This window comes from Mesorhizobium sp. CCNWLY176 (assembly GCF_037153935.1).
Classification (GTDB): Bacteria; Pseudomonadota; Alphaproteobacteria; order Rhizobiales; family Rhizobiaceae; genus Mesorhizobium_M; species Mesorhizobium_M zhangyense.
This window is the reverse complement of sequence record NZ_JBBBDZ010000018.1, coordinates 1-56,262: the sequence shown is the minus strand read 5'-3', so window position 1 is coordinate 56,262 and position 56,262 is coordinate 1. Positions and strand designations below refer to the sequence as shown.

Sequence of the window (56,262 nt, the reverse complement as noted above, 5' to 3'; positions counted from 1 at the left end):
TTGAAGCAGTACCAGTTCCGGGCGGGCGGCCATGTCGAACAGTTCCGTCACCTCGAACAGCAGCGTCAGCAGCTTGGCCATGGAAATGGTTTCGGCCGGCTGGCCATGGATCGGCTCGCCGATGGCGCGGATGGCCTGGGCGAAGGCGGCGACATTGTGCTTGCGCGGCACGTAGCCTGCCTCGAAATGCACTTCGGCCACGCGCAGATAGTCACGCGTGATGAAGCCGTAGAGGATTTCGGCAAGGAAATGCCGCTCCTTCTTGCCGAGCCGGCCGGCGATGCCGAGATCGACGGCGACGATGGTGCCATTGGCCTCGACGAACAGGTTTCCCGGATGCATGTCGGCGTGGAAAAAGCCGTCGCGCAGCGTGTGGCGCAGGAAGGACTGGATCAGGTTCGCAGCAATCAGCGGCAGGTCGTGGCCGGCGGCGCGCAGGCCCTCGACATCGCTCATCTTGATGCCGTCGACCCATTCCATGGTCAGCACGTCGCGGCCGGTGCGCTCCCAGTCGACATGCGGCACGCGAAAGCCGGGATCACCTTGCGTGTTCTCGCCGATTTCCGACAGGGCGGCCGCCTCAAGCCGCAGATCCATCTCGATCTTGGTGGTCTGGGCCAGCGTTTCCGTGACATCGACCGGGCGCAGACGCCGGCTCGACGGGATGTAACGCTCCTGCAGGCGGGCAGCGAGGAAGAAGCTTTCGAGATCGTGGGCAAAGGCCTTGCGCACACCGGGCCGGATGACCTTGACGGCGACCTTGGAAACTACGCCATCGCGCTCGACCTCGGCCGCATGGACCTGCGCGATGGAGGCCGCCGCCACCGGCTCGCCAAGTTCGCGGAACAGTTCACCCACCGGTCGGCCGAGCGAGCCTTCGATGGCGTGGACCGCCTGCTCGCGCGGGAAGGTATGCATCCGGTCCTGAAGCAGTGCCAGATCGAGCGCGATATCGTTGCCGACGACATCGGGACGCGTTGCCAGGAACTGGCCGAGTTTCACATAGGATGGGCCAAGACGGGCTACAGCGCCCGCCAGCCGCTCCGAGCGCTGGCGCTTCTTGGCGCGGCGGCGCGTCAGCAGCTTGGCCATGCGCCAGCCGAATTTCGGCGGCCCCGAAAGCTCCTCGCCGGGAAGTGCGGCGACGACGCCTTCGCGTGTCAGAATCCAGCCGGCCCTGGCGAGCCGGAATGCGGCACTGAGCGAACTCATGCGGAGGCGCCCGTCAAAGCTTCCAGCCCGAATGAAGGGCTGCGATGCCGCCGGAATAGTTGCGGAACGAGACCCGGCCAAAACCGGCGCGCGTGATCATCGCTGCGAAATTCGCCTGATTGGGGAATTTGCGGATCGATTCGACGAGATAGGCATAGGGTTCGCCATCGCCGGTCACGACCTGGCCGATGCGCGGAATGGCGTTGAACGACCATGCCTCGTAGACCTTGTCGAGCAGCGGCATGTCGACTTCGGAAAATTCCAGGCACAGGAAGCGCCCGCCCGGCTTCAGCACGCGGAACGCCTCGGACAACGCCACATCGATGCGCGGCACGTTGCGAATGCCGAAGGCGATCGTGTAGGCGTCGAAGGTCTCGTCGGCGAAGGGCAGTTCCTCGGCATTGGCCTCGACGAAATCGGTGTTGGCGGACGAACCACGCTTTTCCGCGCGCTCCTTGCCGACACCGAGCATCGAGCCGTTGATGTCGAGCACGGTGGCATGCGCCTGCCCCTGCGAGGCGTCGATGATGCGGAACGCGACATCACCGGTGCCGCCGGCAACGTCCAGCACCTTCCAGCCCGGCCGCTTCGGCGGGTTGAGCCACGACACCAGGCCGTCTTTCCACAGGCGATGCAGGCCGCCGGACATCAGGTCGTTCATCAGGTCATAGCGGCTGGCGACGCGGTGGAACACATCGTTGACGAGGCTTTGCTTGTCGCCATGCCCGACCTCCTTGAAACCATAGGAGGTTTCCATGCCGCCGGCCGCCGTTGTGCGATGTTCTGACATTATTTTTGATCCGCCATAAAACCGGCGGGACCATAGCCGATCAGGATGGGGGACGCTATTGTTTAAGGCGCGGTGAACAGCCGCGCTTCGGAGCAGGCACGATTCGAAACGCGCATCACACGAGGAAAACCGGAATGCCATTGAAAGCGGAACTTCACTGCCACATCGAAGGTGCGGCAGCGCCGGAACTCGTGCTGAAGCAGGCGGCGAGATACGGCAAGGATGTTTCCGCCATCATCAAGGACGGCTCCTTCGTCTGGCACGATTTCACCAGCTTTCTGGCCGCCTACGACGTCGCCTCCGACCTGTTCCGCACCGAGGAAGACTATGCGCGGCTGGCCGACCATTATCTGACCAGCCTGGCTCGCGACGGCGCGATCTATTCGGAAATCTTCACCTCGCCCGATCACGCGGCCAAGGCCGGGCTCTCCCCGCAGGCCTACACCAACGCGCTTGGCGAAGGCATGATACGCGCCCGCGACAAGACCGGCATCGAAGGCCGCATGATCGTGACCGGCGTGCGCCATGTCGGCGTCGAATCGATCGAGGCCGCCGCGCGCTTTGCGGCCAAATGCGGCCATCCGCTGGTCACCGGCTTCGGTGTCGCGGGCGACGAGCGGCAGGGCGACTTCGAGGACTATGTGCGCGCCTTCGAGATCGCGCGTGAGGCCGGCCTCGGCATCACCATCCATGCCGGCGAATTCGGCGGCTGGGAAAGCGTCAAGGCAGCGCTCGACCACATCCGCCCTTCCCGCATCGGCCATGGCGTGCGCGCCATCGAGAACCCCGATCTGGTCAGGCGTATAGCCGACGAGGGCGTGGTGCTTGAATGCTGCCCCGGCTCAAACATTGCGCTGAAGGTTTTCGACAGTTTCGAGACCCATCCGTTCCTGGCGCTGCAGGCCGCCGGCTGCAAGGTCACGCTCAATTCCGACGACCCGCCCTATTTCTGGACGACGCTGAAGCGCGAATACGACATCGCCGCCACGCATTTCGGCATGGACGACAAGGCGCTGACGGCAGTGACGAAGACGGCGATCGAGGCAGCTTTCGTCGATCGCAAGACCAAGGCAGCGCTTTTGGCCAAGCTGAACGGCGCAAAGCGCTGATCGGTTGCGACAAAGCTGTGGCTGGCGCGTGGGCAGCGGTTTCACGCGCGCGGTTCAGCCGATAGTATCACGTCCAAGCAGAAAGATTTCAGGAGCGAATTCTCATGGGCGTGACCGTCGTCGACCATCCGCTTGTCCAGCACAAGCTTACCATCATGCGCGACAAGGAAACGTCGACTGCGAGTTTCCGGCGGCTGCTGCGCGAAATCTCGCTGCTGCTCGGCTATGAGGTGACGCGCGACCTCGAACTGACCACCAAGACGATCGAAACGCCGATCGAGACGATGGAAGCTCCGACGCTTGAGGGCAAGAAGCTGGTGTTCGCCTCGGTGCTGCGCGCCGGCAATGGCCTGCTCGAAGGCCTGCTCGACCTCGTGCCAGCCGCCCGCGTCGCCCATATCGGACTCTACCGCGATCACGAGACGCTGGAAGCGGTGGAATATTTCTTCAAGGCGCCGAGCGATCTCGGCGACCGGCTGGTCATCGTCGTCGACCCGATGCTGGCGACCGCTAATTCCGCGACGGCTGCAATCGACAAGCTGAAGGAGCGCGGCGCGACCAATATCCGCTTCCTATGCCTGCTGGCCGCCCCGGAAGGCATCGAGCGCTTCACAAAGGCGCATCCGGATGTGCCGGTGTTCACCGCGGCGATCGACCGCCAGCTCAACGAGAAGGGCTACATCATCCCCGGATTGGGCGACGCCGGCGACCGGCTCTACGGCACGAAGTGAGGCGCTTTACCAACGGTTAACGACAGCCGCCGAAGCCGCCACCTCGTTAAAGCCAAAGTCACCATAACGGCCCATCATCCACCAAAAGACAGGGCGGATGAATGCTGCGTCAGGTGATCATATTTTCGGTTTGTGCCGTGGCGGCTGCCTCGCTTCCCGGCCTCTACCAGGCCCATCGCGAAACGATCCTCGGTGTCCTGAAACCCGAAAACGCAACAGTGGCGCAGCCGGTTGCCGTCGTGAATTCCGCAAAGCCGCAACGCCCAGTATTCGCCGACGATCTTTCCGGCCGCAAGGTGCGGCTCGCCGCCGACCAGCGCGGCCATTTCAGCGCCGATTTCCGGCTTAACGGCAGAATGGTCACCGGGATGATCGACACTGGCGCCACCGCCGTTGCCATCAACCGCTCAACGGCGCGGCGCATCGGCATATCGCTCCAGCAATCGGATTTCTCGCAGCAGGTCGATACGGCCAACGGCAGGACGGGGGCGGCGGTCGTCATCATCGACAGGCTGGAGATCGGCCGGATTTCCGTCGACAAGGTTCCGGCGCTGGTGCTCGAGGACAAGGCGCTCAACGGCACGCTGATCGGGATGAGCTTTCTCAGCCGGCTCGGCAAATATCAGGTCGAGAACGGTTCGCTGCTTTTGGTACAGTGAGCTGGCGGATCAGGCAGCGCCGGGGTGTTCGTCGCTCCGGAAATGGCTGGGCGGCGAGCCGACGACGCGTTTGAAGGCGCGGCTGAAAGCGGCTTCGGATTCATAGCCAAGCCGCGAGGCGACCACGGAAATCTTCAACCGGTCGCGGACCAGCCATTGCCTTGCCTGATGCATCCTGACCTGCGTGACATATTTCAGCGGCGTTTCGCCGACGATGGTCGCGAAGCGTTCGGCAAAGCCCGAGCGCGAAGCGCCCATCATCTTCGCCAGCGCTTCCACCGTCCATTCGCGGTTCGGCTCCAGATGGATCGCTGCCAGCACGCGGCCTATGTCGCGATCCCGCACGGCCGCGATCCAGCCGCTGGTTGCGCCGCAGCCGCGCTCGACCCATGAGCGGATGATGGTGGCGGCAAGCACGTCCGCCAGCCGCGCCAGAATGCCGCCCGAGCCGACGCGCTCCATCGTCACCTCGCGCGCCATCGCCTCCAGCAGATGCGGGATCGCCGGATCGTACGCCTCCAGCCCATGGGTGAGCATCACATCCGGCATCATGCCGAGCAGCGGATGCAGCCTGTCCAAATTGAAATACATGCTGCCACTGAACAGCAGCGTGCCCGGCTGGCAACCCTCCCGGACATCGCCGTCGTCCGACATGCAATAGACGTCCTTGCAAAGCTCGGCGACCGTATAGCCGGTGATCGGCGAGGTCTTGACGCCGGGTTCGCTCGCCAGCACATGCACGTCGCCGCGCGGCAGCAGCACGGCGTCACCCGCATTGAGTTGCACCCATTCGCCGCAAGGACGCAGAAGCCAGCAGCCTTTCCGGCCGATGAAATGAAACCGTGCCGCCTCCTGCGCCGGGAATTCGACGCCCCAGGGCTCCTTCATTTCGGAGCGGCCATATTCGACGCCGTCGAGGCGAAGGCCACGCAGAATATCCGTCAGGGGATCACCGGTAATCGGAAGTTTGGACGAACGGTCAAGCATGATGGCGTTTCTAGCATGGAAACTCCAGGGAGTCACCACCATGTTGCACTGCATCCAAACTGGAGATTTCATTATGACCGAACCGGCGACAGGCGTCATGGACGCCATTCCGCTCGACCTCGCAAAATCCGACGAACGATCCGATGCGGCATGGGGGGCGGTCTTTTCGCTTGCGCTCGGCACTTTCGGGCTGGTGACGGCGGAGTTCCTGCCCGCCAGCCTGCTGACGCCTATCGCCCATGATCTCGGCATCACCGAGGGTGCAGCCGGACAGGCCGTCACCGCCACCGCCATCATCGGCGCGATCTCGGCACCCACCATGGCCATCATCACGAAACGCATCGATCGCCGGATCGTCATGTGGGGGCTGACGTTACTCTTGATCCTGTCGAACGTACTGGCGGCCCTGGCCTGGTCGTTACCGGTCCTGCTCGTGGCGCGCGTTGTGCTCGGCATAGCGCTTGGTGGCTTCTGGTCGATGTCGGCGGCGCTGACGATGCGGCTTGTTCCGAGCCATCTCCTGCCGCGCGCCATGTCGATCATCCTGACCGGCGTTTCCGCCGCCACCGTTTCCGCCGCTCCCATCGGCGCCTATGTCGGCGACATCTGGGGATGGCGCACTGCCTTCATGATCGCTGCCGTCGTCGCCGCGCTGACGCTGCTGGTGCAACTGGTGACCATTCCGAAGCTGCCTCCGGTCGGTGTTGCCAGTTTCCGCAGCCTGCTGGATGTCGCCCGCAGACCGATGATCAGGATTGCCCTGCTGGTCGTCGTGCTGGTCGCCTCCGGCCATTTCGCCGGCTTCACCTATGTCCGCGCCTTCCTCGAAAAGGTGCCGGCGCTCGACATCGAGACGATCTCGCTGGTTCTGCTGGCCTTCGGCATCGGCGGCTTCTTCGGCAATATTGCAGGCGGCTTTCTCGCCGAGCGCAGCCTCAAGGCGGCAGTGGCTCTTGCGCCGCTGCTGATTGCCATAGCTTCCGTCTCGCTGCTGGTGCTCGGAACTTCGACCGTCGCATCGGCAATTGCAGTCACGCTCTGGGGCTTTGCCTTCGGCGCGGTTCCGGTCGGGTTGCAGACCTGGCTGGTGCGGGCCGCTCCCGATCAGGCCGAAAGCGCCGGCGGGTTGATGGTCGCGACCTTCCAGGTGGCGATCGCGGCGGGCGCTATTTTCGGCGGCCTGCTGGTGGACAATGCCGGCGTGGCCAGTGCCTTCGCCTATAGCGGGGCAGCTACGCTGCTCGCGGCTGTCACGGTGTTTTTGCTCGGCCCGAAGCGGGAAGTGAAGGCTGACTGACGATGATGGAAACAGCCCCTCACCCTTACCCTCTCCCCGTGAAAAACGGGGAGAGGGGGTCGTCAACGTTGCGGACAGCCTCCTTCTCCTCGTTTACGGCAGCGGATGAGGGGCGTTTCCACTTGAGCCGGAAAGGCTTTAGCCGCGCGGCGCGATCCGGCGCACGATGACCTTTGCAGTGGCGGGTTTCGTCTCGCCAAGAGTGTAGCCGGACAGCAATACCAGCGCAGCCCTCTCGGCATCGGTCTTGTTGCGGGCATGGACGAGCGCCAGCGGCTCGCCGGCCTTGACCTCCGCCCCCACCGGCAAGAGCCGCGTTATGCCCACGGCATGATCGACGCTGTCTTCCGGCCTGGTGCGGCCACCGCCAAGCGCCACGACCGCAAGGCCGATATCGCGCGTCTCGATGCCGGCTACAAAACCGCTCTCCGGTGCCTTTACCGCGAATTCCACCTTGGCCTTCGGCAGATAGATTTCGCTTTTCTCGACAAAATCCTTCGGCCCACCGAGTGCGGCCACCATGCGCGCAAAGACTTCCGTCGCCTTGCCGCTCTCCAACGCCTTATGTGCCTGCCGTGCGGCATCCTGATGCGAGGCGGCAAGTCCTGCCTGCTGCAGCATTTCGGCGGCCAGCGCCAGCGTCACCTGCTCCAGCCGGCGGTCGCGGAAACGGCCAGTCAGGAAATCGACGGCGTTCTGCACCTCGACGGCATTGCCGGCGGCGGATGCCAGAGGCTCGTTCATGCCGGTGATGAGCGCGGAAGTCTTGAGCCCCGCGCCATTGGCAACTTCGACGAGGCTGGTTGCAAGGGCGGTCGCATCGCGGGTTTTGGCCATGAAGGCGCCGTTGCCGAGCTTGACGTCGAGCACCAGAGACTGCAGCCCGGCGGCGAGCTTTTTCGACAGGATCGAAGCGGTGATGAGGGCGACCGACTCCACCGTCGCGGTCACATCGCGGATTGCGTAAAACCGCTTGTCGGCGGGTGCCAGATCGGCGGTCTGGCCGATGATGGCGCAGCCGGCGGCAAGCACCGTCTTGCGAAACAGCTTCTTGTCCGGCTGCGTGGTGTAGCCGGGGATCGAATCCATCTTGTCGAGCGTGCCGCCGGTGTGGCCGAGGCCGCGGCCTGAAATCATCGGCACGTAGGCGCCGCAGGCAGCCACGATCGGCGCCAGCATCAGCGAGACATTGTCGCCGACGCCGCCGGTCGAGTGCTTGTCGGTGACCGGACCGGGCAGGTCCGACCAGTCGAGCACGTCGCCGGAATCGCGCATGGCGAGCGTCAAGGCGACTGCCTCGTCGCGGCTCATGCCGTTGAAGAACACGGCCATGGCGAGCGCCGCAACCTGCCCTTCCGACACCGCGCCCGTGGTCAGCCCGCGCACAAAGCCGGCGATTTCGTCAGCGGAGAGCGGCTTGCCGTCGCGCTTGCGGCGGATGATTTCCTGAGGGAGCATTTCAGTATGCCTTCGCCGAGCTGCTACCCATCGATCAACCCCTCGCGGAACATGGTCTTCAGCACCGTGGCCAGACGTCCACCGCCGATAGGCGCCATGTCCTTGGTCTCCTCATGCGACAACTCGGCCCCCGTCATGCCCGCCGCGAGATTGGTGATGACCGAACAGGCGGCGACCTTGAGGCCACAGAAACGCGCCAGGATGACCTCGGGCACCGTCGACATGCCGACGGCATTCGCGCCCATCAGCCGTGCCATGCGGATTTCGGCCGGCGTTTCGAAGCTTGGGCCAGAAAACCACATATAGACGCCCTTGTGGAGCGCAGTGTCGGAGACCTCCGCCGCTTTCTCGAAAGCAGCGCGCAGGCCGGCGTCATAGGCTTCCGTCAGGCCGACGAAACGGCGGTCGCTCGGCTCGCCGAACAGTGGGTTCGAACCAGAAAAGTTGATGTGATCCTCGATCAGCATGATCGACCCCGGCAGCATGTCGGGATCGACGGAGCCGGCGGCATTGGTGAGGATCAGCTTCTCGATACCGATGCCCGCCAGCACCTCGATGACCGGGCGCATGGCGGCGGCATTGCCATGCTCGTAATAATGCGCGCGGCCAGCCAGCATCAGCACCGGCTCGCCGGCGAAATTTCCGGCCACCACTTCGCCGGCATGGCCGGTGACGCCGCTGGCCGGGAAGCCCGGCAGCGCGGCATAGGAAATGCGCACCGCGTTTTCGACCTCGTTGACCAGCCCGCCAAGGCCGGAACCGAGCACCATCGCAACCTTGGGCGCCAGTCCGCCGAGCCGCTCCACCAGAAGATCGATCGTCTGCATCATTTGAGAATTCCGCCCTCAAAACCGTAGGGCAGCATCTGGCCCATCGTTACCGTCTCGACCACGCCGGCCTGGTCGCAGAGGAAAAGCTTGGTGTCGGCGCTGGCGAATTCGGCCAGCCGCTGGCGGCAGCCGCCGCAGGGCGTGATCCGGTCCATGCGCGCGGCTACGACCGCGATCTCCGTGATCTTGCCGCCGCCGCCCATGATGTAGTGGCCGAGCGCGGTCGTCTCCGCGCACCAGCCCTCGGGATAGGACGCAACCTCGATGTTGCAGCCGGAAAAAACCCGTCCGTCTTCGGTGCGAAGGGCCGCACCCACCGGAAATTTCGAATAGGGCGCATGGCATTTCGCCATGGCCTCGCGCGCCGCGAGGAAAAGGTCATGCGACATGAGAGGCTATCTTTCCTTCACATAAGGCACGCCGCCGGCGCGGGGCGGGATCGCCTTGCCGATGAAACCGGCGAGCAGGATGACGGTGAGGATGTACGGCAGCGCCTGCATGAGCTGCACCGGCACCTTGCCGATCATCGGCCAGGCCATGCCCTGGAAGCGGATCGAGGCTGCCTCGAGGAAGCCGAAAAGCAGGCAGGCAAACATTGCCGGCACAGGCTTCCATTTGGCGAAGATCAGTGCGGCGAGCGCAATGAACCCCTTGCCGGCGGTCATATCCTTCACGAAGCCGGCATTCTGCGCCACGGCCAGATATGCGCCGGCGATCCCTGTCAGGATGCCGGTGCAGATGACGGCGCGATAGCGCAGCCAGGCGACCGAAATGCCGGCGGTGTCGACCGCCGCCGGGTTTTCGCCGACGGCGCGCAGCCGCAGGCCGAAGCGGGTGCGAAACAGCACCCACCAGGTGAACGGCACCATCAGAAAGGCGACGTAGACCAGCAGCGAATGGCCCGAGAGAATGTCGGAATAGATCGTGCCGAGGATCGGCACATCCTTCACCGCTTCCGCGCCCGGCAGCGTGATCGCCTCGAAGCGGCCACCGCCGCTCAGCGACGGCGTGCGCCCGCCCTGCTTGAACCATGCCTGCCCGAGAATGATGGTAGAGCCGGCGGCGATGAAATTGATCGCCACGCCCGAAACGATCTGGTTGCCGCGATGGGTGATCGAGGCAAAGCCGTGCACCAGCGCGAAGCAGACGGCAGTGAGGATCGCAGCACCCAGCCCGACCCAGGCCGAGCCGGTGACGGCTGCGGCAGACGCGCCGGCGAAGGCGCCGGCCAGCATCTTGCCCTCGAGGCCGATGTCGAAAATGCCCGCCCGTTCCGAATAAAGACCGGCAAGGCAGGCGAGCAGGAGGGGGACGGAGACGCGGATGGTCGCATCGATGAGCTGAACGAGCACATCCATCTCAGGCACCCTCCCCTTTCGCCGCCGTCACGCCGACTGAGCGCGGGCTGATGCTGGCAAACAACGTCTGGATCGCGGGGCGGAACATGTGCTCCAGCGCGCCGGCAAACAGGATGACGAGACCCTGGATGATGACGATCATGTCGCGCGAGATGGCGGGCATCTCGAAGGCCAATTCCGCGCCGCCCTGATAGAGCACGCCGAACAAAATGGCCGCCGGCACGATGCCGGCCGGGTGCGAGCGCCCCATCAGCGCCACCGCGATGCCGACGAAGCCAGCGCCGGTGACGAAATCGAGCTGGACGCGATGCTGGTCGCCCATGATCGGGTTCAGCGCCATCATGCCGGCCAGCGCGCCGGAGATCATCATGGTGATGATGATGATGCGCGTCTCCGAAATGCCGGCATAGCGCGCAGCCTTCGGGCTGAAGCCCATGGTGCGGATTTCATAGCCGAGCTTTGTGCGCCAGATCAGCACCCAGACGAGGAAGGCCATGACCAGCGCCAAAAGGAAGGAGATGTTGAGCGGCGCGGAGCGCACCGAAAGGCCGAACATTTCGAGCAGCCAGCCCATCTTCGGCAGTTGCGCGCCGGGCAGGAAATCGCGCGTCTGCGGCGCCATGGAACCGGCCGGCTTCAGCACATCGACCAGCAGATAGACCATGACGCTGGCGGCGATGAAGTTGAACATTATGGTGGTGATGACGATGTGCGAGCCGCGTTTGGCCTGCAGATAGGCCGGGATCAGCGCCCACAGCGCGCCAAGGGCGGCCGAACCCAGGATCGCCAGCGGAAAGGTCAGCCACCACGGCATGAACCCGTCGAAGGCAAGGCAGACCAGCGCCACGCCAAGCCCGCCAATATAAGCCTGCCCCTCGCCGCCGATGTTGAACAGGCCGCAATGGAAGGCGACCGCGACGGCAAGGCCGGTGAAGATGAAGTTGGTGGCATAGAAAAGTGTGTAGGCGATGTTTTGCCCGCTGCCGAACGCGCCATCGACCAGAACCGCTGCCGCATGCAGCGGATTTTCCCCGACCAGCAGCACGACGAGCCCGGCGACAATGAAGGCAACTATCAGGTTGACGACCGGTATCAGCCCGTAATCAGCCCAGCCGGGAAGCTTTGTATAGGGCGTGCTCACTCGGCGGCCTCCTTGTGCTCGACGCCGGCCATCAGCAGGCCAAGCTCACCCTCGGTCGCATCCGATCCACGCTCGCCGACGACGCGGCCGTCGAACATCACCAATATGCGGTCGGACAGCGAGCGGATTTCATCGAGCTCGACCGACACCAGCAGCACTGCCTTGCCCTGATCGCGCATGTCGATGAGGCGCTTGTGGATGAATTCGATGGCGCCGACATCGACGCCGCGCGTCGGCTGGCCGACGATCAGCACGCCGGGGTCCTGCTCCATTTCGCGGGCCAGCACAATCTTCTGCTGGTTACCGCCGGAGAAATTCGCGGTCTTCAGACGGCAGTCGCCGGGCCTGATATCGTATTTCTCGATCTTTTCCCTGGCATCATTGCGGACCGCGTCGATGTTGAGCAGCGGACCGTTCAGATATTTCGGATCGTCGTGATAGCCGAGGATCGAATTCTCGTTCTCCTCGAAGGCCAGCACCAGTCCGACATGATGGCGGTCCTCTGGCACATGCGCCAAACCCCGGTCGCGCAGTTCGCCCGGATCGGCGATGCCGATGACGTCGATCGGCTTGCCGTCGAGCATGACGCTGCCGGAAACGGCGCGGCGTATGCCCGAAATCGCCTCGATCAGTTCCGACTGGCCGTTGCCGGCGACGCCGGCGATTCCGACGATCTCGCCGCCGCGAATGTCGAAGGAGACATCGTCGACCATGGTGACGCCGCGTGAATCCCTGACCGTCAGGTTCCTGACGGAAAGCTTTACTTCGCCGGGCTTGGCCTCGCCCTTTTCGACGCGCAGCAGCACGCGGCGGCCGACCATCAGCTCGGCCAGTTCGCCGACCGTGGTCTTGGCCGTCTCCCGTGTGGCAACCATCGTGCCCTGGCGCATGACGGAGACGGTGTCGGTAATGGCCATGATCTCGCGCAGCTTGTGCGTGATCAGCACGATCGTCTTGCCCTGCTCCTTCAGCTGCTTGAGGATGCGGAACAGGTGGTCGGCCTCCGGCGGCGTCAGCACGCCGGTCGGCTCGTCGAGGATCAGGATTTCAGCGCCGCGATAGAGCGCCTTGAGGATTTCGACACGCTGCTGCAGTCCGACCGGCAGTTCCTCGATCACCGCATCGGGGTCGACCTCCAGCCCGTATTCCCGCTCCAGCCGCTGCAGCTCCGAGCGCGCCTTGGCGATGCTTTTCTTGAGCAGCGCCTCGCTCTCTGCGCCGAGGATGACATTTTCCAGCACGGTGAAATTCTCGACCAGCATGAAATGCTGGTGGACCATGCCGATGCCGACCGCGATGGCGTCATTGGGCGTCTTGATGGTGATCGGCTTGCCGCCGACGCGGATTTCGCCGCTGTCGGCCTGGTAGAATCCGTAGAGGATCGACATCAGCGTCGACTTGCCGGCACCGTTCTCGCCGATGATGCCGTGGATCGTGCCCGGCGCGATTTCGAGATTGATGTCGCGATTGGCGCGAACCGCGCCAAAGCTCTTGTTGATGCCGATAAGCTCGATTGCAGCTTCCGCCATGCGACCTGTCCACCTCTCGTTCTTCTTTTTATCGTTTGGTCAAAGAGCTAGCATGCCGCCTTTCCCCTGCCAATCGGCAAGCGGCCTTGCCCACACTCTCGACAAATCGCCATGCGCTTGTCAATTTCGAAGGTGGCGGCACGTATGATATCGACAGCATGTCGAGCAACCTGTGGCACGTTCCCTAGAGTAAATTGAGGATTTTCGACATGACATTGCCCGACGACCGGCTGACAACGCTCGAAATCCGAACGGTCGAGCAGGAAAAGATCATCGAGGAACTGTCCGGCCAGATCGCCGAACAGTGGAGGGTCATCGAGCGGCTTCAGAAGAAGCTCGACGCGCTGACCGAGCGCTTCCTGTCGCTGGAAGAGGTGGCGACGCCCGGCCACGAGATTACCAAGCCGCCTCATTGGTGAGTACGGCCGCATGGCGGGCTTTACGCCCGGCAAAATAGCTGGTGATCTCCGTTGCTGACCGGCCTGGAGGATTCGAGGGCGCGGCAGGCGTGATCATGAGGGGAAGAGCATGGTCGACGGCGTTGATCGCATGACGCGGGCCGGCAATTATGTGCTTGGCCTGATGGATGACGACGAGCGCGAGCGGGCCGAGCGCGATCTTGAGCGCGACGGCGATTTTCGCGACGCGGTCGTGGAGGTCGCCGAGCGGATGCATCTGTTCGATATCAGGAAGCCGCCTCAAACCCTGTCGCAAACGATGTGGGAGGCAATTTCGGAGCGCATTGCCGAATTGCCGCAAATGCATGCCACATCCTCAGGCGACGGCAAAGCCGATACGCCTACGCGCCCTATCATCCAGCCGGAAGGCACCAAGGCGATCTGGCGCGGACCGCATTCCGTGGGCGGCTCACGCGGTTTGCTGATGGCGGCGGCACTGATCGCCGCATTCGCGCTCGGCTACCTGACCGCCAGCCTTTGAAAGGCAGACCATCAAATGCAAAAAAGCCGCCGGATTTTCACCCGGCGGCTTTTTTCATCGGCAGAGCCTATCAGTAAGGGCAGGCGTTGTCCGACATATAGTCGTGAACCTTGACCGTGCCGGCGATGATGTCGGCCTTGGCCTTTTCGGCGGCGGCCTTGATCTCGTCGGTCACGAGGCTCTTGTTGTTGTCATCCATGGCGTAGTCGACGCCGCCTTCCTTGAGGCCGAGGTCGTTGATGCCGGCGGTGAATTTGCCGTCCTTGGCATCGGTGAAGGCGTTGTAGACGGCCACATCGACGCGCTTGACCATGGAGGTCAGGATCTTGCCCGGCTGGAGGCCGTTCTGGTTGGAATCGACGCCGATGCCGAGCTTGCCGGAATCGGCAGCCGCCTGAAGCACGCCGACGCCGGTGCCGCCTGCCGCTGCGTAAACCACGTCAGCGCCCTGCGAGATCTGCGCCTTGGCGATTTCGCCGCCCTTGGTCGGGTCGTTCCATGCAGCCGGCGTGTCACCGGTCATGTTCTCGATGACTTCGGTCGCACCCGCTGCCTTGGCGCCGCCGACATAGCCGCAGCCGAACTTGCGGATCAGCGGGATGTCCATGCCGCCGACGAAGCCGACCTTCTTGGACTTGGAGGCGATCGCCGCCATGACGCCGACGACATAGGAGCCTTCCTGCTCCTTGTAGACGACCGAGCGGACGTTCGGCTTGTCGACCACCATGTCGATGATGGCAAAGCTGGTGTCGGGGAAGTCGGCCGAAACCTTTTCCAGCACAGCCGCCCAGGAGAAGCCGGCCATGACGATCGGGTTGTTGCCGTCTTCGGCGAATTTGCGCAGCGCCTGCTCGCGCTGGGCGTCGTTCTGGATTTCGAAATCGCGATAGGCGATGCCCGACTCGGTCTTGAACTTCTCCGCGCCGTTGAAGGCGGCTTCGTTGAAGGACTTGTCGAACTTGCCGCCGAGATCGTAGATGATCGCTGGCTTGATGTCCGCAGCGAAAGCCGGGAAGGCCAGTGCGGTTGCGGCCAGGAGGCCGAGAACAATACGCTTCATGTGATCCACACCCTGTCGGTTATTTTTTCCAATAACGTACCGCGTGGATGCCTCGGTCCCCGGGCGCCTCGCGGCACATGGCGGGAAGTTTTCCCTCCCACTCAACCGGCAGTCTTGCACGGCGAAAAACAAAATTCACGCGGAATCTTGACCACTTGGAAAAACGCTGCGGCAGGTGCGCCGCAACGAGTATTTTCGACCGGCAGGCGGGGAATGCGGCTAAGAGATCGTTTGATAATTCGCCCTGCCGGGTCAGATGACCGGCCGGGTAGAATTAGCGAGCGGTCTCAGGCTTCGGCCGAGGCCGCCTGTGGCATGGCGCAGGCCACGCCGGTGCCCTTTAGGTTGCAATAGCCGTAGGGATTCTTCGCCAGATACTGCTGGTGGTCTTCCTCGGCGAAATAGAACTCCGGCGCCGGTGCGATCTCGGTGGTAATCTTCTCGCGTCCAGCACTGCTCAGCGAAGCGCCATAGGCGTCGCGTGATGCGATGGCTGCCTGATACTGCGCATCGCCGAAGGTATAGATCGTCGAGCGATACGTCGTGCCGACATCGTTGCCCTGGCGCATGCCCTGCGTCGGGTCGTGGTTCTCCCAAAACGCCTTCAGGAGATCGGCATAGGAGATTATCTTCGGGTCGAACACGACCAGCACCACCTCGGCATGGCCGGTCAGGCCGGTGCAGGTTTCCTGATAGGTCGGGTTGGGCGTGACGCCGCCGGCATAGCCGACCGCAGTGACCCAGACGCCGTCCATCTGCCAGAACATGCGCTCGGCACCCCAGAAGCAACCCATGCCGAACATCGCTGTCTCCAGCCCTTCGGGATAAGGCCCTTTCAGCGGGCGCTTCGAGACGTAATGCTTCGAGGCGGTCGGCATCGGCTTGTCACGGCCGGGCAGAGCCTCGCCAACCTTGGGCAGTTGCAGCTTCTTGTTCAGCATGTCGCTCAGGAAAAACATGGCATTCTCCCTTTCCGGGTTGCGGGCGCTCAGTACCCTGTTTGTTCGTCTAGACGCCGCGTCTCGCAGCGTCCGATCAGCTCTCGGCGATGAAGCGGCCGATGCGGCGCGGCGGTTTGCGCCCGACGGCGTATAAAAGAAATGCAAGCACGCCGAACACGATGAAACCCGGCTGGTTAAGGATGCCGGTGATGACCGGATCCCAGACCAGCGGATGGATTTTGGCGCGCACGAATTCCTGCACTGTGCTCAGCGTCTCAGGCGACACCGCGAGCCAACTGGTGGCAACCGGCGTCATCACCAGCTGCGACGCCGCCACGGTGCGCGTGGCGTCGAGCACGGCCATGATGACGGCGATCGCAAGCGCGACCATTGCCAGGAGCCTGAACAGAAAGCGCAAACGCAAAATCCTCCGAAGCTTTCGACCAGATAGATATGGCGCGCGGCGCGCCTTCGCAATCACCCACCATAAATTTGCCTCCCTGAGGCGTATAAAGCGCGCCTGGAATAAAGTTCTGCGCCAACCAACAAACTATGCCTGTGCAGGCTTGGCATTCGGCGCAGGATCGACTAGATGAGCCCGGCGCACTGATGCCCGCAAGGCATTTGTCGCGCCGTGGAGAGGTGGCCGAGTGGTTGAAGGCGCACGCCTGGAAAGTGTGTTTACGGGAGACCGTAACGCGGGTTCGAATCCCGCTCTCTCCGCCAGATTTCTTATAAACTATTGATTTATATGAAACTTGTAGCGCCTTCATCGTAGGTGCTACATCGCACAGCGCGTCGGTGCTGGCGCCTGTTTTCTACACAAGCCTCATCTGGTCCATCCAGTTCGGCAATATGCCGGATGCCTGGACCCATCCCGCCGACGCCACGATCATCGTCAGCGGCCTCTATGCGCTCGGCCGCCGGCGCCTGTAGATCACACCGCCACCGGCAAGCCAGCAAGCGCCTCTTCGGCGAAGTGGCAGCGCACCTGCCGCCCGGGGGCGAGTTCCCTCAGCGCCGGCATGGACGTCCTGCATTGCGCCCGCTCGATCGGGCAGCGCCCGCAGAACCTGCATTGCGTGGAGGACGGCGAAATCGGGCTCAGCGGATCGCCTTCAAGCTTGATCCGCTCCAGCTTGCCGGGCCGCAGGGTCGGGATCGCGGAGAGCAGCGCCCGGGTGTAAGGGTGAGCGGGGTTTGCGTAGATTTCAGTGGATGGCCCGCGCTCCACGACCTGGCCCAGATACATGACCACGATCTGGCTGCAGAGGAGCCGCACGACATTGAGATCGTGGCTTACGAAAAGCAGCGCGATCCCCCGCTCTCGCCGCAGCTGGTCGAGAAGCTGCAGGACTGTCGCCTGAACTGATACGTCGAGGGCCGAAGTCGGTTCGTCAAGAACGAGCAATCGTGGCTCGACGACGATCGCGCGCGCAATGCCAACCCGCGCTTTCTGACCGCCGGAGAGCTGATGCGGCAGTCGCTCCAGCAGGGCCAGCGGCAAGTTGACCGCCTGGGCTGCCGCTTCTACGCGCCGGCGCAATTCGGCTTTGCCCGCGCGGGGCAGCAACATTTTTGCCGGATCGGCGATGAGGTCGAATGCCGAAAACAGCGGATTGAGGCTTTCCGTTGGATCCTGGAAGACCATCTGTATCAGCCGCCGCTGTTCAGATCGGGCAAAGCGCGCGGTGGACAGCCGGCCGATGTCTTCTCCTTCCAGCAGAAGCTGCCCCTCGGTAGGGTCAAGAAGACGTGAAACCAACCGTGACAGCGTCGATTTCCCACAGCCCGATTCACCGACGAGCCCCACCGCCTCGCCAGCGTTGATGACGAGATCGACCCCGTCCACGGCATGCAGCTTAGGAGGCGTGGAAAATGGCCACTTCGCTGCAAGTTTGAAATGCTTCTTGAGGTTTCGCGCTTCCAGCAAGGCAGTCATAGCGGATTCCTGCAGGCAACGGCGTGGCGCTCCAGCGCAGGTCCGAGATGCAGCCTCTCCGCGTCGCAGATCGGCAGGCGGCGATCGCAGCGCTCGGCAAAACGGCAGAATGGCAGGTCGGCGCGGCGCAGGTCAGGCAGCGAGCCCCGGATCGCCTGCAATTCTCCGATGCTGTCGACGAGCGAGGGAACGGAACGCAGAAGCTGGGCCGTGTAGGGGTGACGCGGGTGATCGATGATCTCCGCTGTCGGCGCGACTTCCACCACATGGCCCGCATGCATGATGATCAGCCTGTCGCAATATTCGGACGCCAGGGCGACGTCATGGGTGATGAGGGCGACGGACGTTTTCTGCTCGCGGGCCAGATTGCGAATGAGGTCCATGATGACGGCCTGCGTCGTCACGTCGAGGCCGGTCGTCGGCTCGTCCGCGATCAGCAGACGCGGCGCGCAGGCCAAGGCGATGGCGATACCGATCCGCTGGCAAAGCCCGCCGGACAATTCAAACGGATAGGCCTTGCTGCGCCGTTCGGGGTCAGGAATCCGCACCTGCTTCAGGGCATCGATGGTTTTGGCGCGAATTTCAGAGGCGCGCGCCGGCGTGTGGCGGGCCAGCACATCGGCGATCTGATCGCCCACCGAGCGAATGGGATTGAGCGCCGTGCGGGGGTTCTGGAAGATGATAGACGCGGCCTTGCCGCGCCAGCGATCGAGCTCCGACCGGTTCATGCCGAGCACGTCGCGGCCCTGGAACAGAATCTCCCCGGAACGGATGCGCGCTGCGTGATCGAGAATACCCATGATCGAATAGGCGGTCACCGATTTGCCGGATCCCGATTCGCCAATGATGCCGACGATCTCGCCATCGCCAATGTCGAACGAGACATCGTCGAGCACATGCACCGTGCCGTGGCGCGTGATGAAGTCGACCGTGAGGCCCTTTACGGCCAGAAGCGGATTGGTCATGTCCGCATCCTCGGATCGAGGATATCCCGAAGCGCATCGCCCATCAGGTTGAACACGAAAACCGCGATCAACAGCGCAAGGCCGGGAAAGACAGCGACCCACCACTGTCCTGACGAGATGAAGCGAGCGCCTTCCGCAACCATGATTCCCCATTCCGGCGTCGGCGCGCGGACGCCAAGGCCCAGGAACGAGAGTCCCGCTGCATTGAGGACCGCCCAGCCGAGATTGACCGACGCCTGAATGACAAGCGGGGCCGCCATATTCGGGATCAGGAAGCGCGTCAGGATCCGCCAGTCTCCGGATCCACCAACACGGGCCGCCTCCACGTAGCCCAGCCCGCGACGCACCCGCATCTCGTTGCGCGCCAGGCGAATATAGAACGGCAAGTTCACCACCGCCGTCGCATAGACGACATTGGCGACGGTGTTGCCCAAGGCAGCGACCATCGCCAGGGCCAGCACGAACAGCGGGAAAGCCATCAGCACGTCCACCATCCGAGAAACAGCGCCATCCCAGAAGCCACCCCAATATCCGATCATGGCGCCTATGATCGAGCCGACGAGGCAGGAGAGGGTCACCGCTCCGAAGGCAATCATCAGGTCGAGCCTCGTGGCAATCATGACGCGCGCGAAGATATCGCGTCCAAGCTGATCGGTGCCGAACCAGAACTCGGCCGACGGGCCCTGCAGCGTATGGGCTGAGTTGGTCTTCAGCGGGTCGTGCGGCACCAGCGACGGCGCCAGGATCGCGACCAGCAAAATGAGCAGGAAGAGGCCGAACGCCACGATGTTGAGCGGATTTCCCAGCACAACGTGGCGCACGACCTGAATCCGTTCACGCATAGCGCTGGCGCTCATCGCGAGGCCCTCGGATCGATCAGCGCGACCACGACGTCTGTAGTCAGGTTCACCACAATGAAGATGCCCGCCATGACCAGCATGAAGCCCTGCAGCGGTGCATAGTCCAGGTTGATGATGCTATCCACCGCGAAGGCTCCGACGCCCGGCCAGGAGAACACGCGTTCGACCAGAACGTTGGCGCCAAGCATGTAGGAAAAGGTCATTCCCATCGTCGTGACGATCGGTAGCAATGCGTTGCGGAAGGCATAGGTCATGATGATCTTGCGCCGTGACAGGCCGGAAGCCCTGGCGGTGCGGATGAACTCCGATCCAAGCACCTCCAGCATCGAGGCCCGGGCCATGCGGGTTAGCGGCGCCAGGGCAAAAAGCGCCATCGTAACGGCCGGCAGGATCATCTGCTTGAGCGCAGCGGCAAAGAGTTCAAGATCACCTGCGATAAGCGCATCGATCGTATAGAGGCCGGTCACCCTGTCCGGCTCGAACATGAAGGGATCGAGCCGTCCGATCGGCTCAGGAGCGACACCAAGCACGAAATAGAAGAAAAAGATCAGCAGAAGTCCCGTCACGAACGTCGGCATCGATACGCCCAAAGTGGCGATGACGCGCGAAAGGTGGTCGATCAGCGATCCCGGGCGCAGTGCCGCCGCGATACCGAGCGGCAGCGACACGCCGATGGCAATGAAGAATGCCAGGAAGGTCAGCTCCGCCGAGGCTGGCAGCCTGTTGGCGAATTCGGTCACCACTTTCTGGCCCGTGCTGAGCGAGTTGCCGAGATCGCCATGAAGCAGGTCGCCGAGATAGATCAGGAACTGCTCGGGAAGCGGCTTGTCGAGCCCGAGGCTCTGGCGCACCGCCTCTATGTCCTGCGCGGTCATGGAGGGGTTCGAGGCAAAGAACACCGCCGGATCGCCTGGCAGCACCCGGGTGATCAGGAAGGTTACGAGGACCACGCCGAACAACGTCGGGATGGCCGACAGGAGGCGCAGGACGATGCCGGTCATTCGTCCTCCGGCCGGTTCAACAGCAGAATGACATGATCGCCGCTGACGACCACCGTGCCATCAGCCTTGACCAGAAAACCGCGCTCGGTGGCGAGCCCGCGACCGGGCGTCCTGGTGGGGCGCCGATCGACAAATTCAAGGCGCAGATGAACCTCTTCGCCGGGCAGCAAGGGAGCAGGAAACTTGACGTCGTTCCAGCCAAGCGATGCGATCACCGAGCGTTCGAAGCACCCGAGCGTCGCCTTGAGCCCCTCTATCAGGGCCAGGTTGAACAAGCCGTGCGTGATGCGTCCGGGAAAGCCCGCCGCGCGTGCGAACTCTTCGTCCATATGGACGGGATGGGCTTCGCCCGTCAGCCGCGCATAGGCATCGATGTCAGCCAGTTCGATCCGACGCGGTGCGCTAGTCAGGACCACGCCGGGAACGAAATCGTCATACCAGACCTGGGGTGTCATGCATGCCGCTCCCATGCCTCGGCCTGAAGCGCCCGCCAATCGACTTTGCGGCTGCCCGAACGCGGCAGAGCGTCGCGGAACTCGACCTCGCGCGGGACCTTGTAGGCAGCCATCTGCGTCCGCGCGAAGTCGATGATATCGCTTTCGCTGACCTTTCCGCGCTGGTCAGGATGCAGCACCACCACCGCCCGCACCCTCTCGCCACGCCGCGGGTCCGGTGCCGAGATCACAGCGCATTCGGCGACCGCGGGATGGCTGTAGAGCAGCATCTCGCATTCGGCTGGCCATATCTTGTAACCCGACGAGTTGATCATCCGCTTCAGCCGATCCACGATGAAGAAGTACCCATCTTCATCGACATAGCCCAGATCGCCGGTGCGTAGCCACCGCCGTCCGTTCAAATCGATCAGCGCTTCGGTGGTGTCCTGCGGACGGTTCCAATAGCCCTGCATGACCTGCGGCCCGCTGATCAGGATTTCACCCAAACTGCCCTGCACGCAAGGCGCGAGCGTCTCCGGGTCCGCGACCAGCGCATGGGTGTTATAGATCGGCAGCCCAAGGCACTGCGGCTTCGGCGCGTCGATCGGATTGAGGTGCGTGGCCGATATGGTTTCGGTCAAGCCGTATCCTTCCGCGAAGCGGAGCCCCCACTGATCGCGCAGGCGTCGTACCACCGTGGCCGGCATCGACGCCCCGCCGCCCGTCATGACCTTCAGACTGGAAAAACAGTCGTCGGTAAACCCTTTGGCCGCCAGGACATCGACGACCATGGTTGGAGCGGCCGACCACCAGGTCGGGCGGTGACGCCGGAAAAGCGCGGGTATGACTTCGGCGTCCCACCGGGTCATCAGGATCAGCGCCGCGCCGCAATGGATCGCCGAGGCCATCGACGCCATCATGCCGGCGACATGGAACAACGGCATGAAGCTTGTCATGACGGACTGGCTGTCGAGCCTGTACCAGCGCACCTGTGCCTTCGCGACGAACCGCGCTCCGTTGTGGCTGTGCATGCACGCCTTGGGTCGACCAGTCGTGCCCGAACTGTAGGGAAGCACCGCCAGATCATCGTTGCCCGACAGAAGAGCCGGTGCCGGCCGGTTCTCCGCCAACGCCGTTTTCAAATCGATAAAGCCTTCGCTCGGCGCTGGTGCGGCCATGCGCATCACGTCCGGCAGGTCGGAGACATCGTCCGGCGCCATGTCGGCATAGCGTATGCGCACGATCCGATCGAACGAGACACCGACGAGCGGTGCGAAACGATCGAGCAATTCCTCGCCGATGATGGCGAAACGCGCCCCGCTGTCAGCCGCGAAATAGGCGAGTTCGTCCGTCGTATTCATCGGATTGACCGGCACCACGACGCCGTTCGCGCGCAGCACCGCGTAGAAGGCGATCACATATTGCGGACAGTTCTGCAGGTCGATCACGACCCGTTCGCCGCGTTTCAACCCCTGCTGGGCAAGCCATCCCGCGAGACGCTCGACGTCCCTCAAGAGCTCCGCATAGCTGTAGGTCGCGCCGTAGTAGAACATCGCCGCCTGCGCCGGAAATGCGGTGGCGGAGCCAATGAGATCGGAAGCCAGATTGCCGCCTGGCATCTCGATCTCGCTTGGATCCTTTATCGGCCAGAGCGGCGATTGCGAGCCGACTTCGAACGGAAATACACCATCACTGTCGAGGGAGGCCCGCATCAGCCTGCGATCCCGGATTGATTGACGACGGTGCGTCTGTCCGGAGCCTTTTCACGGTTTTTGCGCCGCAGTTCGGCTACCGTCCGGTGCAGGACGTCGATTGCCGCCTCGATCTGGCCGAGGTCAGTCTCTTCTTCCGGGCAGTGACTACGCCCACCGACTGATGGCACAAATAGCATCCCAGCCGGCACGATCCTCCCGATGATTCCGGAATCGTGGTTGGCTCCGGACGGAAGTTTCATTGTCGAATGACCGAGACTTGCAGCAGATGAAGCCAACGCGTCCTGCAACCACGCTGCCATCGGCGCCGGCGCGTCGGAATAGGTATTGCGGACCCGCAGTTCAAGCTTCTCCTGGACGGCGATACTGTTCGCCAGTTCCGTAACGCTGTCGCGAAGCCTTGCCAATGTAGCTGAATTGGTGCCGCGCATTTCCAGACCGAGCAGGACCTCGCCGGGCACGACGTTGCCCTGGTTGGGCGAAACCCGGACCATGCCGATCGTACCCCGTACATCGTCATCGCCGGCTGCCAGAACCTCATCGCGGAACGCTGCCGCAAAACGCGCTGCGCCGGCGAAGGCATCGCGCCGCAAGGCCATCGGCGCAGTGCCGGCGTGATCGGGCTGGCCCGTGAATTTCAGTGACAGGCGCTCCTGTCCGGCAATCGAGGTGACGATGCCGAGCGGCACGCCGGCATCCGCAAGAACCGGCCCCTGCTCGATATGGAGCTCCAGCCAGGCCGCGACTGCATCCCAGTCTCTGGGAGCATTGCCAGGCTTGAAGCCAGCCTGCGCCATGGCGTCGGACAGGTTCACGCCGTCAAGCGACCGCGCGCGCGCCAGCGCTTCCTCGTCGTGCAGACCGACCATGGCACGACTGCCCGTGAACGGACCAAAGCGTCCTTCCTCGTCACGAAAGGCTATGACCTCGACAGGAGCACCGGGCGTACCTTCGGCCTTGATGCGCCGTGCGACCTCAAGCCCGGCCAGCACGCCGATCGCGCCATCAAAAGCGCCGCCATTTGCGACCGTGTCGAGATGCGAACCGATGAGGACCGCCGCACCATCGCCTTCCAGGCGCAGAATGGCGTTGCCGAAACTGTCATAAGACGCTGCAAGCCCGCAGGCGCGACCTTGCGCCAGAAACCACTCATGCGCGGCAAGATCGGCCGTACTGAACGCCGGGCGCGACCAGCCACCTGCGGGATCGACTCCGATCGCGGCCAGTGCGGCGAAGTCCTGGCGGAAGCTCATGGAGCAGGCCTTTTCGCCGATGCCCGGGCGACAAAGCGACCCTGCCCCTCCTGCCCCAGGAAAACCCCATCCCGGACGACGACTTTGCCCCGATAGATCGTTTCCGTAGCGAAGCCCGTCAGGTCCATGCCGCTATAGGGATTGTAGCCGATGTCGCCATAATCGCTGGCGGGAGACATTGTGCGCCGCGTCACCGGATCGATGATGGCCAGGTCCGCGTCATATCCCGGAACGATCCGGCCCTTCCCGGCAAAGCCGAAGATCTCGGCAGGCCAGGTCGAGAACAGTTCGACGAAACGTTGCAATCCGATTCGTCCCTGGTCGACGCCCAGAGTATACAGCACCGGAAGGCGCGCCTCGATGCCGGTAATGCCGTTCGCGACATCGGCGAAGGAAGGCAGGCCGAGCGCCTTTGCCTTGGCCGAATAGGAGACCTCGTCGGACGCCACCAGTTGCAGACCCTTTTCGACGATACCCTGCCAGAGGCGATCCTGGTTCGCACGGTCCCGCAGCGGCGGCGACAGGATATATTCGTGGCCGTTCTCCCGCTCAAGTGCCTCGTCGGTCAGCGCCAGATAGTGCGTGCATGTCTCGGCGGTAACCGGCAGCCCCTCCGCCCGCGCCGCCTCGACGAGCGCGATCGCATCGGCTGCGACGAGGTGGAAGATATGGACGCCGCAGCCCGTGGCGCGCGAGAAAGCTATAGCGCGCCCGACAGCCTCGATTTCCACGATTGGCGGGCGTGTCAGGGCATGCCAGCGCGGCTCTGTGTGACCCGCGGCCACCGCCTCGGAGCGCAGGCGCTCGACGATGCCGGCATTCTCGGCATGCAGCACAATTGACATGTCGTGCCGGGCTGCTTCGGCCATCAGGGCATGGAGTTGCCCGTCCTCAAGCTTCAGGCCGTCCTCCTCATAGACGGTATAGACTTTGAGCGTGGTCACCCCCTGCGCACGCAATTGCGGAAGCTCGGCGAGCGTCGCTTCGTTCACGTCGGTTGCGATCAGGTGAAGTCCGTAATCCAGCGTGACATTGGCGTCAGCCTGCTTTCGGCGGTGCGCAAGGCCCTTCAGCATCGAGCCGCCCCGGCGCTGCAGGGCGAAATCGACGATCGCTGTGGTGCCGCCACGCAACGCCGCGATGCCGCCAGAGCCGAAATCATAGACCGAGCGCTGGCCCATGAAGCCGACAAGCAAATGCACGTGCGGATCGACGCCGGCAGGAATGACCAGCTTGCCCCTCGCGTCCACGATCTCGGCGGCCGCGTGGTTGCGGACCGCTTCGCCCGGTGGCAGCAGAGCGGCAATCTTTTCGCCTTCGACGACCACGTCGAGATGGCGCGCTCCCTCGGGCGTGACAACCTTTCCGCCTATTACGATCAAAGTCACCGCGCGGCCTCCATCGCCTGCTCCAGATCTGCGATCAGGTCGTCGGTGTCCTCTATGCCGACAGAGATGCGCACCAGCCTGTCCGAAATGCCCATGGCGCGTCGCTGTTCAGCAGGAACCGAGAAATGCGAGGTGTTGCCGGGCTGGGAGATCAGGCTTTCGACGCCGCCGACGGATGGTCCGATGCCGAACAACCGCGTTCGATCGACTACCGTCTGCGCAGCCGCGGCGCTGTGCATTTCGAAGGACACCAGTCCGCCAAAACCAGACATCTGCCTGCGGGCCAGCGCGTGGTCGGGATGGTCCGGCAGGCCCGGATAGAGCACGCGGGTGACGTCCGACCGCCCTGCCAGAAATTCGGCGATCGCCTGGCCGGACGTGTTGTGCTGCCGCATCCTGAGCGCATAGGTGGCCATGCCGCGCATCAGGAGCCAAGCCGAATGCGCGTCGACGATGGCGCCCGAAACCTGCTGCAGGCTGCGTATGTCGCGGGTCAGCGCACGGTCGCCGCATACCGCGCCGACGATAAGATCGCCATGGCCGTTGAGATATTTCGTGGCCGAATGCACGACGAGGTCAGCGCCCAGCGTCAGCGGACGCTGGTTCATCGGACTGCCCAGCGTGCCGTCGACGATCAGTTTCGCGCCGATCCCGCGCGCCACCTCCGAAAGGGCGGCGAGGTCGACCACCCGCACCAGCGGGTTGGTCGGGGTCTCGGCGTAGATGACCCGGGTGTTGGGTGTGATTGCAGCCGCCACATCGGCGGCGTCAATTCCCTTCGCCCAGATAACATTCACCCCTTGGGCCGGGAGGATGGTGCGCAGGTATTTCAGGGTTCCGCCATAGATGTCGGGCAAAGCGACGAGATCGTCGCCGGCCTTGAGAAAAGGGGCAATCGCGCCCGCAATCGCCGCCATGCCGGACGCGAAGAGGACGCAGGATTGCGCCTCTTCAAGGGCCGCCACCCGCTGCTCGGCGGCGAGCACAGTGGGATTTCGGATGCGTGAATAGACATATCCACGCCGTTCTCCGGCGTTGATCGCCATCAGTTCGGCGGTGTCGGCGGCCACGAAGGTGGCCGATTGGAAGATCGGCGTGGTGATCGCGCCCGAATTCTCGGCTGGATTGAGCCCAGCGTGAACTGCGCGGGTGCTGATCCGCAGCTTGGGCCGGGAATCGGGCGCTCCGCTCATTTTGTCAGTTCGCGCGAGATGATGATGCGCAGGATTTCCGATGTGCCGCCTCCGATCTCCGCCAGCTTCGAGTCGCGGAAATGGCGCTGCATGTCATATTCCATCAGGTAGCCCCAGCCACCCATCATCCGCATTCCGTTGAGTGCCGCGCGTACATAGGTTTCGGACGAATAAAGGTTAGCCGTGGCACTTTCCTTGTTGTTCGGGATTCCGCGATCGACCAGGTTGGCCGAGCGGTAGAGCAGCAGCCGGGCGGCTTCGATCTCCATGTCGATGTCGGCAAGCTTGGCGCGCGTCAGCTGGAAGCTGTTGATCTTCTGTCCGAACTGCTCGCGCTCGCCGGTGTAGTTGAGGACGTAGTCCAGTACCTTCTGCGCCGCGCCGACATTCACCGCCGACAGGCAGCAGCGTTCGTAGTCGAGCGTTTTGAGGACGTTGGTCCATCCCTTGTTCACCTCGCCGATGATCGCGTCCTTCGGCAACCTCACATCGGTAAGGAATATCTCGTTCAGGTCCATGGGTTTGAGACCGAGCTTCTTGAGCCGCCTGATCTCCACGCCCTTCGTCTTCGCCGGCAACAGGAACATGGTGATGCCCTTATGCTTGGGTGCTTCCACGTCCGAGCGCGCCATCAGCAGGATGTAGTCGGCGACCTGTGCGGCCGAGCAGAACATCTTCTGGCCATTGATGACCCATTCGTCGCCCTCGAGCACTGCACGGGTGCGTAGCGAAGCGGCGTCCGAGCCGGAATTCGGTTCCGACAGCGACAGCGCGAAGCGGATCTCTCCGCGTGCGAGCTTCGGCAGCAATTCGCGCTTCTGTTCTTCACTGGCGAAATGAACCAGCGCATCGGTCGCGATCACGATCGTCGTATAATAGAGGTTCGCCGCCGCCTCGAAATGATAGGCCAGTTCCTGGAGGAACACAGCCAGATCGGTGCAGCTTCCGCCCATGCCGCCATATTCTTCCGGGATCGGCAGTCCCAGCCATCCCTCGGCGGCGAGTTTCTCGTAGAGTTCGATCGGGAACCGCTCCTGCTCATCGCACTCGCGAACATACTCGATTGGGCACTCCCGGATCAGAAACGCCCGGAGGCTGTCCCGCATCAGGCGCTGATCGTCCGAAATCTCAAAATCCATCCTACTTCCCTGTCCAGCGTGGAGTGCGTTTTTCCGCAAAAGCCCGTGGTCCCTCCTTGTAGTCCTCGGAGGTGCGCAGCCGATCGCGCCACGGAAGGCCGGCATAAAGCCGCTCGAAGGCCGCGCGATCGGACAGGCTCTCGACTTCGCGCGTTACCTCCAGGAGTGCCGCCACCGCCAGCGGCGCACCGGCAATGATCTGGGCGGCCATGTCGTGTGCGGTCTGCATCAGCTTTTCACGCGTAACGATCCGGTTGATGAAACCGTGGCGAAGCCCCTCCTCGGCAGTCATCCGACGGCCCGTCAGCAGGAGGTCGGAAGCGACGTTGACCGGCAGGCGACGGTGGGCCCGCCAGAGGCCGCCCGCTTCCGGGATGAAGCCGCGCTGCAGCTCCGGCAGCCCGAATTCGGCTTCAGGCACCGCGATGACCAGGGTGGCGAAAAGGGCGAACTCAAAGCCCCCGCCGACAGCCAACCCGTTGACCGCGCAGATTATCGGCTTGATGAGGTCGTGGCGGTTCAGCGACATGAAACCGTGCGGCCCGAATTCCTCGCCATCTTCCCCGGCGGCGACTGCTTTCAGGTCCCACCCGGCAGAAAACATCCTTTCGCCGGCGCCGGTGACGATGCCAACCCGCAGCGATGGATCCTCGTTCACTCGCGTTAGCGCGGCATCGAGATCGCGGCTCGCCTTCTGGTCTATGGCGTTGGCAGGAGCGTGGTCGAGCGTAATCTCCAGGACCTCGCCTTTTACCTCGGTCCTGACGCGGCTCATACGCGAAACTCCCGCAGGACGTCTCGCGAAATCAGATCGCGATGGATTTCCGAGGTTCCCTCCCAGATGCGCTCGACGCGGACATCGCGCCACATGCGCTCGATGGGCCATTCCTTCGAGACACCCATTCCACCCAGCATCTGGAGAGCATTGTCCGTGACCCGGCCTGCCATCTCGGATCCGAACAGGTTTACGATCGAGGCCTCACGCTGCGTGATCGTGCCTGCCTCGAGCTTGGCGGCGCCGTCCAGCACGAGAAGCCGCGTCGCCTGGATGTCCACCGCCATGTCGGCCAGCTTGAACGATGTGCCCTGGAACTCGCCGATGGTCTTGCCAAAGGCGCGCCTGGTGTTGGCATAAGTTGCCGCGATCCCCATCGCGCGCTCTGCAAGGCCGACCATATTGGCAGCAAGCATGATACGGCCCGAGAAGATCCAGCTCTTGGCGATGGCGAAACCGCCACCCTCTTCACCGAGAATGTTGCGCGCGGGCACGCGCACATCCTCGAGCGCGATGGAACAGGACTTGAATCCACGATTGCCGACCAGTTCGAGGGGTCGCACCGAAACACCCGGAAGGTCCTTGTCGACGAGGAAGCAGGTGATCCGCTTCCGCGGTCCCTTGGGTGTCTCGTCCACACCGGTGACCGCGAACAGGATGATGAAGTCGGCCACCATCGCCATGGTGATGAAAATCTTTTCGCCGTTGATCACATAATCATCACCGTCGCGAACCGCCCTAGTCGAGATCTGGCGCGCGTCCGAACCAGCGCCCGGCTCGGTCAGCCCGAAGCACTCCCAGCGCTCCCCGCTGATGACCGGCTTCAGATAGGTTTCGATCTGGTCGCCGACGCAGCTTTTGAGGATTGGCGCGGGCCGGTTGCAGATAATCGACAGCGCCCTCGTGGTGCGGCCGAATTCGATCTCGGCCACCGAGCGCAGCGACTGCCCCAGCCCGCCGCCGCCGAGTTCCTCGGGCATGTTGAGGGCGTAGTATCCGGCTTTGATCGCCTTGGATTTAAGCTCGGCAAACAGGTCCGGAGGAACCTGGTCCTTCCCCTCCACGAGTGCTTCGTGCGGCATGAGTTCCTGATTGACGAAGGCCCGTACGCTGTCCGCAATCATCCGCTGGTCATCGGTGTAGGAAAGAGACACGCTTCTGGCACTCCGTGTTTGGGTCCCCGTCCCCACGGCGCCCGAACGTTTCAATATTTGACACCACGTTTTATCAATTTGCACAACTTGTCAATGCGGGTATAGTGCGATCAACGTCGACAAAATGATCGGCACAGTCTTGATCAAGCGAGGACCTGGAACCATGCCGTCGAACATCACCAGACCGGTCCAGGACATGATCGCGCAAGCCAACGCCAGGATCAAAACACTCAGCATGGACGAGGCACTTGCGATGCATGGCAAGGCCGACGTCGTGTTCGTCGACCTGCGCGATCCGCGTGAACTGCAGCGCGAGGGCAAGATTCCCGGCGCTTTTTCCTGCCCGCGGGGCATGCTCGAATTCTGGATCGATCCGCAAAGCCCCTACGCGAAATCGGTCTTCCAGGAAGACAAGACCTTCGTCTTCTATTGCGCGTCCGCCTGGCGCTCGGCGCTTGCGACGCAGGCCGCCCAGGAGATGGGCCTCGCTCCGGTTGCGCATATCGAGGGCGGCTTCACAAACTGGAAGAACTCCGGCGGCGCGGTCGAGGCAGTGGAACCCAAGCGTCCGTGAAACACTTGTCCTGCAAAGCCCGGTCGATGTAGGAGGATTTTCGAATAATTGAGCAAATTATGGTCGATGATTGAGTCGGCCGGTGTGGCGGAGGAATAGTCATGAGCGGCACTGTCGAAAAGGCGCTCACACTACTTGAGCTTCTGTCGAGCTATGATGCACCTGTGCGCATGGCAGAGCTGTCACGAGCCGCCGCAATGAACAAAAGCACCACTTTCCGCATGTTAGAAGTCATGTCGCAGCTGGGTTACGTCACGCAAGACGAGCCCAACGGGCGCTATATGATGACGACACGGATGTGGGAAATCGGTGTCCGCGCGTTCCACCGCCAGGATCTGCGCGCGGCCGCCAGACCCTACCTTCAGGAGCTTGTCGACGCGACGGGAGAGACTGCCCTTCTGACGAGTCGCGACGGACCGCATGTCATCATTGTGGAAAAGGTCGATTGCGCGCAGCACCTGCAGGCGATAGCACCGTTGGGCAGCCGCTCGCCGGTTCACGCCTCTTCCTTCGGCAAGGCGTTCCTGATGGCCGAGCTGGAACCGAAGCTGACGGATCTCGAACTGATCCGTTTCACTGACAAGACGATCACCGACGTTGAAGCATTGCGCGCCGATATCGATGAAGCTCGCCACAGCGGTGCTACGGTCGGCATCGACGAATATCGCGAAGGCGTATCGGGCGTGGCAGCGCCGGTGATCGGAACGGACGGCGTCGCATATGGCGCGATCGGCATCAGCCTTCCCACCTTCCGTCTTGCACCCAAGGCCATGCCGCGGCTCATGAAGAACGTGACGGAAGTCGCGCGACGGTTCTCCGAGCAGATCGGCTTTCGCACCTAGCGATCCGAGCGTCAGCATCCGACATCGATACTGCGCCGCGGGCGGCAGGCTTGCCGTTGCCTGAAGCAACTCGCCCAAGAAAATCGTTTCAATATTCGGCACCCTGTTGCAATTCTCGAAACAAGGTGCAAAGTTTGGTCGACTATTGGGATCAGGAAGGTTTCGGCTTGGCGATCGACCCCGACAAAGTTCTCGCACTCAGGATGCCTGAGCGGCAGGCTACCTACAGCGAGCGCGACGCCATGCTCTATGCATTGTGCTGCGGTGCCGGAGCACGCGGCGATCTCGCCTTCGTTTATGAAGACGCACTCAAGGTCATTCCGAGTTTTGGTCAGGACCTCTGTTTTGACGATTCCTGGCTGCCCGAGGCAGGCATCGATCTTGCGACAGTCGTGCATGGCGGGCTCGACCTGCGAATGCGAAAGCCTTTCGCACCCTCAGGCCGGCTGACCATCCGTCCTTCAGTAGCCGGGGTAACCGACAAGGGCGAGGGCCGGCCGGGGATGGTGCTGCTGAGGACCGAAATCCTCGATGGCGCGGACACCCTCTTCACGTCTTATTCCAATCTCGTCGCCATGGGCGGCGGCGGCTTCGGCGGCAACCGGGGCGAGACCTTCGAGATGATCCGCAATCCCGAAGCACAGCCGGACAGGACCTTCGATATCGAAAGCCGCGCCGACGGACCGCTCCTCTTTCGGCTGTTGGGGGATTTCAACCCGCTGCATGTCGTGCCGCAGGTTGCTCGCGCAGCCGGTTTCGACCGGCCCATCATGCACGGCGCGAACACATTCGGCCTTGTCTGCCACGCAATCCTGACGCAGTTCTGCGGCGCAGACCCCGCACGCATGACACGCTTCGCGGCTCGGTTCAGCGGCCCGCTGTATCCCGGAGAGCGCATGACGCTTTCGTGCTGGCACGATGGCGGCAATATACGGTTCGCGGCGCGCACCGTCGAGCGGGACAGTCCGGTTCTCGATGGCGGCATCGCCGAGATCGGTCCGGCATGAACGCGACGCTCAGCCATTGGGGCATCGCGTACCCGGTCGTCGAGGACGGCCGGCTCATCGCGATGTCGCCATCGGAGGGCGATCCCAACCATTCGCATATCAGCGACAACTACCTGGACGCCGTTCACAGCCCCATGCGCATAGAGCAGCCGATGATCCGTCGCGGCTATCTCGCCGGCGACGGCGGCGCGGCGCGCGGCGAGGACGCTTTCGTGCCGACATCGTGGGAGCACGCCACTCGGGTGCTGGCAGAGCACATGCGCGCGATCATCGCCGAAAGCGGCAACGAGGCCATCTTCGGCGGCTCCTATGGCTGGGCCAGCGCCGGTCGTTTCCATCACGCGCAAAGCCAGATACATCGCTTCCTCAATCTGGCCGGCGGCTATGTCCGCTCCGTCAACACCCACAGCCACGCCGCGGCCGAAGTCGTCCTGCCGCACATCATCGGCAGCCAGGACGGAATGGCCGACAACCAGACGCCCTGGGAGCTGATCGTCGGCCACACCGAGCTCTTCGTCGCTTTCGGCGGGCTGCCGCTGAAGAACACGCAGGTCAGCGCAGGGGGCGTCAGCCGCCACCGGGTTCCCGACCAGCTTCGCGCCGCGCGCGCAAGCGGCACGCGCTTCGTCAACATCGGCCCCTTGCGGGACGACGTCGACGCAGCACTTGATTCCGAATGGATAGCACCGCGCCCGAACACCGACGTCGCACTGATGCTCGGCCTCGCCTATGTCCTCGATACCGAGGGACTTGCAAACCGCGCGTTCCTGGACAGCCACACCGTCGGTTACGACTCATTCCGCGCCTATCTCCTGGGCGAAACCGACGGAGTGCCGAAGACGCCGGAATGGGCGTCCGCCATCACAGGTCTTTCGTCCGATGTCATGCGGGACCTGGCGCGGCGCATGGCGAAGAGCCGCACGATGCTGTCGCTGTCATGGTCACTGCAGCGGGCGGATCATGGCGAACAGCCGGTGTGGATGCTTGTGACACTGGCGGCCATGCTCGGACAGATCGGCCTGCCCGGCGGCGGCTTTGGAACCGGCTATGCGGGTGCCAACCGCGTGGGTAACGCGCCGCTGCCATTTTCCTGGCCGGCCTTCCCCCAATTCTCGAACCCGGTACGCCGGTTCATACCGGTCGCGCGCCTGGGAGACATGCTCGAACTTCCGGGCGCTCCTTTCGACTACAATGGCGCGCGCCATGTCTATCCCGACATCCGCCTGATCTGGTGGGCGGGCGGCAACCCGTTCCACCACCAGCAGGATCTGAAACGGCTCCATCGTGTCTGGAAAAAGCCCGATCTCGTGGTCGTGCAGGAACCGTTGTGGAACGCTATCGCCCGTCATGCCGATATCATCCTGCCCTGCACCCTCCCGATCGAACGCAACGACCTCGGCATCGCCAAGGCCGAGCCGCATCTGGTGGCGATGAAACAGGTGCTGGCGCCGGTCGGCCAGTCGCGCAACGACTATGACATCCTGGCGATGGTCAGCAGCGAACTCGGCTTCGGCGAGCAGTTCACCGAAGGCCGCAACGACATGGACTGGCTGCGGCATATGTATGGCGAAAGCGTCACCGTGGCCGTGCGTCATGGCTACAATCTGCCGGATTTCGAGACATTCTGGGAGATGGGCGAACACCGGTTCGAGCCTCGCATCGAGCCCAAGGCGCTCATGCAGGATTTCCGCCGCAATCCGGTAGCTCATCCCCTTCCAACGCCGTCTGGCCGGATCGAAATCCGCTCGGAACGCGTGGCAGGCTTCGGTTATGACGATTGCCCGGGCCAGCCGACCTGGTTCGAACCGGCCGAGTGGCTGGGCAATGCGCCGGAAGGGGCACTGCACCTCATCTCCAACCAGCCCTCGCGCAAGCTGCATAGCCAGCTTGATCTCGGCCGGCATTCCCGTGATGGCAAGATCAGTGGACGCGAACCGGCCCGGCTCCACCCATCGGAAGCCGGCAAGCGCGGCATTCGCGACGGCGATGTCATTCTCGTCCGTTCCGCGCGAGGCTCCTGTCTCGGCGGCGCCATTCTCAGCAACGATGTGGCTCCGGGCGTGCTGCAGATGTCGACCGGTGCCTGGCTTGATCTCGATGCCGATGGGCTTGATCGCCACGGCAACGTCAATGTGCTCACGCTCGACAAGCCCACCTCACGCCTGGCGCAGGGGCCGACAGCCCACACAACCGTTGTTTTCGTGGAAAAATTAAAGGGCGAAGCGCCCGAAGTGCGGGCTTTCGAGCCACCTGAACTGGAGTATCGGAAACTGACATGACAAGTGCAGACTATTGGACCAAGCAGCGGGTGATCATCACTGCCGGCGCAAGCGGTATTGGCCTGAGCATTGCGCAGGCGATGCACGATCTGGGCGCAAAGATCTGGATTTGCGACATCGTTGAATCCGGGCTCGCTGAAGCCAAGGCGCTATTGCCGGGCATACACACCATGGTCTGTGACGTGGCGGACCCTGCCGCCTGCGATGCCTTCGTCAAGGCTGCTACGGCCGACATGCGTGGGCTCGACATCCTGGTGAACAACGCCGGCATCGCCGGCCCGGCCGCTCCCGTTGAGGAGATCAGCACCGAAGACTGGAAGCGCTGTTTCGAAGTCAATGTGAACGGCCAGTTCTTCATGGCTCGCGCTGTTATCCCGCACCTGAAGAAGAACCAGTCCGGTTCGATCGTCTGCATGGCCTCCGTCGCCGGGAAATACGCCTTCGGCCTGCGCTCGCCTTATGCCTCTTCGAAGGCAGCGGTCATCGCGCTCGCCCGTGCGCTTTCGGTCGAACTGGGGCCGGACCAGATCCGTGTCAACGCCATTGCGCCCGGTGTCGTTTCGGGCGACCGGATCAAGCGCGTTTTCACTGATCGCGCAAAGACGCGCGGCGTCAGCTACGACGAAATGGCCGCCATCGCCCTGCGCGCCGTCTCAATGAAAACCATGGTTGAACCAGAAGAAATCGCGGCACTGGTCGTCTACCTGACCGGTCCCTCCGGCCGGCCCATCTCCGGACAGGTGATGCAAATCTGCGGCGGACTGGAGTATACGGAATGAAGACCATCGACAAAGCAGACCGCAACCGGGTGATCATTACCTGCGCGATAACAGGCGCCACTCATACACCCACGATGTCGGAGTTCCTGCCAACGACGCCGGATTCAATCATCGAGCAGGCAATCGGTGCAGCCAAGGCCGGGGCGGCGGTCATTCATCTGCATGCACGTGATCCCGAAACGCATCGTCCGACCGCGAATCTGGACATCTGGCTTCACATCCTGCGCTCGATCCGCAGCGAAACCGACGCCATCCTCAACATGACCACGGGTGGTTCGACCTTCATGTCCATCGAGGATCGCCTTCTCGCGCCCTCCACCGCGTCGCCGGAACTCTGCTCCTGCAACATGGGCTCGATGAATTTCGGCACCTACGCGATGATCGACAAGTACAAGGGCAAGTGGAAGTTCGATTGGGAAGAGGAATACCTGGAAGCCTCCCGCGCTGCGATCTTCCGAAACACATTCGCCGACATCGAAACCATCCTCACCACGCTCGGCAAAGGCGGAACGCGCTTCGAGTTCGAGTGCTACGATGTAGGCCACCTCTACAACCTCGCCCATATGCTCGACCGGGGCCTTGTCGAGACTCCGATGTTTCTCCAGCTGATCGTCGGCACGCTCGGAGGCATCGGTCCCGGCCCGGAGAACCTGATGTTCATGAAGGAGACCGCCGACCGCCTGTTTGGCGCCAATACCTATCAATGGTCGGTACTCGCGGGCGGACGCCATCAACTGAACATGGCGACCATGGCCGCGACCATGGGCGGCAACGTCCGGGTGGGACTGGAGGACAGCCTCTATGCCGGGCGCGGCCGCCTGGCGCGATCCAATGCCGAACAGGTCACGATGATCCGCAGCATACTTGAAGGCTTGACCAAGGAAATCGCCACACCGGCGGATGCGCGGCGGATGCTCGGCCTGAAGGGGGCTGAAAAGGTTGCCTACTAACCGTCGGTTTGAACTGGGACGGTGGCGGCAGCGACCGCCTTCCCGGCATAACGATACAGACGAAACGCTGCATGGAATGACGGGTGAACAAGGATCCGGTCCGGATCGATCCACGGGAGACCAAGATGAAACGACGTGAATTCCTGGCACTTGGCAGCGCCCTAGCGGCAACCACAGTGCTGCCTGCGAAGTGGGCGTTCGCCCAGTCTCGCGCCAATAGCCTGCGGGTCCTGAGCGAGGGAGCCGCCAATTCCTTCGACAGCTTCTCTGTCGGCGTAAACCGCAACTCTCTGCAGATTACCTGGAATGTTTACGACCGCCTGGTCAAGTTCGGCTACAAGAAGCGGGACGACGGCATCGGCTACTACGATTATTTCGACATACAGCCGGAACTGGCCGAAAGCTACGAAGTCTCGGAAGACAAGAAGTCGATCACCTTCCACTTGCGCAAGGACGCCGTCTTCCACGACGGAAGCCCGGTTACGGCCGAAGACGTGAAATGGTCGCTCGACCGGGTGGTGGCGAGTCCGATCGGCCTTGCCCAGTTCGGCACCGGCTCGATGAAAGAAGCGTCCCAATTCGTTGTGGTCGATCCCCACACCGTGCGCGTCGACTTGCCCCAGCCGGACCGGTTTGCCCTGCCAAACCTTGCCTTGACCTACCCGATCATCGTCAATTCCAAGCTGGCGCTGCAGCATGCAACCGCTGCCGACCCCCTAGCGTCGGAATGGCTGAAGGCAAATCCGGCCGGCGGCGGCGCCTACAAGGTGGCGCGGGCCAATGTCGGCGAACGCATCCTGTTCGAGCGTTTCGCGGACTGGAAATCGGGCGAACTCCCCGGTTTCGAGCAAGTCCTCTGGCAGACCGTCCCGGCGGCCGAAAGCCGTGTCGCCGCGCTCATCAAGGGCGATACCGACATCGCGCAGGATCTTCCGCCCAAGGACGTGATCGAGCTTCTGAAGAACGACAAGGTGAAGGTCGTGGGGGTGCCGACATCGAGCTTCCAGTTCATCGGCATGAACAACCAGATGGCGCCTTTCAACGACCTGCGCGTGCGCCAGGCAATCGCTTATGCCCTGCCCTATGAAGCCATGTTCCAGGCGGCGCTGTTCGGCCGGGGTGAAGCACTTTACGGCGGCAAGCCGGGTGCTCCGGAAACCACCAAGTTCCCGCAGCCACTCGGCTATTCGACCGACCTCGACAAGGCCCGCTCGCTGATGGCGGCGTCGGGTCATGCCAACGGCTTCGACACGACATTCTCGTTCGAACTGTCGTTGGCCACCGTCGCCGAGCCGGTCGCGCTGTTGCTGCAGGAAGCGCTCGGCCAGATCGGCATCCGCGTCACCATCGACAAGGTCCCGGCGGGACAATTGGGCACCCTCCTGCAGGAGAAGAAGATACCTTTCTATTTCGAGGGATCGACTTCCTACCTCGCGGACCCGGACTACTTCTTCCGCGTCTTCTATTATGGCGAGACACGGTGGAACTTCGGGGCCTACCAGAATCCGGAGTTCATCTCGCTTGTCGACAAGACGCGCTACGAGACTGACCAGGCGGTTTATGACGCCGACATCAAGCGGATGATCGAGCTGGTTAAGGAAGAAATTCCGATCATCCTGCTGTGGCATCCGTCACTCGACACCGGCATGGTCAAATCGGTCGAAAACTACAGCTACACCTTCCATCGGCAACTCGACTTCAGGCCGTTGACCCGCGCCTGAGTGAACGTCCCATGATCTGTTGCCGTGGCGCCCAGCCGCGGCAACGCTCAAACCGCCTCGGCGTTCTGACGCGTCACAGGGCCGGCGAATAGCGCGATTCAATCGACGAAGTTGAACCTGTCGATGTCGAGTAGGCCGCGATCGGTAATCTTTGAGTCTAGAGCGGTTCAGTTTTTATAGAATCGTTGAACCGCTCTAAGTATTTGTTTTTACAAAATTCCGGACGAAAACCGTTTCATACTTTTCCTGGAATTGCTCTAGGCAGAACTGCTGGAGCGCAGGAAGGATTCTCGCAGCAACGGTTCCGACACAATGCATCCACGATGCCTTGGCTTCAGAGAGCGAAGGCATCGTGGGTGGGTCGAAGAATTCAGCACTGACACCTGCATGCGTCACTTTTGCGATGGCCAGCGCTTGGATACCGGCTTTCTCCTGTCGGAAGCCGCCGATCAGACGCTCGTCCGTAACCCCAATCCGCGAACCCAGCGCCGCCTCCCGAGTTGGAAGGTGTAAGCGCCCCGTCTCTGCGTATCGCGCTACATTCGACACTGCGCCTTCGCCTCAGGCAATCAGCGCTTGTTGACATTCAAGTTTTCCTATGGGAAACAACTAGGAAACACAGAGCTGTCCGGGAGGAAAACTGGGCCAGCGACCGCGTTTCATCGACAGCAGGATGCGCCGGCAACTCAGCGTCAGTGTTGTGCGCGGGTGTATTCCGTGGCTGGCGGTCGTCGTCCGGGCGGGAACCAAATTTTCTGCTCAAAAGGGGAGGAGCATCTAGATGAAGAAAATCGGCCATTTTCTGGCAGCATCGATCATTTTCTCGGCAATGTCGCCGGTTCAAGGACACGCAGGAGATACCGAGGTCAAGCTCGGTGTCCTGACGGACATGTCTGGAATATTCTCCGATGCGAATGGCAAGGGTTCCGTAGTGGCGGCTCAGATGGCCGTTGACGATATGGCAGGCCAACTTGCCGGTTTTTCCGTGCATGTCGTCAGTGCAGATCATCAGAACAAACCCGATATCGGCGCTGGCATCGCGCGTAAATGGTTCGACGAGGACGGGATCGACGTCGTTCTCGACATTCCCGTCTCGCCGATAGCGTTGGCGGTGCAGTCCATAGCCGAAGAAAAAGACAAGATCGTCCTGCTTTCGAGTGCCGGTTCATCCGACATCACCGGAAAGGCGTGCAGCAAGAACACCATCCAATGGACCTACAACACCTTTGCGCTTTCGAACGTCGCGGGCCGCGCCATGGTCGAGCGCGGAGAGAAAGCTTGGTTCTTCATAACGACAGACTACGCGTTCGGCCACGCGCTTGAGCGCGACGCGACCGCAGCCATCGAAGCCGGCGGCGGCAAGTCGCTGGGCCACGCACTCAATCCCATCGCAACGCCGGACTTCTCGTCCTACCTGTTGTCGGCACAGGCATCCGGCGCCAATGTCATCGCACTCGCTAGTTCCGGTGGCGACATGCAGAGCGCAGTCAAGCAGGCAGCGGAATTCGGCATTCAGGCGGGTGGGCAGAAACTGCTCGGTCTTCTCTTCGACGTAACGGACATCAAGGCCCTGGGGCTCGATGTGACAAAGGGAATGCTTCTCGCCACGCCTTTTTACTGGGATCGCGACGATGAGAGCCGGGCCTTTGGACAGCGTTTCATGAAGATTCACGGGCGGGCACCGACCATGCATCAGGCAGGCGTCTATTCTGCCACGCTGCATTATCTCAAGAGTGTCGCCGCCGCAGGAACTGATGAGACCCAGGCGGTTCTAGAGAAAATGCGAGAAACCCCGGTGAACGACATGTTCGCGCACAACGGGACGATCCGGGAAGACGGCCAGATGATCCACGATTTCTATCTGGTGGAGGTTAAGAGCCCGTCGGAGTCGAAGGGCGAATGGGACTATTATAAGGTGCTTTCGACCGTTCCCGGCGAACAGGCCTTCCAGCCGCTCGGAAGCTGTCCGCGACTGGCGAACAAGGGATAGTCCCAGCTTCTAATTTGCACAGTGTGGTCGTCATGCCGGCGGAAGGAGGACGTCGTCCCCGGCATGAGGTCCCTATCCTCGATGTATGCACGGATGGCTGCCGCAGATACCGGCGCGAATCCTGATAACAAAACAGACAAATATAAGAAGCCGCTCGCGCACAGCGCTCTTTCGGAAGGCCAGCAAGTCAATGAAGCCAGACATAGTACTGTTGGCGTCGGGTCTGACCAAGCAGTTCGGCGGTTTCACGGCCGTTGGCGGCGTGGACCTTCAGGTTCGTCGCGGCAGCATTCATGCCCTTATCGGACCGAACGGCGCCGGCAAGACGACTTGCTTCAACCTGCTGACGAAGTTTCTGATCCCGACAAGCGGCACCATTCTCTTCAATGGCAAGGATATCACGCGAGACAACGCCTCTGAGATCGCACGCAAGGGGCTGGTGCGCTCCTTCCAGATCTCCGCCGTGTTTACCAAGCTTACCGTCCAGAACAATGTGCGTATCGCGCTGCAGCGCAAGGGTGGGGATTCATTCGATTTCTGGCGGTCCAGTTCTGTGCTGAGGAAGCTGGATGGGCAAGTCGAGCAACTGCTCGAAGCTGTCGGCCTATCATCCTTCCGGCATATCCTAGCGGGCGAATTATCCTATGGCCGCAAGCGGGCATTGGAGATCGCCACCACGCTCGCGCTCGATCCCGAAATGATGCTGCTCGACGAACCCATGGCCGGCATGGGCAGGGAGGACGTGGAGCGCATAGCCTCGCTGATCCGAACGGTTTCGGCGGGGCGCACCATACTGATGGTCGAGCACAATCTTTCCGTCGTCTCATCGCTCTGCGACCGCATCACGGTTCTGGCGCGCGGCAAGGTTCTGGCCGAGGGCGACTACGCCACTGTTTCCGGCAATCCGCTCGTAGTCGAGGCCTATATCGGCACTGGAGGGTCGCATGGCCATTGACGAGACCGCTTCGGCAAATGCCGTGGAGACGGAGCGCCCTCTCAAGGTGCGCGGGCTGCAGGCATGGTACGGTGAAAGCCATGTACTTCACGGCGTCGATCTTGATGTCGCGCGCGGAGAGGTCGTCACGCTGCTTGGGCGCAACGGAGCGGGCAAGACCACGATCCTCAAGTCGATCATGGGCGTCATGGCGAAGCGGAAAGGCTCGGTGCTCGTAAACGGCTACGAGACTATCGGACTGCCATCGCGTCTCATTGCGCGCATCGGCATCGGCTATGTGCCGGAAGAGCGCGGCATCTACGCCAGCCTCACGGTGGACGAAAACCTCATGCTGCCGCCGCGTTTGAAGGCTGGCGGCCTGTCGCGCGAGCAGGTGCTCGACCTGTTCCCGAACATCCGCGAACGGCTGACGAGCCAGGGCACGAAGCTGTCCGGCGGCGAGCAGCAGATGCTTGCGATCGGACGTATCCTGCGTACCGGGGCTGATCTTCTCCTTCTCGACGAACCGACAGAGGGCCTGGCCCCGGTCATCATCGAACAGATCGGGCGCATCATAACCCGCCTCAAGCAGCAGGGCTTCACCATCGTTCTTGTCGAACAGAATTTCCATTTCGCCGCGACGGTCGCCGACCGGCACTACGTCATCGAGCAAGGCAAGGTCATAGACATGATCTCAAACACGCATGTCGAGGCGAACATCCCGAAGCTTCAAGCCTATCTGGGAGTGTAGCGATGATCGACATTTTCGGAATCCCCTCGCAGGTGCTGCTCGGCCAGATCGTGCTGGGGCTTATCAACGGTTCATTCTATGCAATGCTCAGTCTCGGCCTGGCGGTGATTTTCGGGTTGCTCAACATCATCAACTTCGCGCATGGGGCCCAGTACATGACGGGTGCTTTCGTCGCCTGGATGCTGCTGAACTATCTCGGCATCAACTACTGGGCCGCGCTGGTGATCGCACCGCTGACGGTCGGCATGTTCGGAATGCTCGTCGAGCGGTTCCTGATCGCACGGCTTGCCCATCTGGATCATCTCTACGGGCTTCTGCTGACCTTCGGCGTGGCGCTGATCGTCCAGGGCCTGTTCCGCAACACCTATGGCTCCTCGGGAATGGCATATGACATTCCCGAGGCACTCAAGGGCGGCACGAATCTCGGCTTCATGTTCCTCCCCAACTACCGCGCCTGGGTGATCGTGGCATCGATTTCGGTTTGTCTACTCACATGGTTCGTGATCGAGAAGACCAGGCTAGGCTCGTATCTTCGCGCGGCGACCGAAAATCCGGCCCTGACCCAAACCTTCGGCATCAACGTGCCGCTGCTGATCACGCTAACCTACGGCTTTGGTGCGGCGCTGGCGGCGCTGGCCGGCGTCTTCGCTGCGCCGATCTATTCGGTAAACCCGAATATGGGCGCCGACCTCATCATCGTGGTGTTCGCCGTCGTCGTGATCGGCGGGATGGGCTCCATCATGGGGGCGATCATTACCGGCTTCATGCTCGGCCTGGTCGAGGGCCTGACCAAGGTCTTCTACCCCGAAGCATCGGCCACCGTGATCTTCATCATCATGGTGCTCGTGCTGCTGGTCAAGCCGGCCGGCATCTTCGGCCGCCCGGCATGATGGACAAGCAAAACTGCTCAGGAGGAATGACGATGGCTGATGGGCACTCGCTGGCGCTGGACGAGACCGGCATGACAGTCCCGGCGGAAAACAGCGGCACGAAGCGCCTGCATGTGATGATCATGATCGCCATCGCTCTGGCACTGCTGGCGGCGCCCTTCTTCGTCTATCCGGTGTTCATCATGAAGTGCCTGTGCTTCGCACTGTTCGCCCTCGCCTTCAATCTGCTGCTTGGCTATGGCGGCCTGCTTTCCTTCGGCCATGCCGCGTATTTCGGCATGGCGAGCTATGTCTCCGCCTATGGCGCGGCGAGCTGGAAATTGCCGCCCGAACTCGCGATCCTCTCCGGCGTTGCCGTCGCAACTCTGCTCGGCGCGGCTTTCGGTGCGCTGGCCATCCGGCGGCAGGGCATATATTTCGCCATGATCACGCTGGCGCTGGCGCAGATGGTCTACTTCTTCTCGCTCCAGACGCCGGAATTCACCGGCGGCGAGGACGGCATCCAGGGCTTTTCGCGCGGCTTTCTCCTCGGCATCATCGATCTCGCGAGCGATCGCAATCTCTACTGGGTCGTCGCTGCGATCTTCATGGCCAGCCTCCTCGGCGTCTATCGCATTGTTCATTCGCCGTTTGGAGAAGTCTGCAAGGCCATCCGCGACAACGAGCCCAGAGCGATCTCGCTCGGCTATAGCGTCAACCGGTACAAGCTCACGATCTTCGTTCTTTCGGCAGCCCTCGCCGGCCTCGCCGGCGCGGTCAAGGCGATCGTGTTCCAGCTTGCGACGCTCACGGACGTCCATTGGTCGATGTCCGGGGAGGCAGTGCTGATGACCCTGGTCGGAGGCGTGGGCACCATATTCGGGCCGATCGTCGGCTCGTTCGTCATCGTTGCGATGCAGAACTACCTCGCCGGGCTTGGAGGATGGGTCACGGTCGTGCAGGGCGCTATCTTCGTCGTCTGCGTCCTGACGTTTCGCGACGGCATCATCGGCGCGCTGGCAAAACTGATCCGAAAGCCACTGTGAAGATACTGGAACCAAGCTGCTGCCGGTCTCTGACTGTTCTCAGGCATCGCAGCCGCTAGGGCGATTGCGTTCGAGTGTAGCCCCTTTCCCGACGGTTGAAGAAATCGGCAACACAGCACTGGAAATGGCCGCCTCCTGCGAGCAGAGAGGCGACCGGAGTTTCGGATGGGCCGCGCCCCGAACCCAAATTCTATGCTGCGCTCGCCTTTCGCTTCGGGAACGGCATGCCGGCACTGTGCGCAACCGCACCGCCATCGACCGGTATTATCGCGCCCGAGACGTAGGAAGATTCGGGTGAAGCCAGGAAGGCGATGAGACTCGCCACTTCTTCGGGGCGTGCCATGCGCTGTTGGGGAAGCTGAAGCTGCTGATTGCTGGCAAAAGCATCTATCACGCCGGACATCATCTCGGTGGCCGTCGGGCCGGGACACACGCAGTTCACACGGATGCCGAACCGGCCGTAGTCGACCGACCATGACCGCGTGAGCGCGACGATCGCTCCTTTCGAGGCGGTGTAGGCATCCGCCAGAGGCATCGCGCGCAGAGCGGCCACGCTCGACAGAAGCACGATTGCGCCATCGTTATTCATCAACGGACGGAAAGCGCGGACGGTCAGCATGACGCCCGTCAGATTGACCGCCAAAGTGCGATTCCAGGCATCGAGCGTAAGCTGCTCGGCGCGGCTGTCGTCCGGCCGCAGATTGACGCCGGCGCAGGGAATAAGCGCGTCCAGCGCCCCGATCGCTGCCGCGCACGCCATCAGCTCCGCCTCCGACGTCACATCGCAGATGTGGCTGACGATGGCGGCATCCGGATTGGGTTTGCGGTCGAGTGAATGGACAGTCCAGCCACGTTCGGAAAGGGTGCGTGCCGTGGTCGCCCCTATGCCTTGCGCCCCACCCGTAATGACAGCGACCGGTTTCGCGGCGCTCATCGCGCCACCTCGCTCTCGTCCAGCCGGAACACGGGAAGCACCGTTCCCCCGGCATCCTCAAAGCCGACGCTCACCCGGTCGCCGATCCTGGCTTCCAATGCACCGTCACCGACAATATTGCTCATGAGCTGGACGCCTTCGTCGAGACGGATGATCGCCACGACATAAGGCAGGCGATCGGCAAAACCCGTGGGCGGGCCAGCCAGCTGGGCCGTCACCGCATAGATTTCACCCTTGCCGGGCGACGCGCGCCAGCCGAGGTCATCGCCGAGGCAGTGCGGGCATACGCGCTTGGGATACATGATCGGACGGTCGCAGGAGCGGCATTCCTGCACGACGAAGCGGCGCTCGGCTGCGGCTTCCCAGTAACCTGCGGACCAGCGGCTCGGCTGCGGAAGCGGTCGGGATGAGTTGGTCATTCTAGTATTCCTTCGAAAGAATGGTGACGTGGGAATCCATCCACGTGCCGCCGGAAGCAGTCTCGACTGCGTTCACGAGATTGGCGACCTGGCGCTCTCCGGCCTTGCCCATCAGTTGACGGAAAGCTTCGACCAGAACGGCAATACCGCCGCCCACCGCCGTATGACCCTGCGAAAGCATGCCGCCATTGGTCGTCATCGGCAGCGAGCCTCCCGGCGAAGTCTCGCCTGCCGCCACGAAGGCCCCTGCCCGCTCGCCGCGACACAGCTTCAACCCATCGAGCGTGATGAGCGGCCAGACCGGATAAGCATCGTAGATCTGCGCCAGTTGCATGTGTTCCGGGCCGATGCCGGCCTTGGCGTAGGCCTCCGCGCCCGCCTCCTCGAACCCGAGTCGGGCGAGGTTGGTGTCCTGTGAGACGGTGTAGTGCGTGACCAGCGACCCATGCCCACGGACATAGACCGGCGTCTTGGTGATGTGCGGCGCATCTTCCGCGCGCGCCACGATGAAGGCCGCAGCGCCGTCGGCCAGCATATTGCAGTGCTTGGCGCGCAGCGGCGTCGCGACCATTTTCGACGCCAGCACCTCCTCTATGGTCAGCGGCGTGCGGAACATGGCGTGCGGATTGAGTTGCGCCCATTGACGCAGCGCGACGCAGACGGAAGCCAGTTCCTCCTCGGTGGTGCCGGTTTCGTGCATGTAGCGGTTGGCGGCGAGCGCACCGACCGCGTTCATGTTGTGCCCGTAGGGCGCTTCCCACTCTTCGGAAACCCCCGTGGTGGAAAAGAGATCGATGCCCGCCTGCTTGGGCAGCGATCCGACCGCATCGGAATGGATGCAGAGAACATTGCGCGCAAGGCCGCCGGCGATAAGACCTTCGGCGATGGCAAGCATGCTGGAGCTGGTTGCGCCGCCTGACATCACCTGCACGTTCATCTTCGCCGAACGGAGCATACCGAGTTCTTCGCAGAGCCGTGAGAAAACGAGATCGACATTGAAGTGGCGCGACGCCAGCGCACCGACCGGCATGACCACATCGATATCCGTCGGCGCCATGCCGGCATCGAGAATGGCATCCCGGCAAGCGAGAATAGCCGCTTCAATCTCGCTTCGTTCCGGGAACCTGCCAGAAGGCACCTCGCCTATCCCGACCGCCGCTGCTCTTACTTTCTGCATCAGACTGCACTCTCCATGGTTTTTCGGCGTCGCCGCTCAGTGCACGGCGGCGTACATGATCTTTGCTTCGGTGGCGTCCTCGGTTCGGAATTCCTCAACCACGCGCCCCTTCTGGCAAACCAGAATGCGGTCGGAGATGCCGAGGATTTCCGGCAGGTAGGACGAGATGACGATAACGGCGAGACCGTCGTCAGCGAGTCGTTCGATAAGCTGGTGGATCTCGGCGATCGCGCCGACATCCACGCCTCGCGTCGGCTCGTCGAAAATGATGATCCGTGGTTTCTGCACCAGGGATTTGGCGATCACGACCTTCTGCTGATTACCGCCGGAAAGCTCGATGACGCGAGCATCGGCGTTTATCGAGCGCACCGCCAGCTTTTCGCTCCAGGTGCGGGCAATCGCTGCGATCTCCGAGGTCCTGACCACCAGCCCCTTGTTGAAACCGGCGGCGATGTGGCCAATGCCGATGTTCTCGGCGATCGACATGGTGTCGAAGAAACCTTCGACCTTTCGATCCTCGGTGACGTAGACGATACCGTCCCGAACGGCCTGCCCTGGTACGCGATAGCGCACAGACCGCTCTCCAAGCCTGGTTTCGCCGCCGTGCAGGAAGTTTCGCTTGGCGATGCCGGCGATGATCTTGGCCGTTTCGGTTCGGCCTGACCCGATGAGCCCGAACATGCCGGTGACCTGACCTGCGTAGACGGTGAAGGAGGTGTTGCGCACCACCTTGCCCATGGACAGGTTCTGCACGCTCAGCACCTTCTCGCCGGCCTTCCGGTAGGCCTTGGTTCCTTCGCCGTAAAGGTCACGCGATAGCGCGCGGCCGACCATAGCGGTGACGATCCGCTCGCGGTCGAATTTCGAACGGTCATCGCTCATCACCAATTTTCCGTCGCGCAGGATGGTGATGCGGTCGGAAATTTCCAAAGCCTCTTCCAGCGCGTGGCTGATGAAGACGATCGAAACACCGTCGGCCTTCAAGCGGCGGATCAAGGCGAAGAAGTGGTGCTTCTCCTCCGGCGTCAGCGAAGCGGTCGGCTCGTCGAAGACGATGACGCGCGCGTTCTGGCGCACTGCTCTCGCAATCTCGACCATTTGCTTCTTGGCCACGCCAAGTCCTGCAACGCTGGCCCATGGGTCGACATTGAAATTCAGCGACTGAAGAAACTGCTGTGCGGCAATATAAAGCGGTCGAAGCTTGTTGAAGAAGCTCTCGTCACCCAGGAAGATGTTCTGGGCCACGGTCATGGAAGGAACCAGGCTGTTCTCCTGATAGACCATGTTGATGCCGTCCCGCATGGCCTCGGCCGGCGAACCAAAGGAAACCGGTTTCCCGTCGAGTAGGATTTCACCGGCCGTGGGCGCGACGACGCCAGCCATCAATTTCGTAAGCGTCGACTTCCCGGCACCGTTCTCACCCAGCAAGGCATGGATCTCACCCTTACGAAGCGTGAAATCGACGTTTTCGATGGCAGGGATGCCGCCATAGCGCTTGGTGACCCCGCGCATCTCTATCAGGGCAGGAGCATCGCTCATGAACGCCCCCCGTCATCCGGAAACAGCCGTAAAACCGCATTGCCGCCTTTGGAAGCGATCAACAGCCCGGCGCCGTCCTCCATGCAGGACGTGATGCCGTGCCGCGTGCCATCGGCGCGACTGTGCCAGCTCGCCATCGGCCGAAACTGCTCGTCAAGGGCAAGCACCAGCCCAAACGAACGCGTCGGCGCCCAAGGTTTCAGCATGCCGAGTTGTTTCAACGAGCCGCCCTGAAGCGGCTCGAGGAAGGATTGCGGGGCGGTGAGCGACGGAGCGATCCAGAATTCCTCAGGCACATCGCGCATCATCTCTTCGCAAAAATCCCGTTCGATGAGCACGAACTCGACGAGTTGGCTGCGCGGCGCAAAGACAGTCAGCCAGGAACCGCCGCCGGTGCGCGGCATCAGGCGAGCCGGATAGCCTGGAATGTCGCTCAGCACGGCTTCAATCCTGCCCGACGGCTCGATGGACAGGAGACGGCTGCGCCAGCTTTCCGATACGATCAGGCGTCCGTTTTCCGAAAGCAAGATGCCGTTTGGATAGGCGAGGCCTTCGGCCAGGCACACCGGCGAACCGCCCAGCGGCACCCTCCAGACAGACCCGCTCGATCCGCGCTGCATGAGATCGCGCTTCCACGAATGCGGCCCGTTACGGCGGGAGCCGAGGCAGACGATCAGCGTATCGGGATTTTCGAAGGCAAGCGCCGTGGGGCAAACGAGAGGATGCGAACCGAGAGCATCCAGCGAAAATCCGTCATACCTGCCGCCTTTGAGCAGAATGCGACCGTTTTCCAGCCCTGCGGCCAACGACCCGTCCAGTGCGGTCGCGAGTGCACTGACATTCGCATCGAAGCTGTGCAGGGGTCTGCCCCGGCCATCGAGTCGAACAACGTCTGCATCGGAGGAAACCAGCACATCGTCGCTGAGCCGCACCAGATTGTCCGGGGCGGTCAGGTCGCGCACCAGCTCCGCGCTCTCGATCGCCTGGTTCGGCTGCAACGCTCCGTCCATAGGCGGTGTCGTCACCGCAAAGGCGCCCGAACCGCGAACACGATCAACCCAGCGGGAAAGTGCTGCGATCATGGCTTCTCTCCGCGATAAGATGCGGCGGCAGTCCATTCCGGGTCGGCCCCGGGTATCCGGTAGCGTCCGATGCGGTTGTTGGAGACACCGCCCAGATAGAGCCAGCCGCGATCCTCCCGCATGGAGGTGATCATCGGATGATTGGCGCCGCTGCGATCCCACAGGCAATCCGTGATGCGGCCGCTTTCATCGAACTTGACCACGCAGCCATAATTCATGTTGGGGAAGAGCCACTCATCCGGCGCGATGCGCTCCACCATGCGCTTGCGGAACCCCGGCTTGCGCAGGGCCATGTCGAAGGCCGGCGTGCGCATACCCACGAGGGCCAGCCAGTAACCGCCGTCCGAGGCGCGGTTGATATTGTCGGGATAGCCGGGCAGATCAGGGATCACGACCTCCCGCTTGCCGCGCTTCGGCCCGTCGAACCAGTAACGCGAGATGCTGCAACCCCAGGTCTCGGCGAAGAAAAAGGACTGACCGTCCCGCGCCATGCAGATGCCGTTCGGAAAACGCAGGTTTGAAATGACGGTGCGGGTCGACCCGTTGCGCGGATCAAAGCAGATGATGCGCCCGTTTCCGCGCGCCTCGAGCGCATCGACCATCCATTCGGACATATCGAAGCGTATCGTCGCCTCGCTGAAGAAAATCCGTCCGTCCGGCGCGATGTCCAGATCGTCGGCAAGCCGCATGCGTGAATCGTCGATGACCGAGAACCAGCTACGGTTGGTCTGGTCGGAAAGCTTGACGGCCTTCCGGTCGGGTCCGATCCGGTAGACGCCCATTCCGGCAACGCAGGTCACAAGATTGCCGTCGCGGTCGAAGGCCATGCCGAGCGGATGCCCGCCGGTGTGGACAAAGACTTCCTTGCGTGTGTAGTCCGGGGCGAGGAAGCGGACGATGTCGCCCTGGCGCGTGCCACTGTAGAGGTTGCCCTGCGCGTCGAGGATCGGATCTTCCGGCCCGTCGATTTCACCGAGGCCGATAAGCTCGACATTCTTCAACCGATCGTTGACGGCGTAAGGCGAGCCAGAATGCTCGGCGGTATCGGGCGAGCGCCCCAGTTTCATGTAGGTCGGCGAGACATAGACCCGCGACAGAACCTTTGCGCGGTTCTTGAGCCATTTGACGTCGATGGCAACCGCAGCAAGCAGCACCAGGCCAAGCACGAGCGAACTGCCACCGGTCGGGAGGCTGAGACGGATAAGGCTGTTCGAGACGATCAGGACGATCACTGTGCCGAGCAAGGCCTTGAAGACGGACCCACGGCCGCCGCCAAGGCTGTTGCCGCCGACAACCGCTGCCGTCAGCGCCAACACCTCCATGCCGACGCCGGTATCCGATCCGGCAGCGTTGAGGCGCGAGGCATAAAAAACACCGGCAGCAGCGGCCAGTATGCCGGAGACGACATAGGTCATCGCCACGGTCCGGCGCACCGGCAGTCCGGCGTTGTAGGCCGAGCGTCGCGAGCCGCCGACGGCAAGAATGTACCAGCCGGGCCGAAGCCGCGTCAGGAAGATATGACCGGCGAATGCAAGCAGCAGTGCAAAGATCAGGGAAACGGGCATGCCGAATACCCGGTCGAAGCTTATGAAATCCCAGATCGCGGATCGTGTACTGGGCCGCGCCACCTTCACTGCATAGGCGAGGATAAGCATGTCGACGACCGCGCGGACAATGATGAGCGTTACCAGGGTCGTCAGGAAAGCACGCAGCCGCAGGTAGCCGACCAGAAATCCGTTGACCAGTCCCACCGCCGCGCCGCAGGCGAGCGCGGCAAGGATTGCCAGTGGAATAGGCCAGCCCAGCATATTGAAGAGCGCAAGGGTGACGAAGTTGGATAGCGCGAAGACCGAACCGACGCTCAGGTCGATGCCGCCGCCGAGCATCACGATGGTCATGGCGAGGACAACGAGCAACAACTCGCCGAATTGTGCCGACATTCCCCCAAGGCCGCCAAGGGTCACCAGACCCGGAATCAATGCCCCGAAAATCGAAAGCGTAAGCAACAGGATGACGAACGGGATCGCGTTGTCGATCCAGTTCTTGGCGAGAATCTCGCCAAGAACATGGTCCGGCACGAGCCTGTAGCGCAGTCGTGTGAGCGTTTCGCGCATTACGTCATCCATCACGGGATTGCAGGAGGCAGCCGGCGCCCGTTCAGGCCAGGCACCGGTTCGCAGCTGTCAGGGGCCGTACTTCTTGACGTCGTCAAGATTCCAGCAGGCGCCCGGATAGTTGCTTTCCTTGGTAATGGTCTTGAGAGGCGTGTAGAGCGCGATAGACTTGGTGCCCGGTTCTGCCGGCTTACTCTGAAGAACGGAGCGTACAGCCATCATCAGGTCGCGCGCCTGGCCTTTCGCGTCATAGCTGATGTAGGTGCTGAAGTTGCCGTTCGCGACATTGTCGCAGGCAGATGCCTGATTTCCACCGCCCGAGCTGACCAGCGCAACCTCGCCGGTCTTGCCCGCCTCCTTGATCGCGGCCGCAATACCGACGTCCATGTTGTCCCACATGCCGATGAAGCCGCAAAGATCCGGATTGGCCTTCAGAACCGTCACCGCGATCGCATGCGCCTTGCTGGCATCCCAGTCGGCCGCCTGATTGGAAACGATCTGCACCTCGGGATGCTGCTTCAGCGTCGCTTCGATAGCCTGGATGCCGTATTGCGACGTCGGGTTGGTCAGCACGCCCTGCATGACCGCGATCTTGCCCGACTTTCCGCTGCCCTGGCCACAGGATTTTACGATGGCCTCGGTCTGCTTCACGGCGATGTCGTACCAGTTGGCGCCGATGAAGACGTCGCCATTGGCGTCGGCCTTGAGGTTCATCGTCACCACCGGAATGCCCTGTGCATTCGCCTGCTGGATCAGGCGCGTATAGGCCTGGATTTCCGGCGGATGCACAACGATGACATCGGGCTGTTCGGATATGAGCTGGGAAAAGGCCTGCGCGCCGGCGTCGACGCTCCAGTTGGGGTCGCGGATGCTGAGGTCATAGCCGAAAGCCTCCGCATCGTGCTTCAACCCGGCTGCCCAGGCCTCCGTCAGGTCGAAACCCATGGCGATCGGCACGAAGCCGACCTTCTTGCCCTTCATCGCCGCCGCACTTTCATTGACCAGCCCGTCGTCAGGCTGCTCGGCATGCGCTATGGCCGCCAGGCCCGACAAACCGACAATTGCGGTCAATGCGGCCGCCAGGATACATCTATTCATTGCTTTCCTCCCATGGTCCAACATTGAATTCCTCCTCTCAAGTGATCCTTTACGCAGTCTTTCTCAAAGTCAGATATCCCCCTGCTGCGATGTCTGCTCGTCACGCGGGTTCATGAGCGAATCGATGACGATCGCCGTGAGCAGGATCAGACTCTTGATGATGTTCTGCAGCGTGTAGGCGACGTTCATGATCGTCATGCCGTTGACGAGCACGCCGATCAGAAGCGTCCCTACGATCACGTTGCGGATGCTGCCCTTGCCGCCCGACAGGCCTACGCCCCCGATGACTACGACAAGAATGACGTCGTAAACCAGGTTGGAGCGGGCAATGCGGGTTTCGACGCTGTCGACCGAAGTCGCCGCGATAACACCGGCTACGAAGGCGACGGCGGCCGCGGTCACGTATTGCAGCACGATCAGCGGACGGATCGGAATACCCGTGGAACGCGCTGCGGTGGGGTTGTCTCCCATAGCGTAAATGAAGCGCCCCGGCACTGTGATCCGCAGGACCACATGAGCCACAACCGCGACAAGACCGAACAGCAGCACCGAATTCGGGATGCCGACAACCTGCCCACTGCCGATCCACTTGAACCATGTGTCGGCCGCACCCTTGAGATAGATCAGATTGTCCTCGAGCAGCAGCGAGCGCACAAAGCCATAGGCTACGGTGCCCATTGCAAGCGTGGCGAAGATGGCTGGGATCTCAACATAGGCGACCAGAAACCCGTTGACGAGCCCAATGGCCAGCGCCAGGCCCAGCCCCATGACGATGGCGATTTCGATCGGCACGCCATTGTTGGAAAGCTGGAGCACCCAGGCGACCGACACCGCCATATTGGCCACGATGGACAGATCGATGCCCCGGCCAATAATGGCGAGCGCCATGGCCACGCCGAGAATCCCCAGGATGGAAACATTCTGGATGAGGGCCAGGATGTTGCCCGCCGTCAGAAAGCTGTCGAGCGTTACGGAAAACAGCACGAGCAGAGCCAAGGTAATGGCGACGACTATTTGCTCCTGCGTGAATGCGAATGCGGGCCGGAAAGACGGGCTCATTTGCCTGCCTCCCCCTTCATCTCGGCCACCAGCCTGTGTTCCAGAGGCTGGCGCTGAATCTTGCCTGTCGCGTTGCGTTCCAGATCCTCATCGCGCAGGAAGACGACGCGCTTGGGAAGCTTGTACCGAGCGATTTTACCCTCAAGGTGCGCAAGGACCTCGTCCGCGGTCAGGCGCTCATCCTGGGGGACGATGAAGGCAACGGGTACCTCTCCCCAACGATCGTCCGGCTGCCGCACGACGACAGCTTCGCGTATCCGTATCGACTCCCTGAGCACACACTCGAGTTCGGCCGGATAGATGTTTTCGCCCCCCGATTTTATCAGGTATTTCCGGCGATCGATGAATTGGAGGGTTCCATCGGCGCTGCGTATGAAATCATCCCCCATGTGAAACCAGCCACCTCTGAAGTCGCGTTCGCTTGCTTCCGGTGCGTTCCAGTATCCGCTGAAGAGTGTCGTGGAGCGGAGGGTCATTTCCCCGACTTCGCCGGGGGCAACCTCCCTGTCTCCATGATCGACCAGCCGAATCTCACAGGATGAGGTTTGCTTCTTGGCAAAGGAAACCGGCTGGACGCCCGGGGGGATCTTGTCGCCACTTGCCGGCGCTATCCCGGTTTCGGTCGATCCAAAGCTGTTCAGGAACGGCGCGGCAAGCAACCCGGAGATTTCCGCGATCTGTGCCGGCGGAACCAGATTGGCCATGCAGCCCACCACGGCAACACGCCGGGGTGCATTTGGCGCACGACGCCGCACCTCTATCATGCGTTCGATCATGCCGGGCATGAGAACAAACCAGCCAACGTCAATCTCCGACAGGGCATTGCTGATCATCTCGGCATTGAAACCATCGACGACATACACCGGCGCGCCGTGGCACAGCGCGGCGAGAGCCGGGTCAGCCGCCGCCATATGGAAGAGCGGCGACCAGGCGATCGATCCGTCGGTCCGGCGAATAGACCAATCGGCCATCATCACCAGCGCCCTCGCAATAATTGCGCGGTGACTGATCACGGCGCCCTTGGGAAGGCCGGTGGTTCCGCTCGTATAGAGGATCAGAAGCCCATCCTCGGCGTCTGCCGCCAGCAAAGGCTCTTCCGGCGATCCGGCTTCGACAATGCTCTCATAGCTGTTACCGAAAACAATCAACGGGACGGCCAGCCCGAGGTTTTCCGCCGTCGGAGCAAACCGCGGCGATGCGAAGATCAACTTAGGCTCGACAAGTTTCAGGCAGTGAGAGAGTTCCGGTGCTGCCTGCCGCCAGTTCTGGCACGCCGCTAATGCTCCAATCTTGGCGCATGCCAGTATGAGCTCGATATATTCCGGCCGGTTCTCGGAAACGATCGCAACGCGATCGCCCCTCGATACGCCACGGGCTTTCAGAGCCGAAACGAGACGGTTTACCCGACCGTTGAGTTCCTTGTAGCTGATAGCGCTTCCGGCTTGAATGACTGCAGGAGCATTGGCGTTTGCGCGGGCACAATCCCGAAAAAGGGAAGCGACAGTCGGGCCTGCAGCCGCCGTGCGGATGGCGGCCGAGGCGGAAAGACCGGCAAAGGACGGACCGGTCACAGTGCCTCCGGATTCTGGATGGAGAACTTCGCGAGCGCACTGCGCGGATTCTCGACCCATGCCGACTGCGAGCGCTGCACGTACTGTCGCATCCTATCTCCTCCCAGGTTACGACCGATGTTTCCTGATTGTTTCCTATATAAAAACTTTTATGTCAACAAGATTTGTGCGATACCCGTGGCAGATTGTGATTGCCTGACCGAGGAAGAAATGGACGCAAGCGCTAGGATGGGGGAACTGGGCGCGGCCCTGCGCCGGCTTCGCAAAACCGCCAATCTGACGATGGAGGCGGCCGCGCGGCAGGCCGACGTGACGAAAGGCTACCTTTCGAAGGTCGAATCCGGAGCTTCGCAGCCCTCCATCGCCGTGGTGAGCCGCCTTGCTGATGTCTACGGTGTCCCACTTTCGGAAGTGTTCATCTCGCCTGGCGAGAAGGGGCCGATTTCCATCGTTCGCGCCGACGAACGGAGGCTGATCAACCGCAATGGAAGCGAACTCGGCTATGTTTATGAAATAGCCTCTTTCAACAAGGCCAATCCGCGATCCGAAATCTTCTTCCTGACCCTGCCCTGCATCGAGGATGCCCACCTGCCGCATTTCCGCCACGCCGGCGAAGAGGTCCTGCTCGTACTGGAAGGACGCATTCGTTTCGACTATGCCGGAACCGAGATCATTCTGGGGCCAGGAGACTGCATCCAGTTCGAGGCCTCTTTCGATCATAACGGTGTTGCGATCGACGGCAAGGAAGCCAAGGCATTCGTCGTGATTACGCCTGACAAGAAGCTTTAAGCTTCATCCAGGCATGCGAGTGTAGGCAATACCACCGTGAAGTGAAGAATGACTCGCGGTGAACGGCTCGTCATTCACAATCACTAGATGGGCAGGTTCGCGTGGGATGGAACCCAGCGCGCACAGTCTACCTACGCCGTTACCTTAGCGATGAGATTCGAGAAGATGACGCGCCGCGCCAGGTGAAGAAGACAAGTTTATCTCCTCCATAGCCCTCTAGTCCCCTTTTAATAGCCGGCATCACCCGGAGCCGGTCGAAGCGGTAACCATAGCCGTCTCAGACAGCCGGCGATGTCTGCTTTCGGGAAGTGGCGAAGCTGGTTTTCTGTGGCCCGGATGAGGCGCGAAGCGGCCAATCGCTGTGTGCGAGGCAAACATCCCCTTTGCTTGAGTGTTTTCCGTTCGGCGCTCGGTCGTTACCGGTCTGGAAGGTGCGCCGGCATCACACCAGGGCACGGGATAGTAGAACGTCAAAAAGGCCGTCCGATGGTTAGATCGGGACGGCCAGTGATTTATGATGAAAATGGTTGTTGTTGGGTTGAGCTTTGAGCCTGTGCCGTTGAGGATATGGTCCGCGGGACGATGAGGCGGATGGACCGGTGCGGTTGGAATTATCGAACGGGGGCCCAGATACGACAAAGCCCGCTGGCTTTTGGCCGACGGGCTGTTTTGATTTGGTTGTTGTTGGGTTGGGCTTTGCGCCTGTGCCGTTGAGGATATGGTCTGCGGGACTCGGAGCTACCATTGCCAGGGAAGCGAAGCTTCCGGACGGGGATCGTTTGGTGGTGAAGTTGGGGGATTAAGTTGGTTGCGGGGGTAGGATTTGAACCTACGACCTTCAGGTTATGAGCCTGACGAGCTACCGGGCTGCTCCACCCCGC

At 62.1% G+C, this 56,262-nt stretch carries 54 protein-coding genes and 1 tRNA gene (1 of these 55 only partly in view); 21 read left to right on the top strand and 34 right to left on the bottom strand.

All coding sequences use genetic code 11. The features are described 5' to 3' along the window. A protein-coding gene (ubiB, locus tag WBQ96_RS24110) for a 2-polyprenylphenol 6-hydroxylase (RefSeq protein WP_336554597.1) crosses the window boundary here: on the bottom strand, window positions 1–1,212 show its 5' portion. Its footprint begins 363 nt before the window's first position; only the first 1,212 of its 1,575 coding nucleotides appear in the window; the start codon lies at window positions 1,210–1,212; the stop codon falls past the left edge of the window. Between the two features lie 13 nt (window positions 1,213–1,225). After that, entirely contained in the window at window positions 1,226–2,002 is a 777-nt protein-coding gene (gene ubiE, locus WBQ96_RS24105) for a bifunctional demethylmenaquinone methyltransferase/2-methoxy-6-polyprenyl-1,4-benzoquinol methylase UbiE (RefSeq protein WP_336554599.1), read from the bottom strand. A gap of 134 nt (window positions 2,003–2,136) precedes the next feature. Between ubiE and WBQ96_RS24100 the strand changes: the two genes are divergently transcribed. The 3 genes from WBQ96_RS24100 to WBQ96_RS24090 all read left to right on the top strand — a co-directional run bounded on the left by WBQ96_RS24100 (window position 2,137) and on the right by WBQ96_RS24090 (window position 4,501). Further along, window positions 2,137–3,111, top strand: a complete 975-nt coding sequence (locus WBQ96_RS24100) for an adenosine deaminase (RefSeq protein WP_336554600.1) — start codon at window positions 2,137–2,139, stop codon at window positions 3,109–3,111. A 104-nt stretch (window positions 3,112–3,215) separates the two neighbouring features. Continuing rightward, window positions 3,216–3,842 (top strand): uracil phosphoribosyltransferase, encoded by a 627-nt coding sequence (gene upp, locus WBQ96_RS24095; protein WP_336554602.1) that lies wholly within the window; start codon window positions 3,216–3,218, stop codon window positions 3,840–3,842. A gap of 101 nt (window positions 3,843–3,943) precedes the next feature. Further along, window positions 3,944–4,501 carry a TIGR02281 family clan AA aspartic protease gene (locus WBQ96_RS24090; protein ID WP_336554604.1) on the top strand — a complete coding sequence of 186 codons (558 nt, stop codon included), beginning with the start codon at window positions 3,944–3,946 and terminating at the stop codon, window positions 4,499–4,501. A gap of 9 nt (window positions 4,502–4,510) precedes the next feature. Here the strand turns inward: WBQ96_RS24090 and WBQ96_RS24085 are convergent, their stop codons facing one another. Beyond that, window positions 4,511–5,488 carry an AraC family transcriptional regulator gene (locus WBQ96_RS24085; RefSeq protein WP_336554605.1) on the bottom strand — a complete coding sequence of 326 codons (978 nt, stop codon included), beginning with the start codon at window positions 5,486–5,488 and terminating at the stop codon, window positions 4,511–4,513. A gap of 73 nt (window positions 5,489–5,561) precedes the next feature. On the opposite strand from WBQ96_RS24085, the gene WBQ96_RS24080 reads away from it, so the two are divergent. Then, entirely contained in the window at window positions 5,562–6,785 is a 1,224-nt protein-coding gene (locus tag WBQ96_RS24080; RefSeq protein ID WP_165120472.1) for an MFS transporter, read from the top strand. A 138-nt stretch (window positions 6,786–6,923) separates the two neighbouring features. Here the strand turns inward: WBQ96_RS24080 and deoA are convergent, their stop codons facing one another. Genes deoA through WBQ96_RS24050 form a run of 6 tightly spaced genes read right to left on the bottom strand, consistent with a single transcriptional unit; the run spans window position 6,924 to window position 13,101 of the window. After that, window positions 6,924–8,243, bottom strand: coding sequence for a thymidine phosphorylase (deoA, locus tag WBQ96_RS24075; protein WP_336554606.1), 1,320 nt, complete (start codon window positions 8,241–8,243; stop codon window positions 6,924–6,926). 23 nt (window positions 8,244–8,266) lie between these two features. Continuing rightward, window positions 8,267–9,073: a purine-nucleoside phosphorylase gene (locus WBQ96_RS24070; RefSeq protein WP_336554608.1), complete on the bottom strand. Its 807-nt coding sequence runs from the start codon at window positions 9,071–9,073 to the stop codon at window positions 8,267–8,269. Continuing rightward, entirely contained in the window at window positions 9,070–9,462 is a 393-nt protein-coding gene (gene cdd / locus WBQ96_RS24065) for a cytidine deaminase (protein WP_336554610.1), read from the bottom strand. The genes WBQ96_RS24070 and cdd overlap by 4 nt, the downstream gene beginning before the upstream one ends. Window positions 9,463–9,468: 6 nt before the next feature. Further along, on the bottom strand, window positions 9,469–10,431 hold the full coding sequence (locus WBQ96_RS24060; protein WP_336554612.1) for an ABC transporter permease: 963 nt from the start codon (window positions 10,429–10,431) through the stop codon (window positions 9,469–9,471). A 1-nt stretch (window position 10,432) separates the two neighbouring features. After that, entirely contained in the window at window positions 10,433–11,572 is a 1,140-nt protein-coding gene (locus tag WBQ96_RS24055; RefSeq protein ID WP_336554614.1) for an ABC transporter permease, read from the bottom strand. After that, entirely contained in the window at window positions 11,569–13,101 is a 1,533-nt protein-coding gene (locus WBQ96_RS24050; protein ID WP_336554615.1) for an ABC transporter ATP-binding protein, read from the bottom strand. The genes WBQ96_RS24055 and WBQ96_RS24050 overlap by 4 nt, the downstream gene beginning before the upstream one ends. A 209-nt stretch (window positions 13,102–13,310) precedes the next feature. Here WBQ96_RS24050 and WBQ96_RS24045 point away from each other — a divergent pair, with 209 nt between their 5' ends. Together WBQ96_RS24045 and WBQ96_RS24040 are read left to right on the top strand one after the other, a co-directional pair. Next, window positions 13,311–13,520 (top strand): SlyX family protein, encoded by a 210-nt coding sequence (locus tag WBQ96_RS24045; RefSeq protein WP_165120466.1) that lies wholly within the window; start codon window positions 13,311–13,313, stop codon window positions 13,518–13,520. A 109-nt stretch (window positions 13,521–13,629) separates the two neighbouring features. After that, window positions 13,630–14,040 carry a hypothetical protein gene (locus WBQ96_RS24040; protein WP_336554617.1) on the top strand — a complete coding sequence of 137 codons (411 nt, stop codon included), beginning with the start codon at window positions 13,630–13,632 and terminating at the stop codon, window positions 14,038–14,040. A gap of 70 nt (window positions 14,041–14,110) precedes the next feature. Here the strand turns inward: WBQ96_RS24040 and WBQ96_RS24035 are convergent, their stop codons facing one another. The 3 genes from WBQ96_RS24035 to WBQ96_RS24025 all read right to left on the bottom strand — a co-directional run bounded on the left by WBQ96_RS24035 (window position 14,111) and on the right by WBQ96_RS24025 (window position 16,432). Continuing rightward, on the bottom strand, window positions 14,111–15,100 hold the full coding sequence (locus tag WBQ96_RS24035; protein ID WP_336554619.1) for a BMP family lipoprotein: 990 nt from the start codon (window positions 15,098–15,100) through the stop codon (window positions 14,111–14,113). A 287-nt stretch (window positions 15,101–15,387) separates the two neighbouring features. Then, on the bottom strand, window positions 15,388–16,059 hold the full coding sequence (gene msrA, locus WBQ96_RS24030; RefSeq protein ID WP_336554622.1) for a peptide-methionine (S)-S-oxide reductase MsrA: 672 nt from the start codon (window positions 16,057–16,059) through the stop codon (window positions 15,388–15,390). A gap of 76 nt (window positions 16,060–16,135) precedes the next feature. Further along, complete coding sequence (locus tag WBQ96_RS24025) at window positions 16,136–16,432, bottom strand: hypothetical protein (RefSeq protein WP_165120461.1); 297 nt, start codon at window positions 16,430–16,432, stop codon at window positions 16,136–16,138. Between the two features lie 245 nt (window positions 16,433–16,677). Here WBQ96_RS24025 and WBQ96_RS24020 point away from each other — a divergent pair. Beyond that, window positions 16,678–16,767 (top strand) — tRNA-Ser (locus WBQ96_RS24020). A 75-nt stretch (window positions 16,768–16,842) separates the two neighbouring features. Beyond that, entirely contained in the window at window positions 16,843–16,977 is a 135-nt protein-coding gene (locus tag WBQ96_RS24015) for a hypothetical protein (RefSeq protein ID WP_336554624.1), read from the top strand. A 1-nt stretch (window position 16,978) separates the two neighbouring features. On the opposite strand, the gene WBQ96_RS24010 is transcribed toward WBQ96_RS24015, so the two are convergent. The 12 genes from WBQ96_RS24010 to WBQ96_RS23955 are packed head-to-tail and all read right to left on the bottom strand — an operon-like array spanning window position 16,979 to window position 29,857. Beyond that, window positions 16,979–17,983 (bottom strand): oligopeptide/dipeptide ABC transporter ATP-binding protein, encoded by a 1,005-nt coding sequence (locus WBQ96_RS24010; RefSeq protein WP_336554626.1) that lies wholly within the window; start codon window positions 17,981–17,983, stop codon window positions 16,979–16,981. Then, window positions 17,980–18,948, bottom strand: a complete 969-nt coding sequence (locus tag WBQ96_RS24005; RefSeq protein ID WP_336554628.1) for an ABC transporter ATP-binding protein — start codon at window positions 18,946–18,948, stop codon at window positions 17,980–17,982. The genes WBQ96_RS24010 and WBQ96_RS24005 overlap by 4 nt, the downstream gene beginning before the upstream one ends. Beyond that, the gene (locus tag WBQ96_RS24000) at window positions 18,945–19,805 is read right to left on the bottom strand and encodes an ABC transporter permease (protein ID WP_336554631.1); all 861 of its coding nucleotides are present in this window, start codon (window positions 19,803–19,805) and stop codon (window positions 18,945–18,947) included. Before WBQ96_RS24000 ends, WBQ96_RS24005 begins: the two co-directional genes overlap by 4 nt. Further along, entirely contained in the window at window positions 19,802–20,809 is a 1,008-nt protein-coding gene (locus tag WBQ96_RS23995; protein ID WP_336554633.1) for an ABC transporter permease, read from the bottom strand. The genes WBQ96_RS24000 and WBQ96_RS23995 overlap by 4 nt, the downstream gene beginning before the upstream one ends. Next, window positions 20,806–21,264: a MaoC family dehydratase gene (locus WBQ96_RS23990; protein WP_336554635.1), complete on the bottom strand. Its 459-nt coding sequence runs from the start codon at window positions 21,262–21,264 to the stop codon at window positions 20,806–20,808. Before WBQ96_RS23990 ends, WBQ96_RS23995 begins: the two co-directional genes overlap by 4 nt. Then, complete coding sequence (locus WBQ96_RS23985) at window positions 21,261–22,955, bottom strand: long-chain-fatty-acid--CoA ligase (protein ID WP_336554638.1); 1,695 nt, start codon at window positions 22,953–22,955, stop codon at window positions 21,261–21,263. The genes WBQ96_RS23990 and WBQ96_RS23985 overlap by 4 nt, the downstream gene beginning before the upstream one ends. After that, a complete protein-coding gene (locus WBQ96_RS23980; protein WP_336554640.1) occupies window positions 22,955–24,208 on the bottom strand; it encodes a Zn-dependent hydrolase in 1,254 nt (417 codons plus the stop codon). The genes WBQ96_RS23985 and WBQ96_RS23980 overlap by 1 nt, the downstream gene beginning before the upstream one ends. Further along, on the bottom strand, window positions 24,205–25,596 hold the full coding sequence (gene hydA, locus WBQ96_RS23975) for a dihydropyrimidinase (RefSeq protein WP_336554642.1): 1,392 nt from the start codon (window positions 25,594–25,596) through the stop codon (window positions 24,205–24,207). Before hydA ends, WBQ96_RS23980 begins: the two co-directional genes overlap by 4 nt. Then, window positions 25,593–26,789 (bottom strand): trans-sulfuration enzyme family protein, encoded by a 1,197-nt coding sequence (locus WBQ96_RS23970; protein WP_336554644.1) that lies wholly within the window; start codon window positions 26,787–26,789, stop codon window positions 25,593–25,595. Before WBQ96_RS23970 ends, hydA begins: the two co-directional genes overlap by 4 nt. Then, on the bottom strand, window positions 26,786–27,928 hold the full coding sequence (locus WBQ96_RS23965) for an acyl-CoA dehydrogenase family protein (protein ID WP_165120451.1): 1,143 nt from the start codon (window positions 27,926–27,928) through the stop codon (window positions 26,786–26,788). The genes WBQ96_RS23970 and WBQ96_RS23965 overlap by 4 nt, the downstream gene beginning before the upstream one ends. Window position 27,929: 1 nt before the next feature. Next, window positions 27,930–28,703, bottom strand: coding sequence for an enoyl-CoA hydratase-related protein (locus tag WBQ96_RS23960; protein WP_336554646.1), 774 nt, complete (start codon window positions 28,701–28,703; stop codon window positions 27,930–27,932). Then, entirely contained in the window at window positions 28,700–29,857 is a 1,158-nt protein-coding gene (locus tag WBQ96_RS23955; RefSeq protein ID WP_336554648.1) for an acyl-CoA dehydrogenase family protein, read from the bottom strand. The genes WBQ96_RS23960 and WBQ96_RS23955 overlap by 4 nt, the downstream gene beginning before the upstream one ends. Window positions 29,858–30,020: 163 nt before the next feature. On the opposite strand from WBQ96_RS23955, the gene WBQ96_RS23950 reads away from it, so the two are divergent. From WBQ96_RS23950 to WBQ96_RS23920, 7 genes are all read left to right on the top strand, one after another. Beyond that, window positions 30,021–30,431 (top strand): rhodanese-like domain-containing protein, encoded by a 411-nt coding sequence (locus WBQ96_RS23950; RefSeq protein WP_336554649.1) that lies wholly within the window; start codon window positions 30,021–30,023, stop codon window positions 30,429–30,431. A 101-nt stretch (window positions 30,432–30,532) separates the two neighbouring features. Continuing rightward, a complete protein-coding gene (locus WBQ96_RS23945; RefSeq protein ID WP_165120447.1) occupies window positions 30,533–31,273 on the top strand; it encodes an IclR family transcriptional regulator in 741 nt (246 codons plus the stop codon). A 134-nt stretch (window positions 31,274–31,407) separates the two neighbouring features. After that, the gene (locus WBQ96_RS23940) at window positions 31,408–32,280 is read left to right on the top strand and encodes a MaoC family dehydratase (RefSeq protein ID WP_336554650.1); all 873 of its coding nucleotides are present in this window, start codon (window positions 31,408–31,410) and stop codon (window positions 32,278–32,280) included. Further along, window positions 32,277–34,559, top strand: a complete 2,283-nt coding sequence (locus WBQ96_RS23935) for a molybdopterin-dependent oxidoreductase (protein WP_336554652.1) — start codon at window positions 32,277–32,279, stop codon at window positions 34,557–34,559. Before WBQ96_RS23940 ends, WBQ96_RS23935 begins: the two co-directional genes overlap by 4 nt. Next, window positions 34,556–35,338 (top strand): SDR family oxidoreductase, encoded by a 783-nt coding sequence (locus WBQ96_RS23930; RefSeq protein ID WP_336554654.1) that lies wholly within the window; start codon window positions 34,556–34,558, stop codon window positions 35,336–35,338. The genes WBQ96_RS23935 and WBQ96_RS23930 overlap by 4 nt, the downstream gene beginning before the upstream one ends. Then, complete coding sequence (locus tag WBQ96_RS23925) at window positions 35,335–36,288, top strand: 3-keto-5-aminohexanoate cleavage protein (RefSeq protein WP_336554656.1); 954 nt, start codon at window positions 35,335–35,337, stop codon at window positions 36,286–36,288. The genes WBQ96_RS23930 and WBQ96_RS23925 overlap by 4 nt, the downstream gene beginning before the upstream one ends. A gap of 125 nt (window positions 36,289–36,413) precedes the next feature. Continuing rightward, complete coding sequence (locus WBQ96_RS23920; RefSeq protein WP_336554658.1) at window positions 36,414–38,009, top strand: ABC transporter substrate-binding protein; 1,596 nt, start codon at window positions 36,414–36,416, stop codon at window positions 38,007–38,009. A 195-nt stretch (window positions 38,010–38,204) separates the two neighbouring features. On the opposite strand, the gene WBQ96_RS23915 is transcribed toward WBQ96_RS23920, so the two are convergent. Continuing rightward, window positions 38,205–38,558, bottom strand: a complete 354-nt coding sequence (locus WBQ96_RS23915) for a hypothetical protein (protein WP_336554660.1) — start codon at window positions 38,556–38,558, stop codon at window positions 38,205–38,207. Window positions 38,559–38,790: 232 nt separating this feature from the next. On the opposite strand from WBQ96_RS23915, the gene WBQ96_RS23910 reads away from it, so the two are divergent. The 5 genes from WBQ96_RS23910 (at window position 38,791) to WBQ96_RS23890 (ending at window position 43,599) form a co-directional block, all read left to right on the top strand. Then, complete coding sequence (locus WBQ96_RS23910) at window positions 38,791–39,999, top strand: ABC transporter substrate-binding protein (RefSeq protein WP_336554662.1); 1,209 nt, start codon at window positions 38,791–38,793, stop codon at window positions 39,997–39,999. 190 nt (window positions 40,000–40,189) lie between these two features. After that, window positions 40,190–40,954, top strand: a complete 765-nt coding sequence (locus WBQ96_RS23905) for an ABC transporter ATP-binding protein (RefSeq protein WP_336554664.1) — start codon at window positions 40,190–40,192, stop codon at window positions 40,952–40,954. Continuing rightward, window positions 40,944–41,684: an ABC transporter ATP-binding protein gene (locus WBQ96_RS23900; RefSeq protein ID WP_165120439.1), complete on the top strand. Its 741-nt coding sequence runs from the start codon at window positions 40,944–40,946 to the stop codon at window positions 41,682–41,684. The genes WBQ96_RS23905 and WBQ96_RS23900 overlap by 11 nt, the downstream gene beginning before the upstream one ends. Window positions 41,685–41,686: 2 nt before the next feature. After that, entirely contained in the window at window positions 41,687–42,574 is an 888-nt protein-coding gene (locus WBQ96_RS23895) for a branched-chain amino acid ABC transporter permease (protein WP_336554666.1), read from the top strand. 32 nt (window positions 42,575–42,606) lie between these two features. Further along, window positions 42,607–43,599: a branched-chain amino acid ABC transporter permease gene (locus WBQ96_RS23890; RefSeq protein WP_376767743.1), complete on the top strand. Its 993-nt coding sequence runs from the start codon at window positions 42,607–42,609 to the stop codon at window positions 43,597–43,599. 190 nt (window positions 43,600–43,789) lie between these two features. Here the strand turns inward: WBQ96_RS23890 and WBQ96_RS23885 are convergent, their stop codons facing one another. From WBQ96_RS23885 to WBQ96_RS23845, 9 genes are all read right to left on the bottom strand, one after another. After that, window positions 43,790–44,533 carry an SDR family NAD(P)-dependent oxidoreductase gene (locus WBQ96_RS23885; RefSeq protein ID WP_165120437.1) on the bottom strand — a complete coding sequence of 248 codons (744 nt, stop codon included), beginning with the start codon at window positions 44,531–44,533 and terminating at the stop codon, window positions 43,790–43,792. Then, window positions 44,530–44,952 (bottom strand): Zn-ribbon domain-containing OB-fold protein, encoded by a 423-nt coding sequence (locus WBQ96_RS23880; RefSeq protein ID WP_165120436.1) that lies wholly within the window; start codon window positions 44,950–44,952, stop codon window positions 44,530–44,532. Before WBQ96_RS23880 ends, WBQ96_RS23885 begins: the two co-directional genes overlap by 4 nt. Before the next feature lies 1 nt (window position 44,953). Then, complete coding sequence (locus WBQ96_RS23875; RefSeq protein WP_165120435.1) at window positions 44,954–46,129, bottom strand: thiolase family protein; 1,176 nt, start codon at window positions 46,127–46,129, stop codon at window positions 44,954–44,956. Between the two features lie 36 nt (window positions 46,130–46,165). Beyond that, the gene (locus WBQ96_RS23870; protein ID WP_336554669.1) at window positions 46,166–47,668 is read right to left on the bottom strand and encodes a sugar ABC transporter ATP-binding protein; all 1,503 of its coding nucleotides are present in this window, start codon (window positions 47,666–47,668) and stop codon (window positions 46,166–46,168) included. After that, on the bottom strand, window positions 47,665–48,750 hold the full coding sequence (locus WBQ96_RS23865) for a strictosidine synthase (RefSeq protein WP_336554672.1): 1,086 nt from the start codon (window positions 48,748–48,750) through the stop codon (window positions 47,665–47,667). Before WBQ96_RS23865 ends, WBQ96_RS23870 begins: the two co-directional genes overlap by 4 nt. Then, window positions 48,747–50,864, bottom strand: a complete 2,118-nt coding sequence (locus tag WBQ96_RS23860) for an ABC transporter permease (RefSeq protein WP_336554674.1) — start codon at window positions 50,862–50,864, stop codon at window positions 48,747–48,749. Before WBQ96_RS23860 ends, WBQ96_RS23865 begins: the two co-directional genes overlap by 4 nt. A 69-nt stretch (window positions 50,865–50,933) precedes the next feature. Then, the gene (locus WBQ96_RS23855) at window positions 50,934–51,962 is read right to left on the bottom strand and encodes a sugar ABC transporter substrate-binding protein (protein ID WP_165120431.1); all 1,029 of its coding nucleotides are present in this window, start codon (window positions 51,960–51,962) and stop codon (window positions 50,934–50,936) included. 69 nt (window positions 51,963–52,031) lie between these two features. Beyond that, window positions 52,032–53,021 carry an ABC transporter permease gene (locus tag WBQ96_RS23850; RefSeq protein WP_336554676.1) on the bottom strand — a complete coding sequence of 330 codons (990 nt, stop codon included), beginning with the start codon at window positions 53,019–53,021 and terminating at the stop codon, window positions 52,032–52,034. Further along, complete coding sequence (locus WBQ96_RS23845; protein ID WP_337035935.1) at window positions 53,018–54,652, bottom strand: class I adenylate-forming enzyme family protein; 1,635 nt, start codon at window positions 54,650–54,652, stop codon at window positions 53,018–53,020. The genes WBQ96_RS23850 and WBQ96_RS23845 overlap by 4 nt, the downstream gene beginning before the upstream one ends. On the opposite strand from WBQ96_RS23845, the gene WBQ96_RS23840 reads away from it, so the two are divergent. Next, the gene (locus WBQ96_RS23840) at window positions 54,611–55,381 is read left to right on the top strand and encodes a helix-turn-helix domain-containing protein (RefSeq protein ID WP_336554679.1); all 771 of its coding nucleotides are present in this window, start codon (window positions 54,611–54,613) and stop codon (window positions 55,379–55,381) included. The two genes, WBQ96_RS23845 and WBQ96_RS23840, sit on opposite strands and share 42 nt — an antisense overlap. The last annotated feature ends 881 nt before the right edge of the window (window positions 55,382–56,262 follow it).

Bases quoted from the DNA above. Each gene is read 5' to 3' on its own strand.
- ubiE (WP_336554599.1), bottom strand. From the start codon at position 2,002: ATGTCAGAACATCGCACAACGGCGGCCGGCGGCATGGAAACCTCCTAT.
- WBQ96_RS24100 (WP_336554600.1), top strand. From the start codon at position 2,137: ATGCCATTGAAAGCGGAACTTCACTGCCACATCGAAGGTGCGGCAGCG.
- upp (WP_336554602.1), top strand. From the start codon at position 3,216: ATGGGCGTGACCGTCGTCGACCATCCGCTTGTCCAGCACAAGCTTACC.
- WBQ96_RS24090 (WP_336554604.1), top strand. From the start codon at position 3,944: ATGCTGCGTCAGGTGATCATATTTTCGGTTTGTGCCGTGGCGGCTGCC.
- WBQ96_RS24085 (WP_336554605.1), bottom strand. From the start codon at position 5,488: ATGCTTGACCGTTCGTCCAAACTTCCGATTACCGGTGATCCCCTGACG.
- WBQ96_RS24080 (WP_165120472.1), top strand. From the start codon at position 5,562: ATGACCGAACCGGCGACAGGCGTCATGGACGCCATTCCGCTCGACCTC.
- deoA (WP_336554606.1), bottom strand. From the start codon at position 8,243: ATGCTCCCTCAGGAAATCATCCGCCGCAAGCGCGACGGCAAGCCGCTC.
- WBQ96_RS24070 (WP_336554608.1), bottom strand. From the start codon at position 9,073: ATGATGCAGACGATCGATCTTCTGGTGGAGCGGCTCGGCGGACTGGCG.
- cdd (WP_336554610.1), bottom strand. From the start codon at position 9,462: ATGTCGCATGACCTTTTCCTCGCGGCGCGCGAGGCCATGGCGAAATGC.
- WBQ96_RS24060 (WP_336554612.1), bottom strand. From the start codon at position 10,431: ATGGATGTGCTCGTTCAGCTCATCGATGCGACCATCCGCGTCTCCGTC.
- WBQ96_RS24050 (WP_336554615.1), bottom strand. From the start codon at position 13,101: ATGGCGGAAGCTGCAATCGAGCTTATCGGCATCAACAAGAGCTTTGGC.
- WBQ96_RS24045 (WP_165120466.1), top strand. From the start codon at position 13,311: ATGACATTGCCCGACGACCGGCTGACAACGCTCGAAATCCGAACGGTC.
- WBQ96_RS24040 (WP_336554617.1), top strand. From the start codon at position 13,630: ATGGTCGACGGCGTTGATCGCATGACGCGGGCCGGCAATTATGTGCTT.
- WBQ96_RS24035 (WP_336554619.1), bottom strand. From the start codon at position 15,100: ATGAAGCGTATTGTTCTCGGCCTCCTGGCCGCAACCGCACTGGCCTTC.
- msrA (WP_336554622.1), bottom strand. From the start codon at position 16,059: ATGTTTTTCCTGAGCGACATGCTGAACAAGAAGCTGCAACTGCCCAAG.
- WBQ96_RS24025 (WP_165120461.1), bottom strand. From the start codon at position 16,432: ATGGTCGCGCTTGCGATCGCCGTCATCATGGCCGTGCTCGACGCCACG.
- WBQ96_RS24010 (WP_336554626.1), bottom strand. From the start codon at position 17,983: ATGACTGCCTTGCTGGAAGCGCGAAACCTCAAGAAGCATTTCAAACTT.
- WBQ96_RS24005 (WP_336554628.1), bottom strand. From the start codon at position 18,948: ATGACCAATCCGCTTCTGGCCGTAAAGGGCCTCACGGTCGACTTCATC.
- WBQ96_RS24000 (WP_336554631.1), bottom strand. From the start codon at position 19,805: ATGAGCGCCAGCGCTATGCGTGAACGGATTCAGGTCGTGCGCCACGTT.
- WBQ96_RS23995 (WP_336554633.1), bottom strand. From the start codon at position 20,809: ATGACCGGCATCGTCCTGCGCCTCCTGTCGGCCATCCCGACGTTGTTC.
- WBQ96_RS23990 (WP_336554635.1), bottom strand. From the start codon at position 21,264: ATGACACCCCAGGTCTGGTATGACGATTTCGTTCCCGGCGTGGTCCTG.
- WBQ96_RS23985 (WP_336554638.1), bottom strand. From the start codon at position 22,955: ATGCGGGCCTCCCTCGACAGTGATGGTGTATTTCCGTTCGAAGTCGGC.
- WBQ96_RS23980 (WP_336554640.1), bottom strand. From the start codon at position 24,208: ATGAGCTTCCGCCAGGACTTCGCCGCACTGGCCGCGATCGGAGTCGAT.
- WBQ96_RS23970 (WP_336554644.1), bottom strand. From the start codon at position 26,789: ATGAGCGGAGCGCCCGATTCCCGGCCCAAGCTGCGGATCAGCACCCGC.
- WBQ96_RS23965 (WP_165120451.1), bottom strand. From the start codon at position 27,928: ATGGATTTTGAGATTTCGGACGATCAGCGCCTGATGCGGGACAGCCTC.
- WBQ96_RS23960 (WP_336554646.1), bottom strand. From the start codon at position 28,703: ATGAGCCGCGTCAGGACCGAGGTAAAAGGCGAGGTCCTGGAGATTACG.
- WBQ96_RS23950 (WP_336554649.1), top strand. From the start codon at position 30,021: ATGCCGTCGAACATCACCAGACCGGTCCAGGACATGATCGCGCAAGCC.
- WBQ96_RS23945 (WP_165120447.1), top strand. From the start codon at position 30,533: ATGAGCGGCACTGTCGAAAAGGCGCTCACACTACTTGAGCTTCTGTCG.
- WBQ96_RS23935 (WP_336554652.1), top strand. From the start codon at position 32,277: ATGAACGCGACGCTCAGCCATTGGGGCATCGCGTACCCGGTCGTCGAG.
- WBQ96_RS23930 (WP_336554654.1), top strand. From the start codon at position 34,556: ATGACAAGTGCAGACTATTGGACCAAGCAGCGGGTGATCATCACTGCC.
- WBQ96_RS23925 (WP_336554656.1), top strand. From the start codon at position 35,335: ATGAAGACCATCGACAAAGCAGACCGCAACCGGGTGATCATTACCTGC.
- WBQ96_RS23920 (WP_336554658.1), top strand. From the start codon at position 36,414: ATGAAACGACGTGAATTCCTGGCACTTGGCAGCGCCCTAGCGGCAACC.
- WBQ96_RS23910 (WP_336554662.1), top strand. From the start codon at position 38,791: ATGAAGAAAATCGGCCATTTTCTGGCAGCATCGATCATTTTCTCGGCA.
- WBQ96_RS23905 (WP_336554664.1), top strand. From the start codon at position 40,190: ATGAAGCCAGACATAGTACTGTTGGCGTCGGGTCTGACCAAGCAGTTC.
- WBQ96_RS23900 (WP_165120439.1), top strand. From the start codon at position 40,944: ATGGCCATTGACGAGACCGCTTCGGCAAATGCCGTGGAGACGGAGCGC.
- WBQ96_RS23895 (WP_336554666.1), top strand. From the start codon at position 41,687: ATGATCGACATTTTCGGAATCCCCTCGCAGGTGCTGCTCGGCCAGATC.
- WBQ96_RS23890 (WP_376767743.1), top strand. From the start codon at position 42,607: ATGGCTGATGGGCACTCGCTGGCGCTGGACGAGACCGGCATGACAGTC.
- WBQ96_RS23885 (WP_165120437.1), bottom strand. From the start codon at position 44,533: ATGAGCGCCGCGAAACCGGTCGCTGTCATTACGGGTGGGGCGCAAGGC.
- WBQ96_RS23880 (WP_165120436.1), bottom strand. From the start codon at position 44,952: ATGACCAACTCATCCCGACCGCTTCCGCAGCCGAGCCGCTGGTCCGCA.
- WBQ96_RS23875 (WP_165120435.1), bottom strand. From the start codon at position 46,129: ATGCAGAAAGTAAGAGCAGCGGCGGTCGGGATAGGCGAGGTGCCTTCT.
- WBQ96_RS23870 (WP_336554669.1), bottom strand. From the start codon at position 47,668: ATGAGCGATGCTCCTGCCCTGATAGAGATGCGCGGGGTCACCAAGCGC.
- WBQ96_RS23865 (WP_336554672.1), bottom strand. From the start codon at position 48,750: ATGATCGCAGCACTTTCCCGCTGGGTTGATCGTGTTCGCGGTTCGGGC.
- WBQ96_RS23860 (WP_336554674.1), bottom strand. From the start codon at position 50,864: ATGCGCGAAACGCTCACACGACTGCGCTACAGGCTCGTGCCGGACCAT.
- WBQ96_RS23855 (WP_165120431.1), bottom strand. From the start codon at position 51,962: ATGAATAGATGTATCCTGGCGGCCGCATTGACCGCAATTGTCGGTTTG.
- WBQ96_RS23850 (WP_336554676.1), bottom strand. From the start codon at position 53,021: ATGAGCCCGTCTTTCCGGCCCGCATTCGCATTCACGCAGGAGCAAATA.
- WBQ96_RS23840 (WP_336554679.1), top strand. From the start codon at position 54,611: ATGGAGAACTTCGCGAGCGCACTGCGCGGATTCTCGACCCATGCCGAC.
- WBQ96_RS23845 (WP_337035935.1), bottom strand. From the start codon at position 54,652: ATGGGTCGAGAATCCGCGCAGTGCGCTCGCGAAGTTCTCCATCCAGAA.